Here is a 57671-nt window from a genome sequence, read left to right on the forward strand (position 1 = left end):
CGCATCTTCCATCAGGAGAGGCGAAATGGCCAGTGACACCTACAATACGGCGCTCATGAGCGATCTGAGCACCAATGACTCGTTCAATACCGTCGACAGTGGCAATACCAACAACAACACCAATGTTGCCACCAGCGACGACGACACGTCCTTGACCGATTCCGGCAATGTCGATGCATCGTTGACGGACTCGCAGAACACCAACAACACGACCAATAATACGGCCAACACCACCAATCAGGCCGACAGCTCGGACAATTCCGACAGCTCGATCAATGACTCGTTCGACACCGACCTGGACGTCACCCTCGACAATGCGTTCAACGACCAGTCGAACAGCTCGACCAACACCGACAACTCGACCAACGACTCCAACAACAGCATGGATTCGAACGACGACAATTCCGACAATTCCATCGCCGATTCAGGCAACCTGGATCTCGATGTTGGGATCGCCGACTCGTTCAACGACAGTTCGGACAATTCGGTCACGACCGACGCTTCGGCGACCGACTCGTTCAATGACAATTCGGACAGCTCGACGAACGACTCCAACAACGACAACTCCACCAATACAGCCGATTCCGGCAATGTCGCGCTGGCGGACTCGTTCAACGACAGCTCGACCAACACCGACAATTCGTCCAATGGTTCGGACAATGTCGATGTGGTGGTCGATATCGCGGACTCGTTCAATGACTCGTCCGACAATTCGGATAATTCCGACAACTCCGATAATTCCGACAACTCGGTCAACGACTCGCTGAACACGGACATCGACTTCGCGCTGACGGACTCGCTGAACGACAATTCCGACAGCTCGGACAATTCCGATAATTCGGATAACTCCGACAACTCGATCAATGACTCGTTCAACGACAACTCGACCAACACCGCGATCGCTGACTCGGGCAATCTGGATGTGGCCATCGCGGATTCGTTCAACGACAGCTCGGACAATTCCGATAATTCGGACAACTCAGACAATTCCGATAATTCGGATAACTCGGACAACTCCGATAATTCGATCAATGACTCGCTGAACACCAATCTCGATCTCGACGTCGCCCTGACCGACTCGTTCAACGACAACTCGGATAATTCCGACAACTCCGATAATTCGGATAATTCCGACAACTCGGACAACTCGATCGCAGACTCGTTCAACGATAATTCGGATAACTCGGACAATTCCGATAACTCGGATAACTCCGACAATGCGGTGAACGATTCCGGCAATCTCGATGTCGCCATCGCTGACTCGTTCAACGACAGCTCGGACAATTCCGACAGCTCGGATAACTCGATCAACGACGCGTTCAACGACAATTCGGATAACTCGGACAATTCCGATAATTCCGACAACTCGATCAACGACTCCGGCAATCTCGACCTCGCCGTCGATATCGCTGACTCGTTCAACGACAACTCCGACAATTCGGATAATTCCGATAACTCGGATAATTCGGACAACTCCGACAATTCGACCAATGTCGCTGACTCGTACAACGACAGTTCCGACAACTCGATCAACGACTCGTTCAACAGCCAGACGATCGAGGACTCCTACAAGACGCAGACCTACGGCTTTGCCGGCGAGATCAACGACTCGTTCAACGACCAGTCCGAGAACAACTCGAACAACGACAATTCGCAGGACAATGACATCAGCGACTCGTTCAACACGGACAGTTCGCAGGACAACGATGTCAGCGACTCCTACAATGTCGATGCCTCGCAGGATAACGACACCACCACCACGATCAGCGACTCGAACAACGACAGCTCGGGCTCGCACAACACGACGACGACGATCAATGATGCGAGCACCAATGCAGACATCACGCTCGAAGCCACGATCTCGGACTCGCTGAACACCAACGAGAACTCCTTCAATGCCGATAACGATTTCCTCGATATCGACACGGCGGACTCGTCCTTCGGCGACATCTTCGCGAACAGCGGCACCCTGGACTTCAACCCGGGTGATGACGTCGGCTTCGAGAATGTCTTCAACGGCACGTTCGGCGACGTTGGCCATGCCTTCGCGCTGAACCAGGTTGCCGACATCATCGACAACGACAGCATCAGCGGCTTCACCCCCAATTATGGCGGGTCGAGCTTCAACGCGAATGCCAATGGTGGCGACGGGATCTTTGCCGCAAGCAACTCCATGAGCGGTGGTGCTGGCGACGACAGCTCGGTGGGCAACACTGCCGATGGCAGCGCCCATGCCTCGGGCAGTGCGTTCAACATGGAAGTGGTTGTCGGTGCCAACCTCCAGCAGAACGCGGTCAACATCAACATCTCCGGCGGCGACCATATCGCCGACAACAACTACGGCGACGACGACGCATAAGTGTCGTTGCTGACCCCGATCTGCGCGCCCCGGCGCGCAGATCATTCTGGACGCTCGGTTTGACTGCTATGCCGGCAAGCCGTCGGGGGGACTGCAGGTGTTTTTTCCTTACGATGCCACAAACGAAATCGTCGCCCACTTCATAGGTTACTTCGAACTTTCGGTCGAAGACATGAGGGTGAGGCTGGACTTTTCCGAGTTCGCCTATGTGCCGCCTGCCGACGATATTCCCGGGCTGATTGCGGGCGGTGTGCCCGATCTCGAGCAGAAATACGGGCTGCTCGATTCCAATCCCGATGTTGCCTATGCCGGGCCGGACTGGGCCATCCACGGCCACGCGCGGCCCCATGCCAATGCGCCGGAAGTTCCAATCGAGCGGGTCGAGGCCGCTGCAACGCCGGGCCACCTGCCTGAGGCGCCGGCGTTTGATCCGGACAGCCAGGCTGCCTATCTGCCAGCAGAGGGCGTCGCCCCGCTGTCGACCCTGGCGTTCATCAACCAGACCATCATCCTCGACGACAATGACATTGTGATCATTGGCGATTTCGAGGGTAGCGTCACCTTTGTCTCCGGCTCGGCCGCAGCGATCCTGGGCTTTCAGTCCGACGCCGACGCCATCGTCAATGCGCTGATCGGCGAGCCGGATTTTTCGCACTACACCGGCATCGCCGGCTTTCTCACCGACACCGCCGCCCGCATCGGCTCGCTGGGCGAGGATGCGGCGCTTGAGCAGGCCAGCGTGGTGCAGGCGCCAAGCGGGACCTATGTCAACGGCCTCGCCTCGAGCGAGCCCGCGCCCGATCTGCTCGATCACCTGCCTGCAAAGATGGTCGAGGTGATGACGGGCGAGGCGCCCGAGGAGATCGCCGCAGAAGAGGACGACAGCCAGCCCGTCAGCATCGTGTTCGACGATGCGGTGCAGTCTATGCAGCTCAACGCGGGCGGCAACCTGCTGGTCAACGAGATCGCGGTGGTCAATGGCGGCCTCAGCACCTCAATCCTGGCGGTGCAGGGCAATTATCACCAGCTCGACGCCATCATCCAGATCAACGCCTATAGCGACTATGACACGGTGATCGGCGCGCCCGATGGGCATCTGGTCTCGGCGGCCACGACGCAGGCCTACAATATCGCCAATTTCGACTACGAAACGCGCGACAGCCTCGGCAAATCGGCCGAAACCCATCCGGGTGTCATGCCGCTGAGCTGGAACGTAACGGTGGTCGCCGGCGATCTGGTCTTTGTCGAATGGATGAAGCAGTTCACCTTCCAGTCCGACCAGGACATCCACGTGATGAGCGCCGTTGGTCTCAACACCGTGGTCACCACCGGCGAGAACATCGGCTTCAACGCCATCAGCTTTGTAGATCTGGGCAAGTATTTCGACCTGGTGATCGTCGGCGGCAATCTCTACGACGCCAATATCATCGTCCAGACCAATATCCTCTACGACAACGACACGATCCAGTATCTGGGTGGCGGCCATAGCGGTACGAACAACCTGGCGACCCAGGGCAACCTGCTGTGGAACGAGGCCAGCATCCACAATATCGGGCCGGCGGAGATCCAGTCGGCAATGCCCGACCACATTTCCGAAGCGGCCTCGACCCTGTCGTCCGGCGGCAATGACATGCCCGGCGGCTTTGGCGCCGATGCCGTATTCGAGGGGCTGAGCGCCTTGCGCGTGCTCTATGTTGCTGGCGACATCTACGACATGCGGTTCCTGCAGCAAACCAACGTGCTGGGCGACGCCGATTTCGTAGCGCTGCAGCAGGCCAGGCTGATCGGCGACCATCCCGGTACCAATTGGGACATCAACACCGGCGCCAATGCGCTGGTGAACAAGGCGACGATCTTTGACTACGACGGCATGGGCGACACGGCCTATGTCGCGGGCGAGCACTATTCCGATGCCATCCTGATCCAGGCCAATATCCTGGCCGCTGCGCCTCAGGCCAGCCCGGGCGACGCGCTGGTGACCGAGGTCATCGCCTTCCTCGACCACGATGTTCCCGACGTTCTTGGGGATGATGGCCCCTTCTCGTCCAACTCACTTTCCTCCGACGGCCCACCCGCCGACATCATGCAATCCGTCTTGGCCTAGGACCGTCTTATGAAACACGAGAAACTCGAAGGTACCTGGGACAATGTGGTGCTGCGCAGTCTGGCGGAGGGCAATCCGTCGCGCGCCGCCAAGATCGACCATCTGCTGTTCCAGATCACCACGGCCGGTGCCGAGCTCGACGCCATGGTCGACGAACAGGAGGCCCTGCTCGGCAAGACCAATGTGATCGTCGCCACAGCGATCACGGCGGAGATGGACAAGCCGAAAATGATCGGTTTTGACAAGCTCGACGAGGCGACGACCTCCCCGGTTCGATCGACGCCCTTCGTCGGTCCCCTGCCCGCCGCGCCCAGCCTGCTCAAAAATGCCCCGGCCGGCCAGCCAGACAAAGCCAAGCCGGAAGAAGTCGTCCAGCATGCTGACGGCCGTGGCATCGATGCCAAGGCGGCCCTCGCGCTCCTCGCCGGACAGACCGTCGCCCCGCCGATGCCGATCGCGCCGGTGGTCGAGCCCGAAGTCCAGGGGCCGCCTGCTCCGACAAAACCAGCCGTTGAAAAACCGACTATCCCTCTGGCAACGTCCGAAATTCTGCCACCGCAGAGCAAGCCCGCTGAGCAGCCAGCGCCCAAGGCCAAAGCACCCGAGCCCAAACCGGCGCGCAATGCACCGCCAATCATCGAGGCCGATCGCGGCCCGCTCAAGTCGCCCCAAGCCAAGACCGTCGAGCCCAAGCCTGCTCCAGTCAAAAAAGCCATTGCCGACAAGACTTTCCACAAACGGACCAGCGCGCCGACCTTCACCGAAAGCCTGCAGAACGGCATCCGCGTGGTGCGGACAAACCTTGCCATCGTCATGGGCTTCACCGTCTTTATCAACGTTCTGGTGCTGGCTATCCCTATCTATCTGTTCCAGATTTCCGACCGCGTCCTGACTAGCCGTTCGCTCGATACGCTGATCATGCTGACCGCCGTCATCGTCGGCGCGGTGATCATGCAGGTCGTCCTCGATGCCATCCGGCGCTTCATCCTGATGCGCACCGCGGTCGAAGTCGCGGTGCAGCTCGGCTCGCCCATCCTCAGCGCCGCGGCCCGCGCCTCGCTGCATGGCAATGGCCGCGACTATCAGGTGCTGGGCGATCTGCAGCAGGTGCGCGCCTTCATTACCTCGGGCACGCTGCTCGCTTTTTTCGACGCGCCGATGGCGCCGCTGTTCGTGCTGGCGGTGTTCCTGATCCACCCAGAGCTTGGCTATATCGTTGTCGGATCAGCACTTTGTCTGCTTGTCGTGGCGCTGATCAACCAGCGATTGACGGCAAAACCATTCGCCGAAGCCAATGGCTATCTAAGCCGCGCCACGCTGCACCTCGACTCCATGTCGCGCAATTCGCAGATCATCAATGCCCTGGCGATGATCCCTGAAGCCGTGCGTATCTGGGGTCGCGACACTGCCGCCTCGCTCACCGCCCATGTGGACGCGCAGGATCGCAACATCATCATGGCGAGCATTTCAAAGTGCATTCGCCTCCTGACCCAGGTCTGCATGCTCGGCTGGGGCGCGACGCTGGCCATCGAAGGTCACATCACTGGCGGCATGGTGATTGCCGGCTCGATCGTCGCCAGCCGCGCCTTATCACCGATAGAGGGCGCTATCGAAGGCTGGAACGGCTTCACCCAGTTCCGCACTTCTTTTGCGCGCATCAGGGGTTTGCTGCAGTCCTCGCCCTTCAACTTCGAACGCCTGATCCTGCCCAATCCCAAGGGCCGGGTCGATGTCGAGCGCCTGCTCTTCGTGCCACCGCCCAACAAGAAGGTGCTGCTCAACGGCATTTCCTTCTCGCTACTTCCCGGGGAATCCCTGGCGGTGATCGGCAATTCCGGCGCCGGCAAGACGACGCTGGGCAAGATGCTGGTCGGCTCGATCCTGCCGACCTCGGGTTCGGTGCGCCTCGACATGATGGACCTGCGCAACTGGGACCAACGCCAGTTCGGCGAAAGCATCGGCTATCTGCCGCAGGACGTTCAACTTTTCCCGGGCACGATCAAGGCCAACATCGCCCGCATGCGTGAGGATGTGACGGATCAATCGATCTTCGACGCGGCTGTTCTGGCCGACGTGCACGAACTCATCGCCTCCTTCCCTCAGGGCTATGAAACCTTCGTGGCCGCCGATGGTGCGCCACTCTCGGGCGGGCAGAAGCAACGTATCGCCCTGGCGCGCGCCTTCTTTGGCAGTCCCAAGATGGTGGTGCTCGACGAGCCCAATTCCAATCTCGATGCGCCCGGCGAGGCAGCCCTGGCCAAGGCGTTAATGCATGCCAAGAAAGAGAATATTACCGTGATCACCATCACGCAGCGCCCGGCTCTGCTCAATGTCGTCGACAAGATCCTGGTGCTCAACAATGGCTCGGTGTCGCTCTTTGGCAGCCGCACCGAAGTGATGACGGCGCTGGCGCGCAACAAGACGACATCGGGCGATGTGGGCCTGGCCGCACCGGCCTCGGCGCCGATTGCGACAGGAGCCTGAGCCATGTCGACAACGGGTGATCTGCATAATCTGGAGTGGTATTCGGGCGTTCCCCGCTCGATCCGCAACTATGTCCTGTTCGGACTCGGGCTGATCTTTGTGACTTTCGCCGGTTTCGGCAGCTGGGCGGCTACGGCCCCCCTGTCGGCCGCCGTCATCGCGCCGGGCAGCTTTGTGGCGACGGGCGAAAACAAGATCGTTCAGCATTTCGAAGGCGGCATTGTCAAGGATCTGCTGGTGCGCGAGGGCGACCATGTCACCCAGGGTCAACCGCTGCTGCTGCTCGACCCGACGGCCGCCCATGCCGGAGCGCAGCAATTGCAGCTCCGCCTGATCCGCCTCGAAATGGTGTGGACCCGGCTCAATGCCGTGGCCAACCACCTCTCTGAAATGGTGCTGCCGGCCTCCGTCACGGGACAACTCGACAATCCCGAGGTTGCGGCCATTATCGAGAGCCAACGCGGCAATTTCGAAGCAGCAAGCAGCAAGCTCGAGAACGAAACCGCGCTGATGCAACAGAACATTGCCGCGCTGGACTTTCGCGTCGCCGGCCGCCGCAGCCAGATCGAATCCATGCAGCGTCAGCTCGCGCTGCTGCGCGAGGACCAGACGGTGATGCTGGACCTGCGCGCCAAGGGCGTGACCACGCAATCGGATGTGCGCACGATCGAACGTTCGGTCGCCGATGCCGAGGGCGACATCGCGCGCCTTGAATCCGAGGTGCAGGAAGCCCAGGCGCAGGCGGAGAAGTTTCGCCGGGAGATCATCCAGGCCAATGACACGATCGCCCAGTCGGCGCTCGATGAAATGCAATCGGTGGAAGCCGAACTCGATGCGGTGCGCGAACAAATCCAGCAGGCCAATAGCGTACTCGCCCGCACCACGATTTCGGCACCTGTCACCGGCACGGTCGTGCGCATGTTTTATCATACTACCGGCGGCGTCATCGAAAGCGGCAAGCCGATCTTTGAAATCCTGCCCGCCGAAGTGCCGCTCATTGTCGAAGTGAAGATTCCCCGCATGCAGATCGACGAGGTGCGCCAGGGCGAGCCGGCCACGGTGCGGCTGACGGCGCTCAACCAGCGCACCACGCCCGTGCTCGATGGCGAGGTAATCTATGTGTCAGCCGACACCATCGCCGATGCCGCCGACATGAACCACGAGGTCTATATCGCCCGGGTCGGCATTGCGCCGGAGCAGCTGGCGCGTGTCGAAGGCTTTCACCCGACGCCTGGCATGCCGGCGGAAGTTTTCGTGAAGACGCGCGAGCGCACCTTCCTCGAATATCTGGTGAAGCCGGTGACCGACAGCATGTCGCGGGCCTTCCACGAGAACTGACCGACCGAACGCTATGGCAGTCGGGTCATGTGACGCGGTGCGAATTCCACCTGCTCGAAGGCCTTGGGCACATTGTTGCTGATCCACTCGTCCGGATAGCCGCGCTTGAGCGGCATGGCCTGCGTCAGCTCGTCGTAGATTTCGGCTGACAGGTCGAGATCGCCCGAGACCAGGTTTTCGGCAACCTGTTCGACACGGCGGGCGCCAATGATGGCAGCGGTGACGCGCTGGTCGCCGAAAAGCCAGCTGAGTGCGATCTGGCTGGGCATCTTGTCGAGGCGAGTGGCAATTTCAACGACCTTCTCCACCATTTTGAGCGCGTCGTCGAACCAGTAGCGCGGCAGGGCGATAGCGGCCTGGTGGCCGATGCGGGACTGGGCATCGGGCGCGGACTGCTCGCGGTATTTGCCCGACAGCATGCCGGCGGCCAGGGGGCTCCAACAGATCATGCCGGCGCCGGCATCGTGGCAGGCGGGCAGGATTTCGCGCTCCACGTCGCGACGCAGGAGATTGTAGAGATGCTGGGCCGAGACCAGCGGCTCATAGCCGCTGGCGCCGGCCACGGCATTGGCCTTGGACACCTGCCAGCCATAAAAATTGGAACAGCCGAGATAGCGGACCTTGCCGGCGCGCACGAGGTCGTCGGCGGCCCGCAGGCTTTCCTCGATCGGCGTATAGGGATCGGGGCCGTGGAATTGGTAGAGGTCGATATAGTCCAGACCCAGGCGCTTCAGACTGCGGTCACAGGCCTCAATGATATGTTTGCGCGACAGACCCCTCGCGGTCGGCGCGGGATCGCTGGGAAACCAGCATTTGGTGGCGATGACCAGATGGTCGCGCTCATAATCCTTGAGCGCAACGCCCAGCATGCGTTCGGAGTCGCCGCCGCTATAGCCATCGGCCGTGTCGATGAAATTGCCGCCGCCCTCGACGAAACGCCGGACGATGGCGCTGGAGGTCTCCTGATCGCAACCCCAATCCTTGTTGCCAAAAGTCATGGTGCCCAGACACAGGCGTGAGACCAGGAGGCCCGAACGGCCCAGATGGCGATATTTCATCGACAATACTCCTCAATCAAAAAAGCCGGCATCCTCTTCCAGCAGGTATTTTTTGGCGCCTTCAGGGTCGATGTCGAGACCGAGGCCGGGCGCTTCGAGCAGGTCGACCATGGAGTCCTTGACGATCTGGTGGGGCAGACCGATGACGATGTCTTCCCACCAGGGATCGGAGGCGCTGGGATATTCGAAGGCGATGTAATTGGCCGGTAGCGTGGCGCAGACATTGATCAGCGCGCCGAGGCCCAGGAGCCCGTTGGCCGTGCCATGCGGGGCCATCATGATCGAATGCATGTAGGCATGTTCGGCGACCCATTTGAGCTCGGCAATGCCGCCGATATCGGCGGGATCGGGCCCGATGACCCGCACAGCCTGGGTTTCGATCAGCTCCTTGAAATTGTGTCGGAGATAGATCTGTTCGCCGGTGTGGATCGGCGTCGAGGTCGAGACGGTCAGCTCGCGATAGGCCTGCGGATTGACCCAGGGCACATAGTCGCCGGTCAGCATGTCCTCGAGCCACATCAGATTATATTTCTCGACCGCGCGGGCGAAACGGATGGCGTCGTTGAGGAACCAGCCCGGACCGCAATCGAGCGCCAGCGACACCTTGTCGCCGAGCACTTCCTTCATCGCAGCAACGCAATCCAGCATGTGGTTGAAGCCACGCTCGGAAATCTGCCCCTGATCCATGGCGCCATGATAGCCGGCCTTGGTCTGGCGCGGGCCGTAGTGAAAGTCCTCCACGGAATCCTTCATGTTGGAGTGGAAGCTGATGCCCTGTTTGACCATGAAGAAGTTCTGCGGCTGCTCCATCATCCATTTGACGTCGGCTGCATAATCCTCCGGCCGGTCGCCGGTTCGCTTCTTGCGGATGGAGCCATTGTAGACCCGCACCTTGTCGCGCACCTTGCCACCGAGCAGCTTGTAGGCCGGCACATTGGCGGCTTTGCCGGCAATGTCCCACAGGGCATGCTCGATGGCGCTGACGGCGGCACCATAGGGCTTGAAACTGCCGCGTTGACGGATCTTGAGCATGCAGCGCTCGACGTCGGTCGGGTCTTCCCCGATCAGCGCGTCGCGGAAATGCAGCACCCAGGGCTTGAGGTAGGCCTTGGTATATTCCACCTCGCCCAGCCCATAAAGCCCTTCATCGGTGACGATGCGCACGATGGGGTGGCGGCCGATGACCGCGCAGCGCAGATCGGTGATCTTCATTCTTCTGGCCTCCTCGCCAAAGAATTTTCTGTCAGCTCCAGGTCCGATCCCAGGAGTATTCGCTGTCCCACTGGTCGGTGGGCTGCCAGATGCCGGTGACGCCATCCTGCAGATGCTGGCTGATCACCTCGTCGACCACGTCGTCGATGCCGAGGCCTGGCTTGTCCGGCACGGTGATGAAACCGTCCTGGACCAAAGGTTTGGGCAGGCCGGTGACGATATCGTCCCACCAGTCGACCTCGACGCTGTGATATTCGAGCGCCATGAAATTCTCTGTCGCCACCGCCACATGAGCGGCGGCCATGGCAGCGATCGGGCTTTCGGCCATATGGATGGCCATGGCCACGCCGTGGTCCTGCGCCATATCGCCGATCTTTTTGGTTTCGAGAATGCCGCCAGAGGTCAACAGGTCCGGGTGGATGACCGAGAGGCCTCCGCTTTTGAGCAGGGGCTCAAAGCCCTCCTTGAGATAGATGTCCTCGCCGGTGCAGATCGGCACGGTGGTCGCCTGCTGCAGTTGGCGATACTGGTCGGTATATTGCCAGGGGATGACGTCTTCGAGCCAGGCGGGGACGTACTTTTCGATGCGGCGCGCCAGACGGATGCCGTTCTGCAGCGAGATATGGCCGACATGATCGATGGCCAGCGGGATTTCGTAGCCGATGACCTCGCGCACCTCGTGGATATATTGCTCCAGCAGGTCGATGCCCTTGTCGGTGAAATGCAGGCCACTGAAGGGGTGTCGGACGTTGTGCGTGTCATAGACGGCGTTGCGGGCACGGCGGTCCTGCATGGATTTGATCGCACCGCGCTGGGGGTGGATGCGATAGCTCTCCAACGAGCCAGCTGGTGCAACGACAGCGCCGGGCACGTCGGCAACCTGCATCAGACCCAGGTCCATCTTGAGGAAGGTGAAGCCCATGTCTATGCGGGCCTTGAGGCGCTTGCCGGTCTCGGTGCCACTGGGCTTTTCGGCATCGGTATCGCAGTAGCAGCGGACCTTGTCGCGGAACTTGCCGCCCAGCATCTGGTAGATCGGTACGCCATAGGCCTTGCCGGCCAGGTCCCAGAGCGCGATTTCGACGGCGGAGACCCCACCACCCTGCCGGCCATGGCCGCCGAACTGCTTGATGCGGCGGAACAGGCGATCGATGTCGCAGGGATTTTCGCCCAATAGGCGGCTTTTCAGCATCAATGCATAGGTGGCACTGGCGCCGTCACGGACTTCGCCCAGGCCGACAATGCCCTGGTTGGTATAGATCTTGAGGATCGCCGTCACGAAGGGCGCGCCGACAATTTCGGCAACGCGCATGTCGGTGATGCGGAGTTCACTCGGGTTGGAACTGGTTTGGATATTCGTTTCGATCGTCTCGGCGATGCTCAGACCGCCCAATCCTGTCGTCATCAAATCCTCCCATTTGAAAGCGTCTAGGCCGTTATCCTCCTCGGCCCGTTGCGTCTGGCCAGCCCCATCTGTTCGATGATGTGCCGGCCCGAACCCTCCACATGTCGCGCTACCACGGCGGCCGCTCTATCGGCGTCCTGCGCGCGGATGGCATCGATCAATTCGCGATGCTCGCGCAGCACCGACTGGCGGCGGCTGAGCGAAGTGGGAAAGCGGCGGCTGATGGCGCGCAGGATTTCCCGGTGCTTCCACCACAGTTCGGCAGCGTGCCGGTTGTAGTGGCGGTCGTAGATAAGCTGGTGAAACTGGGTATCGAGTTCGCCATGCTTTTTGGGATCGGCGAAGTTGAGTTCCTCGATCTGAGCCTGCATGGCCTCGAGATCGGCGATGTCGGCATCTGTGACGATCGACACAAACCACTTGGTCAGCGCCGGCTCGATCAGCATTTCGATCTCGATGATGTCGCGCACGAAGGCTTCGTCGATCGGCCGCACGCGGGCGCCGCGATTGGGCTCCATGACAACGAAATCTTCGCCGCGCAATTGCTGCAGCGCTTCGCGGATCGGGTTGGTGGAGGTGCCGTAATGAGCGGCCAGATCGGCGACCTTGAGTCGCGCATTGGGCTCCAGGGCACCCGAAACGATATCCTCGCGGATCATTTCGTAGACGCTGGAATTGGCCTCTGGGGGCCTTGCGTCGATGTCGCTCGTTTCGCCCATGTCCGCCTGTGTAGGCGTCTTTTTGAGCCAAGCCAAGATGATCCGTACGCGAAATCACGAAAATAATGTACGATCCAAACATTCTTGACACATAGAATTTTGTCTGGGACTGTCGAGGCCATGGGTGACACGGGCAAAGCCTGGCCCCAAGGAGGCGCAGCCAGGCTGCGAGGAAGCCCAGGTTTGGCCGGAGGGGCTGAACGGTCTTCCGCATGAGGAGGACTATCAATGACCAATATGCATGACCGCCCCCGGCGGTCGGGCGCGATGACGCGTCGGCAAGCCATGGCCTGTGCGATGGCGGCATTGACGAGTGCATCGCTGCTATCCACCACCGCCTATGCGCAGAGCGTCGATCTCAGCCAGTGGTCGCCCGAATATATCAAGTCGATTGCCGGCACCGAGACCTATGACACCGCCGGACATTGCGCCGAGGTGGTGCCGCTCGATTACACCGGCCGGCTGACCTACTGGTGGACTGGCCCCACCGAGGCTTCGCCGCAGATCGAGCACAAGATCAACGACGAATTCTGGGCCGCCTGGGCCGAGACCTATCCTAATATCGATACCGATGCGCAGAACATCGACTACAACCAGTTGCTCGATCGGCTGCGCACCACCCTGCTCGGCAATGCCGGCCCGATGGTGGTTCGCCTGCAGATCCTGGGCGGCGTGGAATTTGCCTCCAAGGGCTATTTCCAGCAGCTGGCCCCGGAAGACATCGGCTATCCGACCGCCGACTTCTGGCCTGGCGCCATGAAATCCGTGACCTGGCAGGACGCCACCTATGGGGTGCCCACCAATAACGAAACCATGGGCTTCATCTGGAATGCCGACATCTTCGAACGGGCCGGCCTCGACCCTGAGACGCCACCGGCGACATGGGATGACGTGGTCACCTATTCCAAGAAGATCCACGACGAGCTGGGAATCTCCGGCTATGGCCTCGTGGCGCGCCAGAATGCCGGCAATACGCCGTTCCGCTTCATGCCCCAGCTATGGGCTTTCGGTGGCGGCGCGCTTGATGAGAGCTCGGAAAGCCCGACCTATCAGGATGTCGAACTGGGCAATGAAGGCTCGGTCGCCGCATTGCAGGCCGCCTACGACATGTATGTCCGCGACAAGTCCGTGCCGACCTCGGCCCTCACCAATACGCAGAACGAGAACCAGGCGCCCTTCATCGCCGGCCAACTGGCCATGATGATCGCCCACCCGGCAGAATATGCCAAGATGGTGGACCTCGCCGGTCAGGCCAGCGGCGACGACAAGGCCATTGCCGACAGCGTGGTCGAGAACATGCGCTATGGCCTGATCCCGGAAGGGCCGGATCGTCGGGCCGTGGTGTTCGGCGGCTCGAACATGCATTTCGTCGAGAATGAATATGTCGAAGGTGGTTTCGACGAGCAGGCGGCGAAGGCCTTCGCCTGCTTCTGGAACAGCCCGGAATGGTCGACCAAGCTCGCCTGGACTGGATCCAATCCTGGAAACCTCGCTGGCTTCAAGACGGAGTGGATGAAGGAACGCCTCGACACCATCAAGTTCCTCGACGTCACCACCTCCATGCTGCCCAGTGGCATCCCTTTCCCGGTCATTCCTGAAGCGACCGAGATCATGAACATCATCGTCCCTGACATGCTGCAGAACGCCCTGACCGAACGCATGACGGTCGAGGAAGCGGCAGCTGATGCGGCCGCCAAAATCGACTCCCTGGTCGGCGGCGGACTCTAGTCCGCCGACCCACGCTCCGGCTGGCGGCGCCTTGCCGCCAGCGCCTTCGTCACCAACGAAAGGACGGAATCGTGACCCTAGCGACGGGAAGGGTAGCCACCCCCTTGAAGGCCTCGGGCCTGCGCAAGCGGCCAAGCCTGCTCAAGCGCATCATCGCCAACCGCACCGACTATCTCTACGTCCTGCCAGCGATCTTGGTCATGCTGGTGGTGATTGCCTTCCCGATCTACTATACGATCGAGCTGAGCTTTTATTCGACGCCCTCGAACCTGCAGATGCGCGACAAGGTCTGGGCCGGGCTCGACAATTATACGCGCGTGCTGACTTCGGACGTGTTCCATGAGGTCACTATCCAGACGATCATCTGGACCATCGCTTCGACCTTCTTCGCCTTCATTTTGGGTCTCGGCGCGGCGCTGGCGCTGCATCGCGAATTCATCGGTCGCGGGCTGATGCGCGGCCTGCTGCTGATCCCCTATGTGATCAGCGCCGTGGCCGCCTCCTATGTGTGGAAATGGCTCTATCATTCCGATTTCGGCGTCATCGGCGCCCTTGCGGTGCAGCTCGGGATCACCGACGAGCCGATCAACTTCCTCGACAATCGCCGGACCGTTCTGGCCTCGCTGATCGTGGTCAATGTCTGGAAGGAATTCTCCTTCGCCATGGTCATGCTGATGGCGGGCCTGCAGACCGTGCCCGAACAATTGCTGCGCGCGGCTCAGGTCGATGGCGCCAGCCCCTGGCAGCGCTTCTGGCACGTCACCTTCCCCCATCTCAAGGGCGTGTCCATGGTGACCGTGTTGCTGCTGATGGTGGCCAATTTCAACTCCTTCATCATCCCCTTTGTGATGACCGGCGGCGGCCCGGCCGATGCCTCCCATATCTGGATCACCCATATCTACCAGCTCGCCTTTGGGCGGCAGCAATGGGGCGTGGCCTCGGCTTACGCGGTGATCCTGTTCATCGTGATGATGGTGCTGGGCTATTTCTACGTGAAAGCGCTGACGCGCGGGGATGATGCGAGGGCGGGCGAATGAGCACGATCGAGCTACCGAGCGGGGCCAAGCGGCCCGTGGTCAAGAAAAGCGTCGACTGGTGGCGCTGGGCTGGGCGCGCCACCCTCACGCTTCCTGCTTCCTCTTCACCATGCTGCCCATGGCCTGGATGATCCTGACCTCGGTCAAATCCCAGTTCGCGGCCATGCAATATCCGCCGCAATGGTGGCCGACCCAGCCGACGCTGAACAATTACTTCAAGCTGCTCGACCCCGGCAGCAAGATCGGTCGAGACTTCCTGCTCTACTTCTGGAACAGCTTCTATGTCTCGCTGCTGACAACCATTCTGGGCGTCGTGGTGGCGGTGCCGGCGGCCTATGCCTTCTCGCGCTTCCGTTTCCCCGGCCGCAACTTCCTGTTCTTCGCGGTCCTCGTGCGCAACATGTTCCCGGCCGTGGTGTTCCTGATGCCGCTGTTCCTGCTGATGCGCTGGATGGGCCTGGTCAACACCCACGGCTCGCTGATCCTGACCTACCTGACCTTCGGCCTCCCGCTCTCGATCTGGCTGCTCAAGGGCTTTTACGACAACATCCCGATCCAGCTCGAACAGGCCGCCCGCATCGACGGCGCCACGCGCTTCCAGGCCTTCCTTCTGATCGTCATGCCGCTGTCGACGCCGGGCATCATCGCCACCTCGATCTTCTCCTTCATCGGGGCCTGGAACGAATACGTCTACGCCTACACGTTCCTGTCGCGCGACGAGCCAGATGACCCTGCCGGTCGGCATCCAGCGCTTCTTCTACCGAGATTCGCCACCGACTGGCCGGGCCTGATGTCGGCCACTTTCCTGATGAGCGTGCCCGTCGTCGTGCTCTTCCTCGTGCTGCAGAAATACTTCGTCCGCGCGCTGACTGAAGGCGCCGTCAAACACTGATATTTGGGAGATTGCTCGTGGCCGAAATCGTGCTCAAGGACGTCGTCAAGAATTACGGCTCCATCTATGCGGTCAACAATGTGTCCTTCACCGTCGAGGATGGGGAATTTGTCGCCTTGGTCGGGCCCTCGGGCTGCGGCAAGACGACGACGCTCAACCTGATTGCCGGGCTGATTCCCATGTCGGGTGGCGATATCGCCATCGGCGATCGGATCGTCAACGAGCTCGATCCCAAGGATCGGGACATCGCCATGGTGTTTCAGAATTACGCGCTCTACCCGCAGCAAGTCGGTGTTCAACAACCTCGCCTTCCCGCTGCAGATGCGAAAGCTCCCCAAGGAGGAAATCGAGCGCAAGGTGAAGGATGCGGCAAAGCTTCTCGACATCACGCACCTGCTCGAGCGCAAGCCGCGCGAACTCTCCGGCGGCCAGCAGCAGCGCGTTGCCCTCGGCCGCGCGCTGGTGCGCGATCCGGCGGTGTTCCTGATGGACGAGCCGCTCTCCAACCTCGACGCCAAGCTGCGCGTGCAGATGCGCTCGGAGATCAAGCGTTTCCACCACAATCTCAATGCCACCGTCGTCTACGTGACCCACGACCAGCTCGAGGCCGTGACCATGGCGGACAAGATGGCCGTGATGCATGGCGGGCTGCTGCAGCAATACGACAGCCCGGCCAATGTCTTCGCCAACCCGGTCAACACTTTCGTCGCTAGCTTCGTCGGCAGCCCGGCCATGAGCCTGATCCCGCTCGATGTGACGGGCCAGGGCACAGCGGGCGCTGCTGCGAAGTCCCGAAGGCTGGGAACTGCCGCTGTCGGACGAGAACGTGCGCAAGGCGCAACCGCTCGTCCAATGGCAAGGTGGTCCTCGGCGCCCGCCACTCGACCCTCAAGCTCCACAAGACCGCCGCATCCCGGCACCGCGCCCGCCAAGGTCTATACGGTCGAGCCGACCGGCGACGTCACCTTCGTCCAGGTCTTCATCAACGGTGCGCGTGGTCAATGTCAGCCTCGACCCGGGCACGCCGATCGCCCCGGACGAAGAGGTCTTTGTCGAGTTCGACCAGGCGCGCCTGCATATCTTCGACGATGCAACCACCATGGCGCTGAAGGCGGCTTGAATGAAGATCACCGCCATCATCCCCTACCCTGTCTGGGTCGGGACGCGAAACCAGTTGATCGTCAAGGTCGAGACCGATGAGGGCGTCTATGGCTGGGGCGAAAGCGGGTTGTCAGGCCGCGAGAAGGCCGTGGCCGGCGCGCTGGAGCATTATCGCCAATTCCTGATCGGCCGCGATCCGATGGCGATCGGGGCGCTGTGGCAGGAGATGTATCGCAGCCAGTATTTCGAGGGTGGGCGCGTGCTGACCGCCGCCATTTCGGCGCTCGACATTGCCTTTCACGACATCAAGGGCAAGGCGCTTGGCGTGCCGGTCTATCAACTGCTGGGCGGCAAGCAGCGCGACCATATCCCGACTTTCGCAACGACGCGCGGGCCATGCGGGCCGGAGATGATCGAGCAGGCCAAAGAACTGATGGCCCTCGGATGGGATGTCATCCGCCTCTTCCCCGCCGACCATGACAGCAGTGGCGTCTACGAGCCGCGCCCCTCGATTGCCGAAACCGCCAAATGGTGCGTCAAAGCACGCGAGGCCCTGGGCGATAGCGTCGTGCTGGGCGTCGACTATCACCACCGCCTGTCGGTAGCCGAAGCGGCCAGCTATTGCCAGAAGATGCCGTCCGGCACGCTGGATTTCCTCGAAGAGCCGATCCGTGATGAAACGCCGGAAGCCTATGAGGCGCTGCGCAAGCTGACCGACGTGCCCTTTGCCATCGGCGAGGAATTTGCCAGCAAGTGGCAGTTCCTGCCCTTTATCGAGCGGGACATTCACCAGTTCAATCGCGTCGACATCTGCAATGTCGGCGGACTGACCGAGGCGATGAAGGTCGCCGGCTGGAGCGAGGCACATTACGTCGACATGATGCCGCATAATCCGCTGGGGCCGATCTGCACGGCCGCGACCATTCACTTCGCGGCCGCGGTGCCCAATTTCGCCTGGCTCGAGACGCGTGCGTCGCCAGGCGAGCTTTACCATGGCTTTGACGACGCCGGCATCTTCACCACTCAGCCCAAGCTCGATGGCGCGGTCTATCCGGTCAGCGACGCGCCCGGCCTCGGCGTCGAGGTTGACGAAGCCCGCATCAGGCAACAGAGCTTCAAATTCTGGGAGGCGCCGCACCTGCGGCGCACCGACGGTTCAGTGACCAATTGGTAGGATTTTGACATGACGCATACCCCAGGCATTACCCGACCATCCAAGGATGTCGTCGCCGCCATTCTGGCAATTGGCGCCGCCTCAGCCTCCAGCACCCTGGCCCATATGGGCATCCGCAACTGTCACATCCAGGGTCCGGTTTCGTGGTCGCCCGGCAAGGCGATGGCTGGTCCTGCACTGACGCTGCAGTTCATGCCCAAGCGCGAAGATCTCTACGGCGATGGCGAATATACCGACCCGGAAAAGCAGCTGCACCGCCACGTGCTCTATCATGTCGAAGAGGGTGACGTGGTCGTGGTCGATGCGCGCGGCGACATGAGTTCCGGCGTCTTCGGGGACATGATGTCCACCTATTTCAAGGGCCGGGGCGGGGCCGGCATGGTGATCGACGGGTGCCTGCGCGACCAGCCCAATCTCAAGAAGCTCGACATTCCGGTCTGGATCCGCGGCTGGACGCCCAACTTTCACACCCAGACCAATCTCATGCCCTTCGCCGTCAACGTGCCAATCGCCTGTGGCGGGGTGACGGTGATGCCGGGCGACATCATCGTGGCCGATGACGATGGCGCGGTCTGCGTGCCGGCAGCGCTGGCCGAAACGGTTATCGACCGCTCGCACAAGAGTCATGACTGGGAGGACTTTTCACGGATGAAACTGATGCAGGGCGCGCCGCTGCAGAAATACTATCCGCTGCACGACGATGCCCGTCCTGAATACGAGGAGTGGCGCAAGCTCAATCCGCAGCCGTAGCCGGTGTCAGGCAAAAATAGCAACGCGCGCCGGGTCGAAGGTCAGCCGCAGCGGCTGGTTGTCGTCTATTGCCGTTCGGCCAGGGAAGGCGGCACTGACTGCAGACTGTCCGCAGTCCAGGCTGACGATGGTCTCAGTCCCGACGCGCTCGACGAGCCTTATGTCTCCGGTGAGCATCTCGCTGCCGGTTTCACACAGCACCAGATCATGCGGGCGAATGCCCAGGGTGACCGCCTGCCCGACTGACCAGTCGGCGGTTTTGGACACTGTGACCTCTCGGTCGAAAAGGCGCAGCGTGGCCCCGCCATCAGCAACAGCAATCACCTCGGCGGGCAGAAAATTCATCCGCGGAGAACCGATGAAGCCGGCAACGAAGCGGTTGGCGGGGTTTTCGTAGAGCTCCATGGGGGAGCCGACCTGCTGGACCACGCCGTCCTTGAGCACGACGATGCGATCGGCCAGCGTCATGGCTTCGGTCTGATCATGCGTCACATAGATCATGGTGGCACCGAGGTCGCGATGCAGCTTTGCCAGTTCCATGCGCATGTCGACGCGCAGCGCAGCATCGAGATTGCTCAGCGGTTCGTCGAAGAGAAAGACCTTGGGCTGCCGCACAATGGCACGGCCGATGGCGACGCGCTGGCGCTGGCCGCCGGAGAGCTGGCCGGGCTTGCGGCGCAGCAATTCCTCCATGTGGAGAATGCGGGCGGCGGCGGTGACCCGCTGCTCGATTTCCGCCTTGGGCCGCCGCTCGATCTGGAGACCGAAGGCCATGTTGTCGAACACTGTCTTGTGCGGATAGAGCGCGTAGGACTGGAAGACCATGGCAATGCCGCGCCGTGATGGCTCGACCTCGTTGACGATCTTGCCGTCGATGGCAATTTCCCCGCTCGTGGCATGATCGAGCCCAGCGATCATGCGCAGCAACGTGGATTTTCCGCAGCCCGAGGGACCGACAAAGACGACGAACTCGCCCTTGTCGATATCAAGGCTCACCCCCTTGATGACATCGGTCTCGTTGAACGACTTGGTGACATTGCGCAGCGAGAGGGCAGCCATGTTCAGTCCTTTCCGCGGGTAATCGGCTCAGCGATATTGTGGCAGGAGATCGCCATGCCGCTCGATCAGACGGTCGCAGAGCTGCCAGATTTCGTCCAGCGACAGTTCGGCCGCGGTGTGCGGATCGAGCATGGCGGCGTGGTAGATATGCTCGCGCTTGCCTGATATCGCTGCCTCAACGGTCTGGCGCTGCACGTTTATCGACAACTGCATGATCGAGGCGAGATGGGAGGGGATGCGACCGACCCTGGTCGGCTGCACGCCATTGCGATCGACGAGGCAGGGCACTTCGACCACCGCATCCTCGGGCAGGTTGGCGACGAGGCCGCGGTTGGGCACGTTGCCGTAGATCAGGCCCTTTTCGCCTGACACCATGGAGCGGATGATGCCCGCGGCATATTCGTTGGACTGCTCCACCTCGAGCGGGGCATCGCCTTCGAGCTCCTTGCGCAGTTCATGCCATTCGGCGATCTGGTCCTGGCAGCGGTAGAGATATTCGCCGAGGCGGAGCTTGTATTTGTCGAGCAGGTCCTGCCGGCCGCGCTTCAAGAACCACGAATTATACTCGGAGAAATGCACGCTGGATTCGGTGACGAAATGGCCGACGCGCTTGAGCATTTCGAAGCGGACGAGGTCTTCATCGGGCGCGGTGCCGGCTTCTGCAATAGCCTTGAGGCGGGGATAGAGGTCTTCCGTAGTGCCGTCGGCCAGCACCTTCTCGAACTTGAGATAGAAAGCGACGTGATTGATGCCGGCGCAGAGATAGTTGAGGTCGCTCGGCTTTTCGCCAAGGATTTCAGCCAGTTGATGGGATGTTTCCTGCACCGAGTGGCAGAGACCGACGGTCCTGATATGGGGGAACCTGTCCTTGATGGCCCAGCAGTTGATCGCCATGGGGTTCACATATTGCATCAGCAGCGCGTCGGGGCAGAGCTCCTCCATGTCGCGGCAGATGTCGAAGAGCACCGGGATGGTGCGCAGGCCGCGGAAGATGCCGCCGATGCCCAGCGTATCGCCAATGGTCTGGTTGACGCCGAAGCCGTCGGGGACTTCGAAATCTGTAACGGTGGCAGGCTTATAGCCGCCGACCTGCATCATCAGGATGACGAAATCGGCGCTCTTGAGCATGGCGCGGCGATCCTGGCTGGCCTCGACGCGCAGGTTCTGGATGCCGAGCGTTTCGCCGATCCGGCGGGCCACCACTTCCGAAGTTTTGAGCCGTTCGGCGTCGATGTCGTGCAGGGCAATGGTGGCGTGTTGCAGCGCCGGATTGGACAGGACATCGCCGATGATGGACTGGGCGAAGACGGTGCTGCCGGCACCGATGAGCGTGATTTTGGGCATGAGACTATCCTCCATCGCCGCAGCGATGTTGTTTGGCTTCAGTGGTTTAGGTCAGGTTTTGGCTATTTGAGACCGGACGTGGCGATCCCCTGGATGAATTGCTTCTGGGCGAAGAAGAATGCGATGATGATGGGCGCGATGGAGATGACGACGGCCGCCATCATCACGGCCCATTGCGCGCGATAGAGCCGCTGGAAGAGGGAGAGGCCGACCGGCAGGGTGGTGGTTTCAAGGTTCGACGGCAGGTAGATCATGGCCGAGAACAGGTCGTTCCATGAGTTCATGAAGGCAAAGAGCGCGAGGGCGGCCAAAGCGGGCTTGGCGAGGGGCAGGTAGATGGACCAGTAGACGCGAAAAAGGCTGGCGCCATCGAGCCTTGCGGCTTCCATGAGGTCGATGGGGATGGTGCGGAAATACTGGCGCAGCAGGAAGACGCCGAAGGCACCGCCGAGGAAATTGGGCAGCCAGAGCGGCACGTCGGTGCCGTAGAGGCCGAGCCAGCTGAAGATGATAAACTGTGGAATGACAGTCATTTGGTAGGGCAGCATCAGGGTTGCCAGCAGCAACATGAAGAGGAAGTTGCGGCCGGGGAACTTGACCACGGCAAAGACGAAGGCGCCCATGGAACAGGTGATCAGCTGGCCGATGGTGGAGAGCGCCGCGATGCGAGCGGAATTCCACATCAAGTGATGAAATTCCATGCGCTGCCAAGCGGTTACGAAATTCTCCAGGGTGAAGTTCTGCGGGATCAGGTCGCGGGTGAACTGGTCGGCCGGCGGCTTGAGCGCCGACGACACCATCCAGATGAAGGGCGCCATCATCAGCACGCCACCGGCGAGCAGCAACAGATAGGCCCAGAGATGCCCCCGATGATGAACAAGCATGCTTGACGACATCTTGTCTTGTGCCTTGGAGCGGCTGGCAGATGGCAGGGAAACCTCGCTCATACCTGCCCCCAGCGCTTTTGCAGCTGCGCATAGACCAGGGTCAGCACCATGACGATGACGGCGAGGACGACGGCCTGAGCAGTGGCATTGCCCATGCGGAAGAAGTTGAAGCCTTCGCGGTAGATGTTGAACACCAAGGTCGGCACGGTGGAATTGCCATTGCCGGTCTGGGTCAGGATGTAGACATAGTCGAAGGCCTGGAAGGCGTAGATGGTTGAGAGCACGGTCTGGAAGAAGATCGAGGGCAGCAGCAGCGGCACGGTGATCTCGCGGAACTGGCGGAAGGGGCTGGCGCCTTCGATGGAGGCGGCTTCGTAGAGGTCGCGCGGAATGGCCTGCAGACCGGCGAGGAAGATGATCATCCCCTGCCCGATGGCGCCCCAAACATTGACCACGACGACGGAATACAGCGCGAGGTCGGCACCCAGCCAGTGCTGGGGTTCACCACCGAGGAAGGCGATGATGCCGTTGAGGACGCCGCGGTCCTTGGAATAGATCCAGGTCCAGACGAGGCCCACCGCCGTGGGCGAGGTGATGACCGGCAAGAAGTAGATGAGGCGGAAGAAGCTCTTGCCGTAGATGCCGCGATTGAGCAGGACGGCGATGCAGAGCGACAGCACGACCGTCGCCGGGACATAGATGACCGAGAAGAGCGCGGTATTGTTGAGCGCCCGCATGAAGTTGCGATTGTCGGGCAGCGCCAGGTAGTTGCTCAGGCCCACCCAGTCAGGCGTGGTCAGCATGTCCCAGGCGAAAAAGCTGAGGCCGATGGTGGCCGCCATGGAGCCGAGCGCGCCAAGCGCCAGGCCAATCATGGTCGGCGTCAAAAGCAGCGCAACCCAGATGCGCTCGCTTCCCCTTGGCCTGATACCGTCTTCCGACATGGCGAATTGCCTTGGTTAGGGGTGGGAAGGGCCGAAGAGCCCTTCCCGGGAAGGTTACTGATTGGCAGCGAGGACGTCATCGGCGGCGGGCGGGATATTGGCCAGGGCATCTTCGATGCTCTGCTGTTCCGTCCAGACCATGGAGAGTTCCTCGCCGACGATGCCCGACCATTCCTCATAGCCCTTGAAGCTGGGCTTGGTGTGGGCGTAGTCGAGCGCATCGAGGAAGACCTGATGGTTCCCCTTGGCCGCCTGGTCGAGATAGACCGGGCTATTGGCCACGGCTTCAAGCACCGGAATGGCAAAGCCCAGTTCGGTCAGCTTGCTCTGGCCGCCTTCGCTGATGACGAATTTGACGAATTCCCAAGCCTCGTCAGGATGTTCGGTGGCCGAGCTGATGACAATGCCGGCGCTGTTGACCAGGGTGGCGCGTTCGGCCGGGCCAGCGGGGAATGGTGCGACGTCCCAGTCAAATGCCAGCTCGTTATAGGCGGGGACGACCCAGTGACCGGAGAAGGTCATGGCCGCGACGCCGGCGAGGAAGCCGTCATAGCCATAGCTTTCGAGATCTTCGGCGCTCATCACCGAATGATCTTCCAGCGCCAGGCCATTGAGATAGGTCCAGGCATCGGCGGCCGGGCCTTCGGCGAGGAGGGTCTTGGTATGGTCGTCGCTGATCGGCGCGCCGCCATAGCCATAGACGACCCCGCCCCACATGGGCTCCATGTCGAGCAGTTCGACGGACAGACCCCATTGATCGGTGACACCATCGCCGTCGGCATCGAGCGTCAGCGCCTTGGCGGCGGCGCGCAGGTCTTCCAATGTCCAGTCATCGGTGGGATAGGCGACGCCGGCCGCGTCGAACATGGCCTTGTTGTAATAGAGCACGATGGTCTGGAAATCGCGCGGCAGGCCGAAGGTGCCTTCCTCAAGCTGATAAGCGGCCAAGGGGCCCGGATAGACGCCGTCGAGCACGGTGGGCTCGGCTTCGAGATAGGGCGTGAGGTCGAGGAGGCTGCCGCGGGATTGCCAGTCGGGATAGATCGGCGCATCCATGGCAAAGATATCGGGGGCGTTGCCGCCGACGGTGGTGACGCGGAGGCGATCCCAGTAACTGCTCCAGTCAGAGACTTCCACCGAGACGGAAATATCGGGATGGAGGGCCTCGAAGTCCTCGACGATCTGTTGCCACACCGCCAGTTCCGGCGGATCGCCCCACATCATATAGGTCAGTTCGGTCTGGGCCTGCGCCGGCATGGTCAGTGCCAGTCCAGTCAAGGCAGTCGCGGTCAGCAGCGTCCTCATTCGTCCGTCCCTCTCTTGTCGTCGTTCCCTGTTTTCCCGCCGATCGTCGCCCCTCGCGACAGCATCAGCTCGGCATGTTCAGACGCTCTGCCATTGCCGGCCAGAATTCTTCCCTGTTCATCGCCGCGTTTTTCCGGAAAAGTAGCGAAACGCAGAATTGCGCTTGCCAGCAGGACTTGGAGGAGACCATGCAGCCAGGCACCACTTCACTTCTGGACGCCATGCCCATGTCAGATCCTGACGAGGACATTCTCTACAATGACTTCTGCGTGGAGACGCATATGGCCGACGCCATGCCGGAGTCGCATTGGCACGACCATGTGGAGATTAACTATCTCTGGTCGGGCACGCTGCGCTATCTGATCAACGGTCAGTTCCTGACCCTGCAGGCAGGCGAGATCTGCGTCTTCTGGGCCGCCTCGCCACATCAGGTGATCTCGGTGGAATCCAACCAGGGACTAAGCTGCGCCTATGTGCCGCTCGCCACTTTCCTCGCGCTCAATCTCGAGCCGGGATTCCGCCAGTCGCTCCTGCATGGCGGGGTGTATTTCGGACGCGATGGTGACGAGGGTGACCGTTATCTCTTTGCCCGATGGACGCGCGAATGGCTTTCCACAAGCGAACAGCGCCGCGACCTGCTCGAGGAAGAAGTTCACTTAAGACTCAAGCGCTTATCCTGGACGGCGCAACGCGTCGAAGGTGAATTCGCCACGCCTCCGACACGTGGCCAGGCCGGTCGCCGCGCGGTGTCGCATACGGAAGCGATGACGCGTTATATCCATGCCACTCTTGACGCGGGCGTCACCGTTTCAGACGTCGTGGCAGCATCGGGCCTCCATGCCACCAATGCCCATGCCGCCTTCAACCGGGTGCTAGGCATGTCGATCGGAGAATATGTGCGCCGACAAAGACTTCGCCATGCCATGCGCCTGTTGGTCGATACCGATGTCGAGATTGCGCAGATCGCTTTCGACTGCGGCTATAGCTCGGTGGGGCGGCTTTACGAGGCGTTCCAGAAGCGGCTGTGCAAGACACCGCGAGCCTATCGGCAGGAATTTCGGCAGCCCCGCACATGACTGACACGACAATTCGAGTCGCATTTAAATCGTCAAATGGATTTCTGAAATCCACTTGACTTAAAAAATCGGCAGACCTAGCGTTTGCCTATCTGGAGGGCGCAGATGGTACTGAGGGGTACGAACCAGGAGTATTCCCGGCCGCACAATCGGCGGATTGTGCTCGAATTCATTCGCGCCCGCGGGTCGGCGCCGCGTAGTGCCATTGCCGATGGCGTCGGCCTGACCGTCCAGACTGTTTCCACGATTGTCCGCGAGCTGGAAGAGCTGGGCTATCTGCTGATGGTGCGGGAAAAGCCGCGCGGTCGCGGCACGCCGCCTCAGGTCTTGCGGCTCAATCCGGACGGGGCCTTTGCCATTGGCATCAGCGTGACGCCACTGGGCGTCGAGGCGGGTTTGATGAACCTCGCCGGCGACATGCTGGGCTCGGCCGAGCGCCATGCGGCAGGCCTGCGACCGACCGAAGGGTTTCGCCTGATCGGGGAGCTGATCGCCGATATGCGGGCGCTGGCGGGTGACCGCCGCATCCTGGGGATTGGTCTCGCCATGCCCGGTCCGGTGGACGTGCAGGCCATGAGTTTCGTGGGGCCGACGACGCTGGAAGGCTGGGGCAATGTGCCGGTGCGGGCGCGGCTGCAGGAGGTTTCGGGCCTACCCGCCTTTCTGGCCGTCGACACCTCAGCCGCGGCGACGGGCGAACGGCTCTATGGGCGTGGCGCAAACCTCAGGCATTTCTACTATCTCCACTTTGGTGTCGGCCTCGGCGGCGTGATGATGCAGGACGGTGTGCCGATCGCCGGCGCGCGCGGCAATGCCACCGAAATCGGCCATATCCCGCTGGTGCCGGGCGGACGTCCCTGCCCCTGCGGCAATGCGGGGTGTCTCGAGCGCTACGTGTCGCTCGACAGCTTCGAACAGCGCGCCAAGGGCCAGAGCGAAAGCGACTGGGTCGCCGAGATCGCGCCGATCTTCCGCAATGCCATAACCACGGTGGAAAACCTGTTTGACCCGGAAGCTATTGTGCTCGGCGGGATGGCGAGCCAGAGCCTGCTCGATGCGCTGGCCGCGCTGGGTAATGACCTGCCCGTCTCGGTGGCCGCGCGCTACGATCGCGCCGTGCCGCGCCTCATTGCCTCGACCGACCGCCAGTCTGTGCTGCGCGGCGCGGCGGCGCTGGCCGTCTCGGGTGTGCTGTCACCGGGGCGGGACGTCATCTCTCCCCAACACGCCGACCCTCTAGCCGATGGAATGGCCGCATGACCGAACCTTTGCTCGTTCTCGACAATATCACCAAAAGTTATGGGGCCGTGCAGGCACTGCAGGGCATTTCCTTTACCGTGGGCAAGGGCGAGGTCATCGCGCTGCTCGGCGACAATGGCGCCGGCAAGTCTACGCTGGTCAAGATCATCTCGGGTGGGCTCGAAGCCACGTCCGGCAGCATGAGTTTCGAGGGCCGCGACTATCGGCCCAAGACGCCATCGGAGGCCAAGGCGGCGGGGATCGAAACGGTCTACCAGGACCTCTCGCTCTGCACCAATGTCGATGTGGTGGGCAATTTCTTCATGGGGCGCGAGCTGACGCGCTCGATCATGGGGCTGAAGGTGCTCGACGAAAAGGCGATGGAGGCGCAGGTCGCCAAGGCGCTGTCTGCCGCCGGCACGCGCATTCCGTCGCTGCGCACCAAGGTGGAGCATCTGTCGGGCGGGCAGCGCCAGGCCATCGAGCTCAATCGTTTCGTGCATTGGGGCGGCAAGCTCGTGCTGCTCGACGAGCCCTTTGCCGCGCTCGGCGTCGAGCAGACCCGGCGCGGCCTCGAAATGATCCGCCAGGTGGCCGCCCAGGGGATCGGGGTGATCATCATCACCCATATCATGCAGCAGGCCTTCCAGGTCGCCGACCGCATGGTGGTGATCCGCCAGGGCGTGGTGGCGGGCGACGTCAGGCGGAACGAAACAAATGCAGATGCCGTGATCTCCATGATCACGGGTGAAGCCATGGCCGGTGCCGGACCAGCTAGGGCAGTGAACTAATCAGTCCGGTGCAAGGAGAGACGAAGCTATGAGAAAGCAGCTGATTGCCTTTGGCATGGCGGCCATGGTGGCCTCCAGCGCCGTGACGGGCATAGCCTATGCCCAGGACGACAAGGGAGCGGTCTATTACCTCGTTCCCACCCTGCTCGATGAATTCCAGACCGGCTCGGTGAGCGCGCTCGAAATGTTCCTCGAACAGGTCGGCTATGACCTGACGACGCTCAATGCCGACAACAAGACCGATCTGCAGCAAAGCCAGATGAACGACGTGATCGCCCTGGCGCCCAAGGCGATCATCCTCGCCGCCGTGGATTTCAATGCGCTGGCGCCATCGGTCGACGCTGCCCGCGCGGCAGGCATTCCGGTGATCGAGTTCGACCGGCAGATCTCGTCCACCGTGTCGGACTTTACCTCGGTGGCTGGCACAGTGGAGATCGGCTATGTCGCGGCCGATGAGGTCGAACGCCTTTTGACTGAGAAGAATGGCTCGGTCTCGGGCAAGGTGCTGCAGATCCTCGGCGACCCCGGCGATCCCTATACGCTCGATATCCAGAAGGGTTTCGAGGAGAAGATGGCCGCCTTTCCAGATGTGACCATTGTCACCCATCCGGTGCTGATGTGGGAAGCCAGCAACGCCGGCACCATCGTCAGCGACCAGCTGCTGGCCAATCCCGACATCGACATCATCTTCAGCCATGCCGCCCATCTGTCGGTGGCGGCGGTCGCATCGCTTGAGTCCGCCGGCAAACAGCCGGGCGACATCTATGTGATGAGTTCCAATGGTGCGCCGGTGGCGCTGGAAATGATCCGCGATGGCTGGATGCAGGTGGAAGTGGAGCAGCCGCTCTATGCCCAGGCTGCAGCCGTGGCCATGTTCATGGACAAGATCGTCGCCAAGGAGACGATCGAGCCCGGCGAATATGACGTGCTCGGCCTGACCTCCGTGGTCAGCGACGAGGAATGGGGCCCGACGATCAAGATCCCGGGCGCTGCCATCACGGCCGAGAATGTCGACAATCCGGCCTTCTGGGGCAATCTCCAGCCGCCGGCTGATCCGATCACTTCGGTCGAATGAAGCCCAACGGTCCCTCCCATGTGGAGGGACCAAATTCCCCAATTCTCAACGAGAAATCCGATGTCGCCCAGCCAACGCAATGGCCTCGAATTCGTGCTCGACAACCTCGTCTGGTTCATGCTGCTGGCCGTGCTGGCGATCTTCTCGCTGACCATTCCCAACTATTTCCAGCCGGGCATTTTCGCCAATATCGTCGAGCAGAGCTCGGTGCTGGGGGTGATGTCGATCGGGCTGGCGCTGGTGATCATCGCCGGGCACATGGACCTCTCGGTGGAGTCCGTTGCGGCGCTCAGCGCCATGGCCACGGGGATTCTGTTCGCCACATCGGGCATCGGGCTTGGGATCACGCTGACGCCGGGCTGGCTGGTCGTGCCGGTGTCGCTGCTGCTGGGCCTCTGCGTCGGCGCGGTGATCGGGCTGATCAACGGGTTCCTCGTGGTCAAGATCAAGATGAATGCCTTCATCGTGACGCTGTCGAGCTTCATCTGGGTGCGCGGCATGGTGGTGGCGCTCTCGGGCGGCCGCTCGGCGCAGGGTCTGGCGGACGAAATCCGCTGGCTCGGCATCCAGCGGTTCCTCGGCATTCCGGTCACCGCCTATATCGCCATCCTGTGCTTTGTCGGCTTTTCCTTCATGATGGCCAAGACGCGCTTCGGGCGGCATCTGCTGATGATCGGCGGCAATGAAGTGGCGGCCTTCCGCGCCGGCATCAAGGTGGAAAAGGTGCTGATGATCGCCTTCGTGCTGTCGGGCGCCATCGCGGCGCTGGCCGGCTGGCTGCTGGCGATCCGCACTTCGGGCGCCACGGCAAACCTGGGGACCGGCATGCTGTTCAATGCCTTTGCGGCCGTGGTCATCGGCGGCGTCAGCCTCAAGGGTGGGCTTGGCGCCCTGCCCGGCGTCTATGCCGGCGTGCTGCTGCTCTCGTCCATCAATACCGCCATCAATCTCATGGGCCTGCCGGCGCATTACACCCAGGTCATCCATGGCCTCTTGGTACTCGCCGCCGTGCTGCTCGACACACTCAAGCAATCGATCCGGAAGAAACTCGCATGACCAGACGCCTCGAGGGAAAAAGCGCCATCATCATCGGCTCCGCCCGCGGTATCGGCAAAGGCATCGCCAAACGCTTCGCCGAAGAAGGTGCGCAGCTCGTGCTGGCCGATTGGGACGAGGCGGCGGGGCGAAAGACCGCCGACGAACTCGGCGCACAGTTCATGGCCGCCGATATTTCCCGCTATGACCATGCCGAGGCGCTGGTCGATCTGGCGCTGAAATCTTATGGCAGGCTCGATGTCATCGTCCAGAATGCCGGGATCTATCCCTGGCAGCTGATCGAGGACACGTCGTCCGACGATTGGGACAAGGTGATGAGCGTGAACCTGCGCGGCAGTTTCCATGCCGCCAAGGCAGCGCTCAAGCCGATGAAGGCGCAGGGTTCTGGACGGATCCTCTTCACCTCGTCGATCACCGGGCCCTATGTGACGAGCCCGGGTCATGGGCACTATGGGGCGACGAAAGCCGGGATCAACGGGCTGATCCGATCGGCGGCGCTGGAATTTTCCGGCTATGGCATTACGGTCAATGGCGTCGAGCCGGGCAATATTCTCACAGAAGGCATCCAGGAGGAGCGCGGCGACGCGCATATTGCGTCCATGGTCGCGGCCATCCCGCTGGGGCGACTGGGCTCGGTGGAAGACGTGGCCAATGCCTTCCTGTTCCTGGCTTCGGACGAAGCGAGCTATATCACCGGCACGACGATCGTGGTGGATGGTGGGCAATTGCTGCCCGAGGGCAATGACTTCCGGATCGTGCCGACCGGCCATTGAAAGGGATCAGTTCGTCCGACAATCAGTGCTGGACGGATATGCGGCCGGCAGTAGACCCTGTCCACATAGAAGAGGGGCACCCGCGTTGCGGATGCCCCTGATTTCGTTGGTTATGGTAGCCCGGTCCTAGAAGTGGACCGACTTGGAGTCCATCGGATTGCTGCTGGTCGGCGGCGCGAACTTGGTCAGGTCGATGCCTTCGACGGCTGACTTGTATTCCTGCGCGCTGGGGGTACGGCCCAGGATCGCCGAAAGCACCACGACCGGGGTCGAGGCCAGGAGGGATTCACCCTTCTTTTCGGCCGTATCTTCGACGACGCGGCCCTGGAAGAGGCGGGTCGAGGTGGCCAGGACGGTGTCGCCCTTTTCGGCCTTTTCCTGGTTGCCCATGCAGAGATTGCAGCCGGGGCGTTCAAGATAGAGGATGTTCTCGTATTCCGTGCGGTTGGCCGTCTTGGGCTGCAGGTCGTTGAATTCGAAGCCGGAGTACTTCTGGAGAATCTCCCAGTCGCCCTCTTCCTTGAGCTCGTCGATGATGTTGTAGGTCGGCGCTGCAACGACCAGCGGGGCCTTGAACTCGACCTTGCCTTCGGTCTTTTCGATGTTCTTGAGCATCTGGGCGACGATCTTCATGTCGCCCTTGTGCACCATGCAGGAGCCGACAAAGCCCAGGTCCACCTTCTTGTTGCCGCCGTAGTAGGATACGGGGCGAATGGTGTCGTGGGTGTAACGACGCGAGACGTCGGAATTGTTGACGTCGGGGTCGGCGATCATCGGCTCGTCGATCAGGTCGAGGTCGACGACGACTTCAGCGAAATACTTCGCATTGGCATCAGGGGCCAGTGCGGGCTTTTCGCCGGAGCGGATTTCGGCAATGCGGCGATCGGCCTTGGCGATCAGGCCTTTGATCGTCTCGGCGGCATTGTCCATGCCCTTGTCGATCATGATCTGCATGCGCGATTTGGCGATTTCGAGCGACTCGATGAGCGTTTCGTCTTGCGAAATACAGATCGACGCCTTGGCCTTCATCTCGGCCGTCCAGTCGGTGAAGGTGAAGGCCTGGTCGGCGAGCAGCGTGCCGATGTGGACTTCGATGATGCGGCCCTGGAAGACGTTGTCACCATGCTGGGCGAGCATCTGGGCCTGGGTAGCGTGGACCACGTCGCGGAAGTCCATATGCGACTGCATGGTGCCCTTGAAGGTGACCTTCACGGACTGCGGGATGGGCATGGTGGCTTCGCCGGTGGCGAGCGCGAGGGCCACGGTGCCGCTATCGGCACCGAAGGCCACGCCCTTGGACATGCGGGTGTGGCTGTCGCCACCGATGATGATGTCCCAGTCGTCGACGGTGATGTCGTTGAGCACCTTGTGGATCACGTCGGTCATCGAGTGATAGCTGCCCTTGGGATCGCGGGCGGTGATGACGCCGAAGTTGTTCATGAAGGCCATGAGTTTCGGGATGTTGGCCTGGGCCTTCTTGTCCCACACCGAGGCCGTGTGGCAGCCCGACTGGTAGGCGCCATCAACCAAAGGCGAGATGACGGTAGCCGCCATGGCTTCCAGTTCCTGGGCGGTCATGAGGCCCGTGGTGTCCTGGGAGCCAACGATGTTGACCTTGACGCGCACGTCAGAGCCGGCGTGCAGCACCTTACCGGGCGTGACGCCGACGGCATTGCGGTTGAAGATCTTTTCGACGGCGGTCAGGCCCTGGCCTTCAACGGTCAGTTCCTTGTTGGGGGCAAAGACCGGGGTGGCCGTAACGCCCAGCGTCTCGGCGGCGAAGGTCTGCAGCTTCTTGCCGAAGACGATGGCGTAGGACGAGCCTGCCTTCATGAATTCGGTCTTCTGCGGGGTGAAGGCAGAAGCAACGTCGACCAGCTCGTTGCCAGCGGCATCGAGGAGCTTTTTGGACTTGGTGTCGATGGTCAGGACAGTGCCGGTCTCGACAGAATATTTCTGCTCGAGGATCGGATTGCCTTCGTTGTTGAGGATCGGCTTGCCGTCTTCGCCGAGCTTTTTGACCCAGTTCTTGAGGTTGAGGCCAATGCCGCCGGTCACGTCGACCGTGGTGGCAAAAATGGGAGAGATGCCATTGGTGCCGGCAACGATGGGGGCATAGTTGACGAAGGGCACATAGGGGCTGGCCTGCTTGCCAGTCCAGAGCGCGACATTGTTGACTCCGGACATGCGCGAGGAGCCGACGCCCATGGTGCCTTTTTCGGCGATCATCATGACATGCTTGTCGGGATGCTGCTGCTGGAGAGCCTGGATTTCCTGCTGGGCAGCGGGCGAGATCATGCACTGTCCGTGCAGTTCGCGGTCCGAGCGGGAATGGGCCTGGTTGCCAGGAGAAAGCAGATCGGTCGAGATATCGCCTTCGGCGGCGATGAAGGTGACGAGCTTGATCTCGTCCTCGACATCGGGAAGTTTGGTGAAGAACTCTGCCTTGGCGTAGCTTTCCAACACGCCCGTCGCCACGGCGTTACCAGCCTTGTGGGCATCGCGCAGGCGGAACATGTCGGCGTCATAGAGGAAGACCTGGGTCTTGAGCACTTCCCCGGCCTTTTCGGCCATGGCGGCATCATTGCCCAGGGCAACATCGAGCAGCACTTCGATCGAGGGGCCGCCCTTCATGTGCGACAGCAGTTCGAGCGCGAACACCGGCGTGATCTCGGGGACCAGGGCCTCGCCTTCGATGATCTGCTTGAGGAAGGCAGCCTTGACCGAGGCGGCTGGCGTGGTGCCAGGCAGCGTGTTGTAGATGAAGAAGTTGAGCGCGCCGGCACGAAGCTCGTTGCCGGTGTCGCGGATCAGCGCGATGATTTCCCCGGTCAATCCGCCAGCATCGATCGGTTTTGGCGCGAGGCCCTGTTCCTTACGCGTTTCGATTTCGGCCAGGTAATCGGAATAGAGGGTCATCGCATTCTCAACAAATGGAGTGTGGGGCTGCTCGGCAGCGCTGCTCGTTGGTCCATCCTCATATGGGTTCCGAGCGCGCCAGCCAAGATATGGGGGCAACCTACGCCATTTCAGCAAAGAAAGGGTTTTTGTTTGGGCAAGGGGCGGTCAGAGTTGGGCATGGCGCGCAGAGGGGCCAATACCGCCTGCCCGGATGCGGTTTAACTCGCGAAACGCAGACCGGCGCCGGATGCATCGCGCCAGACCAGTTCGCAGTCGTGCATCAGATTGTCTGGCATCAGGACGTAGAAATCATCCGGCAAGGACTTCTCATCGTCCAGCGCAATGCGAGCACCGCGGTGGCTGAGATCAAGCACATTAACGTCGATACGCGTGAGGCCATCGTCTGAAACGATGGTCGCCCAAAGATCTACGGGAATGCGTTCGGCAGTTCTGCGTTCGTGCATGGTCGGTTTGTACATGAGTTAACCTGACGAGTCCTTCGGCTATTAGTTCAAATGCAGGCAACTGCGAGCCCAGTTATTGGGTCGGCGCATGTTGATGCTCGTTGATATGTATAGCGTTTAACGACGCAAATTGTTCCGCGGAACGTCAGTACTTATACGTATGACAAGGAAATGTGAGGGGCCAATTTCCGTCGGCCCATACCATGTGGCCTTAACATTTGCAGGTCATGATGGCGTCGGGAATGGGGACGGACATGAGCGGCAAGTCGACAGCAATCCATTTGTCCGACGTGGTCGGCGCTTTGAGCTTTGCCCTCGATATCACCGAGGGCCAGCCAGTTGGACACAGCCTGCGCTGCTGCTGGATCGGCATGCATCTGGGGCGCGCCATCGGCCTTTCGCAGGCCGAGTTGTCGGATCTCTACTACACGCTCTTGCTCAAGGACATCGGCTGCAGCTCCAACGCCGCCCGCATCTGCCGGCTCTATCTGACGGACGACCTCAGCTTCAAAAGCGCCTATAAAATGGTGGACAACAAACTGCCAGAGGTGCTGCGCTTCCTGATCAGCCATACGGCGCGCGGTTCGGGGATGATCGAACGCCTGCAGACCATGATCAACATTGCGCGAAATGGCGGCGAGATCGCGCGGGAGCTGATCGAGACACGTTGCCAGCGTGGCGCGGAGATCGCGCGGACCATGCGCTTTTCCGAGACGGTGGCCTCGGGCATCCTGGATCTCGACGAGCATTGGGACGGTTCGGGACAACCCCTCGGACGACAGGGTCAGGACATATCCCTCTTTGCCCGCATTGCGCTGCTGGCGCAGGTGGTGGATGTGTTTTTCATGCGCGGCGGAGAAAAGGCGGCGCTTGATGAAGCCCGCGCCCGGGCAGGCCGCTGGTTCGACCCTACGCTTGTCGATGCGCTGCACAGGCTTGCCGACGATCAGCGGGTCTGGCTCGCCATGCGGGCAGGCAATCTGCATGAGCTGGTGAGCAAGCTGGAGCCATCGACCCTGATCCGCGATATCGACGAGGATTATCTCGATGACATTGCCGCCGGCTTCGCCAAGGTGGTCGACGCCAAGAGTTCCTTTACAGCCGGGCACAGCGAACGCGTTGCCCTGTTTTCCGATCTGATTGCCGAGCAGCTTGGCTATAGCGAGCAGCGACGCCGGTGGCTGCGACGAGCGGCGCTGTTGCATGATATCGGCAAGCTGGGCGTGTCCAACGCCATTCTCGACAAGGCTGGCCGGCCAGACGAGGCCGAATGGGCAGCCATCAAGCGACATCCCGAACTTGGCCGGACCATCCTGTCAAAGATTGCGGCGCTGGTGGATACGGCGGTGATCGCCGGCAACCATCATGAACGGCTCGACGGCAAGGGATATCCAATGGGGATCGGTGCCGATGAGATCGACCTCGACACGCGTATCGTCACCACGGCCGACATTTTCGACGCGCTGACGGCCGATCGTCCCTATCGCAAGGCCATGCAGGTTTCCGTCGCCATCGACCTGATGGCACGCGACGTCGATACCGCGATCGATCCAATCTGCTTTGCGGCGCTGCAAAGGGGCCTGACCAGAATGCACGAGATCGCGGCCTGACGTTCAGGAGATGCTGGAGACCCAGCGGTCCTTCTGCTTTGGGTCAGCGTCCATGTCGCGGCAATTGCCGTAGACCGGGAAGCTTTGGCGCCGGGCTTTGACAAGAAGCGTCACGGCGTCGAGATGGACCTGCACGGTGGCCGCGCTTTCAGAATGCATTTCCACGGCGCCAATGGTGATCGTTTCGACCGGCACCTGGCCGTCGGCCCAGTGCAGGGCGGCGGCTTCGGCGGATTGCTGGAGTTCGTCGAGCGCGGGATTGCCCTTATAGGCGGGCAGATAGATCTCGTTGCGGGCGATCAGGGCCAAAAAGTCGGGCACGCCGGCGGGGGTCAGCCGGCCGTAGCGCTGGCGGTCGGGCATGACGATGACCGAGGGCGCGAAGTGGCAGCCACCGATATGAGTGCATTGCAACACGTCGATGTCGAAGGCCGGCGCGGCGGCGACCAAGGCCTTGAAGACGGGAAAACCATAGCGGGCGCAGCAGGCGTCGGTCTTGGCATCGGTGCAGCAGAGAATGGTGCGGCGCAGAGGCGTGCCGCCGAGGCCGGCTCCTTCTCGCCAGAGCGCGACCAGTTCGGCGGCATGGTCCTGATCGCGGGGGATGACGCGCGTGCCATCGGGGAAGGACAGGAGTTCGAGGGCGTCGCCATCAACGAGGCCGACATAGCGACCGCCGCCCGAAGCGGCCTTCATCGCGGCTCGAAGGGTGTCGCTCAGTCCAACGGTCTCAAAGCGGGGCCGGCGCCAGTTGCCCTTGGGCCAGCGCAGGAAAAGGTGCCGCTCCGCCAGGGCTGCGGTGCCCGTCAGGGGCTCGCCGCAGCCAATGGCGTGGTCGGTGCAGAAACTGCGCATCTCGTCCTATTCGGCCTGGGGCGGCAGGGTGACGCCGTAGATTTCGGCGATATCGTCCAGCATCATATAGGCGCTGTAAATGCCACCGCCCAAATTCCAGGCCAGTTCCTCGACGCGGGACACCTTGTCATTTTTGGCGGCGTCGAGCTGTACGAAGAGAGGATCGTTCAGCCATTCGTCGAGATTGGAGAGTGATTCCGCCGGGTCATCATCGGGGGCGAAGTAAAAGATGCGGTCGCCGCCCATTTCGGGAATGCGCTCCTTGCCGATTTGCACGAAGGTTTCTTCGCTGCGCTGCAGCTCGGGACGCTGAAAGCCCACGAGATCGAGCACGACGCCGGGGAATGAGTGATCGGAATAGATGCGGGTGCGGCCCGGTGCGAAGCGGACGAGAGAAATTTCCTCGTTGATGCCATCGCCGATGGCAACGCCCAGCTCGGCGGCGCGTGCCTCAAGAGCGGCAACCTTGGCCGCGGCCTCCTCGCCGCGTCCTACGACATCGCCATAGAAGGAGAAGTTCTTCAGCCAGTCAGCGCCGATGGTTTCAGACATCACCGTGGGGGCAATGGCGGACAATTGCTCGTAGATCTTTTCCTGGCGAACCTTGGTGCCGATGATCAGGTCCGGTTCGAGGGATGCCAGAACCTCGAGATTGATCGCGGTCTCGGTGCCCAGCGAGACGGTATCGCCAAGCTGGTCAGCGATATGGGCGTAGAAGGGATCGGCCTCCCAGGACTGGGCAGCGCCCACCGGCACCACGCCGATATGCAACAGGGCCTCGGTGCCTTCATTGGTCAGGATGGCGATGCGCTGGGGAGCGTCGGGAACATCGGTCACGCCCAGGGCGTGCGTGATTTCACGGGCCTGCAGGGGCGTGGCAATGGCCAGCGCGATCAGCGCCGGGACGAGCAAGGCTTTGGTCATGATCAACTTTCGATGGAAAAGATGGAGCGCCCTCAGGCGCTCCCAATCAGCGTGTGGAGGGGAGCTCGTAGATCTTTTCGATATCATCGAGCAGCAGATTGGCGGCGATAATGCCACCTGCGGTGTTCCAGACGGCGTCATCGACGGCATAGGCCTTGCCGGCCTTGACCACCGGCAGGTTCTGCCAGAGCGGATCGCTGGTCCAGTCACTGGCCTGGGTCTGGGCTGCGCCATCGCCGGTTTCGTAGACGAAGTAGAAGAGACGATCGCCGTCGAAATCGGGGATGCGTTCCTTGCCGACGTCATCGGCGAATTCGTCCTTGTCCTGCACGGCGGGACGGTGGAAGCCGATTTCGCCCAGGATCAGGCCGGCGAAGGTGTCCTTGTAATAAATGCGGGTCAGCGCCGCCATGAAGCGGCCGAGGGAGATCTTTTCCTCAAGGAGTGGACCCGCTTCCTCGGCAATCCGACCGACGCGGGCATCGAAGGCGTCGAGCGCGGCCTTGCCCTCGGCACCCTTGCCGGCGGCGTCGGTATAGAGCGCCATGTTGATCTTCCAGTCGCCACGCAGGCGTTCGGACATGACTGTGGGCGCAATGGCGGAGAGCTGGTCGTAGATCTTTTCCTGGCGCGTCTTGTTGCCGAGAATCAGATCTGGCTCGAGCGCGGCAATGGCCTCGAGATTGATGGCCGATTCCTCGCCGACGACCGTGACGTCGGCCATGTCTGTGGCGATATGGGCATACCAGGGATCGCCGAGCCAGGAGCGCACGGCACCAACAGGAACGACGCCGATGGCCAGCAGGGCTTCGGTGCCTTCATTGGTCAGCACGACGATGCGCTGCGGGGCGTCCGGCACGTCGGTGACGCCCATGGCATGGGTTATCTCGCGGGCTGAGGCGGACAGGGTGGTGGCCATTGCGACCAGCGCCATGCCGGCCAGAACTGCGATGCGAAAGCGCTGCATTTTCGAGTCTCGAACTTGACAGTGGAGACCACAAAATGGTCTTGGAGGGCACCAGAAGTCAACCTGACTTTAACAATCATCTTTGCGAGGCGCACCTGACATCGGTCCAGTCCCTGCCCGCACCACAATTGCGTTCGCTGCCGCTCGGCATGGTCTATGCCGGCCTGGTCATCATGCTGTTCGGCGCCATGGCGCTCAGCATGACGGTTGGCTATCGAATCTACAGTCTGCAGCAAGCCTGGCTGGCGCTGACCGCGTTTGACGCCTCCGAAGCGGCCACTGTGCTGACCACGCTGCGCCTGCCGCGCGCCATCATTGCGCCGCTGGTGGGGGCTGGGCTGGGCATTGCCGGGGCGCTGGTGCAGACGTTGTCGCGCAATCGCATCGCTTCGCCGGATACGCTGGGCCTCAATGCGGGCGCTTCGCTTGCCGTGGTGGTAGCGAGTGCGGTTTTTGGCGTCAGTTCGCTGATCGGGCTGTCGCTGACGGCGGCCATGGGAGCGTTGGTGACATCGCTGGTGGTGTTCGCCATTGCGGCGGGGGCCGGCGGCCTGTCGCCGATCCGCATCGTGCTGATCGGCGTGACCATTGCCGGGCTGGGCCAGTCGATCGTCCAGATCATTCTGACCAATAACGAGGCGCAGCTGCAGAATCTGCTGTTCTGGCTGGCCGGCTCGTTTGTTGATCGGCCAATGACGCTGGCGCTGAATGGAGGCCCGTTCATTGCCGTCGGCATCGCGCTGGCCCTGCTGCTGGCGCGGCCGCTCGATGCGATGCAGGCCGATGACGACACGGCGGCGGGCCTGGGTGTCCCGGTGACGCTGGTGCGGATCGGCTGTTTTCTGTCGGTATCGCTGCTGACCGGGGCGTCGGTTGCCATGGCGGGGCCGGTCAGTTTCATCGGCCTTGTGGTGCCCCATGCGGCACGCAAGCTGGTTGGCTTGCGGCACGGCCGGCAGATCATCGCGGCGGGTCTGCTCGGCGCGATCTATGCGACGCTGGCCGATGTCGCGGCGCGCTTCGTCATCTTTCCGGTGGAGGCACCGGTGGGTGCCATCACCGCCGTAGTCGGTGGGGTGGTTCTTGTCGTGCTGTTGCGGAGGAGAGCGGCATGACCGGGCTGCGAACGACGGTGAGCGGGGCGCGGGCGCCCCTGACGATCACCATCATGTCCTGCGCCTTTGTGCTGCTGGCCCTGAGTGGGGTGGCCTTCGGATCGAGCTGGATACCGCTCGATCAGGTGGCTTCCGTCATCCTGGGCGCCGGGGAAAAGACCGAGCGGCTCATCGTGCTGCAACTACGTTTGCCGCGCGTGGTGATCGCAGCGCTCGCCGGTGGCGGCATGGCGGTCGCCGGGTTTCTGCTGCAGAAGGTAACGCGCAATGCGCTGGCCTCGCCGGGGGTGCTGGGCGTGATAGACGGCGCGGCGCTGGGCGTGGTGATCTTTCTCGCAGCGCTCTCCAACGAGAGCAATACGCTGGTGACGTCGATCGCCTACCAGCCGCTGGCGGCCATGGTTGGGGCGATCCTGGGCATCGCGCTGGTTTTTGCGCTGAGCGGACGGCAGTCGAGTTCGGCGGTCCGCCTGTTGCTGTTCGGCATTGCGGTTGCCGCGGTGTTCAAGGCGCTGGTGATGGTGCTGATGCTGATCGGGCCGATCTATCGCACCAGCCAGGCGGCGCGCTGGATTGCCGGGGCGGTCAACGAGATCAACTGGAGCGAGATCCAGGTCACTGCGCTGATGCTGGTGCCCCTGCTCGCGCTCACATTCCTGGCGGCGCGCAAGATGCCGCCGGCCGATCTGGACGAAGTTTCGGCGCGCAGCGTCGGCCTCGACCTGCCCGTGTTTCGCGTGATGATCTTTGCACTTGCGGCCGGGTTGACCGCGGTTTCGGTGGCCTTTGTCGGCGGCGTGGGATTTATCGGATTGATGGCACCGCATCTGGCGCGGCTGGTGGTCGGCCGCAATGTCTATGCCGGCCTTGTCGGCAGCTTCCTTCTGGGCGCGATCATGCTGGTTGGAGCGGACCTCATCGTGCGCGTGCTGTTCAGCCCTGTTGAAGTGCCAGCTGGCACGGTCACGGCGGTGATCGGCGCGCCCTATTTCCTTTTCCTCTTGATGAGCAGGCAACGCCATGACGGATAATGCCGCTATTGCCGTCGATGCCCTGTCGCTGGGCTATGGCAGCACGACCATTCTCGACACGCTGTCGCTGGATATTCCGCGCGGCAAGATCACCGTGCTGGCCGGGCCCAACGGCTGCGGCAAGTCCACGCTGCTGCGGGCCATCCGCCGGCTGCACAAGCCGAGCGCCGGCCGGATCCTGCTCGAGACCACAGATATCGCCCAGCTCGGCGAGCGCCTGCTGGCCCGGCAGATCGGCCTGCTGGCGCAGAGCCCCTCGGCCCCCGACGATATGACGGTCGAAGAACTGGTACGCCTCGGCCGCTATCCGCACCAGACCATGCTGCAGCCCTGGAGCCCGGAAGACAGTCGCGCGCTCGAGGCGGCGATGGCGGGCACCGGGGTGACACAGTTGCGCGGGCGCCATCTGGGTTCTCTGTCGGGCGGGCAGTTACAGCGCGTCTGGATCGCCATGGTGCTGGCGCAGGAGACCGAGATCGTCTGCCTCGACGAGCCGGTCAACCATCTCGACATGTCGCATCAGCTCGATTGCCTTGACCTCGTGCGGCAGCTCAATTCGGAATTCGGCCGCACCATTGTCCTGGTGCTGCATGACCTGAACCTGGCGGCGCGCTATGCCGACCAGTTGGTCTTTCTGCGCGATGGCGTGGTGGCGGCGAGCGGACGGCCGGAGGCCTTGATGACCAAGGAATTGATTGCCAGTGTTTTCGACGTGGACGCCATGGTCATAACCGATCCGGCCTATGGACGGCCGCTGTGCATTCCGCTCAAGACCCTGTAGATCCCATCAGAGCTAGCCACATCGATCGAGTACCTTGCCAATGGCGGCAGAGGAACCCTTGGCGCCAAAGCTCTGACTATCGAGAAATTCCAGGCCACCATTGCTTTTGGTGCGGACGAAGGCGAGATGGATCGTGTCGCCCGCGCCCTGGGCAAGCCGGGCCCATTGCCGTGCGACGGGGCCGCGCACGATAACCGAACTGCCGTCGCTGTCGATGACCGGAAGGTCCTGGGCAAAGCTGGTGTCGCTGCCAGAGGAGACTGCAGAGCCGGATGTGTTGATGGCGATGCTCAGCGAGCTTGCCGCCGCAACCTCGGCGCCCGGCTTACGCACCCAATAGGCCATGGCCAGGTCGCCACCGCGGCAGGCGAACTGGAACTGTGCGTGGACATTGTCAAAATAGGCAATCGGCGTGCTCCCGCCCTCGAACTTCCATTCTGCCGCTGCAGCTGGCGCCGCGAGCAGGCAGAGGCATATGAGGACGGGCTTGAGCATGAAATACTGCGGCGAGTGAAGGACTTGCGGCGCGTAAGCAATACCAGACCGCGCACCCGTATAGTGACGGGGATTTGGTAAAGGCGCTGCTAACGCGACAACAATCGCTTGTCCTAATTGACTGTCAGTACGGCGATCGTTGAACTGGCGGATCGACCTTCCCAAGAACAGACTTGGGACAGGCTCGAGAGCGGCAGGCCACTGCGATTGATCTAGCGCCCCTGCGCTTAACCTGCCAGCAGCCTGCTGGACTGCCGGAGAAGAATTTCCGGTGCAATGATGCTGACGCTGGGCGGCGTCACGCTTTCACTCGAAATCGCGCGCACCACCGCTCGCGCGGCCGACGAGCCTATCTCCAGCGGATAGGGATCAATGGTCGTCAGCGCGGGCACGCATATGCTGGAAATTTCATAGTTGCCGAACCCTGCGAGTGCGATCTGTCCGGGGACATCGATGCCCAGGCGCTGGCATTCGGTCAGGGCACCAAATGCAACAAGGTCAGAAACGGCGACGACTGCCTCGGTATCGGGTGCAGCGTCGAGCAGCGACTGCATCGCGCTGGCGCCCTCGCGCATGGAAATGGGCGGTGTTCCCGCCGCAACGAGGCGTGTGGCGTCAAGCCCGTGGCGTTGCATGGCAGCAACGAAACCATTGCGACGGTCCGCACCGCGAGAATCCCGGCTGGTGTCACCACCGATGAAAGCAATTCGGGACTTGTTCAGCGCCACGAGATGATCGACCAGCATGCCCGCAGCATCGGCATTGGAAAAGCCGACCACGTGGCCTACTGGATTGTTCGGCAGGTCCCATATTTCGACAACCGGGATGCCCGCGCCCTCCAACAGCCGGCGGCAACGCGGCGTGTGATGGCCGCCGGTGACGACGATGGCTTCGGGGCGACGCCGCAGGAGCTGCTCGACCAGTGCCTCCTCTTCGTCAAGATCGTAGTCGGTATAGCCGAGCAATGGCTGCAGGCCATGCGCCTTCAGGCCTTCCGACAGACCACGTACTGTATCGGCAAAATTGGCATTGTTGATCGAGGGGATGGTGACGGCGACGAAGCCGGTGCGCTGCTGGCGCAAGTTGGCGGCAGTCGCATCGAAGACATAGCCCAATTCCTCGACGGCCTGCAGGATGGCTTCCCGGGTCTGGGCATTGATGGAGGTGCCATCGCGCAAAGCACGGCTGACGGTCATGGGCGAAACGCCGACCCGGCGGGCGATATCCTGCATCGTCGGTGGGCGGCGTGGCGGCATCAGCGTCTCCGTCGCGGAGGGAAAGGCGCCGCCAAATGATCAGCGACGCCTTTGGGGTTCAAGCGAAAAGCTCAGAGCTCTTCATAGTCTTCGGCATCCATCCAATGGTGATGGATGGTGCCGGTGAAGAAGCGGGCAATTACGGCATCGGTGGCGGCACAGGCGCGCGGGCGGACGTCGCTGGCTAGGGCGGCATCGCAGGTGGCGAGGTCAGGATAGGAGACGGCCAGAATCATCGGGAATTCGGTGGCGCCGTCGTCGCGCTTGACGGCATAGGAGACGCGGACCGAAAGGGCGCCGGGAAACTGCTTCCAGTGCGGCAGGATTTCTGCGGTCACAGCAGCGCGAAACGCGGCTTCCTGACCCTCGTGCACCTTGCCTTCGAAGAGGGCGTAGCGGGTAATCATAGAAACTTCTCCTTGGAGGGGCCGCTGAAATATTCCATCAGCGCGGCCTGGTCTTCGCCGCCAAGTCCGGCTTTGGTCAGGAGGCGATGGATTTCGGCAGCGAGCGTGGTGAGGGGCATGGTGACGTCCGTCTGGCGGGCCAGATCGTGGGCGCCGTCGAGGTCCTTGACCATGTTGTCGATGCGGCCGGTGCGACGATAATCGCGGGCGGCAAAGCGGGGCATGTATTCCTGCAGCAGGGCCGAGTCAGCACGACCACCCTTGAGTGCGGCGGGGATGCGCTCGACGTTGACCCCAGCCGCTTCGGCCAGGGCCGTGGCTTCGGCGACCGCCATGAAACCGAGGCCGCAGAGCACCTGGTTGATGATTTTCGTGGTCTGGCCGGTGCCGACCGGGCCCATATGGGTCTGGTTGGAAGCGACAATGGCGAGCACCTGCTGGGCTTCGATGACATCGGCTTCAGCGCCACCCTGCATGAGCGTCAGCTGGCCGATGGCCGCCTTGGGGGCGCCGCCCGAGAGCGGGCTATCGACCCAGCGCAGCCCAAGCGACGCGGCTTCATCGGCGAGTTCGCAGGTGGCGCCGGGATCGATGGAGGACATGTCGATGATCAGCGTGCCGGGGGCCGCGCCTTCGGCAACGCCGCCGGGGCCGAAGACGGCGGCGCGGACGATTTTTGGTACGTTGAGACTGAGGATTATGGCGCTGGAGCCGCGGGCCGCATCGGCGGCGCTGGGGGCGGCTGTGGCACCCTGGGTGACGAGGGCTGCGACCTTTTCAGCGTCGAGGTCGAAGACTTTGAGCGCCGTGCCAGTGGTGGCGAGGCGGGCGCCGATGGCGCCACCCATGGCGCCGGCACCGATCAATCCGATGGTCATGCTTGTCTCCCTTTCACATAGTCCAATGCAGCGGCGACTGCGGCGTCAGGCGGCAGCCCGATATCCACGGTCAGTGCCTCGTCGTCGCCAGGTGGCTCAAGTGTTGCCAGCTGGCTGTCGAGCAGCGAGACGGGCATGTAGTGGCCGGGTCGCTCCTGCATGCGCCGGGCGAGCAGGTCGCGCGAACCGGCAAGATGGATGAAGCGAACATCACCCCCTGCCCCGGCGCGGATGTGGTCGCGATAGCTGCGCTTGAGGGCTGAACAGGAGACCACGGCAGATGGGCGATCGGCGAGGCTCTGCGCCACCGCAGTCAACCAAGGCCAGCGATCGTCGTCGGTCAGGGGCGTGCCGCTGCGCATCTTTTCGACATTTGCAGGCGGGTGCAGGGCGTCGCCTTCGAGAAAGGGAATGCCGAGCTGTTCCGCCAGAGCCGCGCCGAGACTGGACTTGCCGCAGCCGGAAACGCCCATGACCACGATCTTCATGGCTGTGCCCTCAGAGCGAGGCCGTGACGCCGCCATCGACATAAAGCGTATGGCCATTGACGAAGCTCGATGCGGGGGACGCGAGGAAGATGCAGGCGCCAACCAGTTCTTCCACCTTGCCCCAGCGACCGGCGGGAGTGCGCTTTTCGAGCCAGGCCGAGAAGGTGTCGTCGGCAACGAGGGCGGCATTGAGCGGAGTGTCGAAATAGCCGGGCGCGATGGCATTGCACTGCAGGCCATATCTGGCCCAGTCGGTGCACATGCCCTTGGTGAGATTGCCTACGGCGCCCTTGGTGGCGGTGTAGGGAGCGATGGAGGGGCGCGCCAGCGACGTCTGGACGCTGGCGATGTTGATGATCTTGCCGGCCCCGCGCGTGATCATGTGGCGGGCAACGGCCTGGCCGACGTTGAAGACACTCATGACATTGGTCTGCAGCAGCAGATTGAAGGCGTCAGCCGGGAAATCTTCCAGCGGCGCGCGAAACTGCATGCCGGCATTGTTGACCAGAATGTCGATGGCGCCATGTTCGGCCTCGAAGGCATCGACGGCAGAACGGACGGCGGCGTGATCGGTCACGTCGAAGGCGAGGATTTCGGCGCCGGGGATTTCGGCGGCGGCAGCAACGAGCTTTGCGGCATCGCGGCCATTGAGGACGACGGAGGCGCCCGCCTCGGCCAGACCCTTTGCCAGCGCCAGGCCAATGCCCTGGGAGGAGCCGGTCACGAGCGCACGGCGGCCGGTGAGATCAAAAATCTGCATTGGGTGCTCCTTGCCACAAAACGGGCTCGACAGATGCGGTTTCTTCTGTTTGTTATCGATAACAATTTCTGTCAAGCGAAAAGCCTTCTCCATGACCAAGCCGCAAATTCTTCAGATGGGCCCCTATCCCGAATGGGACCAGGTGCCTCTCGAAGCCGAGTTCACCGTGCACCGCCATGACCTGGCGGCAGACAAGGCGGCGCTGCTAGCCGAGGTCGGGCCAAAGGTGCGCGGCATTGCCACGCGTGGAGAACTAGGCGCATCGGCCGAGGTGATCGCGGCATGTCCCAAGCTTGAAGTCATCAGCGTCTATGGCGTTGGCTATGACGCGGTGAACCTCGAGGCCTGCCGGGCGCGGGGCATTCGCGTGACCAATACGCCGGATGTGCTGACCAATGACGTAGCGGACCTGGGCGTCGCGATGATGCTGGTGCAGTCGCGCGGCATGATCGGCGCCGAGAGCTGGGTGCGCGACGGATCCTGGGCGGCACAGGGGCTTTATCCGCTCAAGCGCCGGGTCTGGGGCAAGCGCGCCGGCGTGCTCGGCCTCGGGCGGATCGGCTTTGAAGTGGCCAAGCGGCTGGCCGGGTTTGACCTAGAGATTTCCTACAGCGACGTCTCGGCAAAGGATTTTGCGCCAGAAAGCTGGCGTTTCGTGGCCGATCCGGTGACGCTGGCGCGCGATGTGGACTTTCTGTTCGTGACGCTCGCCGCCTCGGCTGCGACGCGGCATATCGTGGGCGGGGATGTGATCGAGGCCCTCGGGCCCGAGGGCATGCTGATCAATATTTCCCGCGCCTCGAATGTGGACGAAGAGGCGCTGCTGACGGCGCTGGAGAGCAAGACACTGGGCTCGGCGGCACTCGATGTGTTCGAGGGCGAACCCAAGCTCAATCCGCGCTTCCTGGCGCTGGACAATGTGCTGCTGCAGCCGCACCATGCCTCGGGCACGATCGAGACCCGCAAGGCTATGGGTCAATTGCTGCGCGACAATCTCTCCGCGCATTTTGCCGGCCGCAACCTCCCAACCCCGGTGCTCTGATGAAAGCCATTGTCATTCATGCCGCCAAGGATCTTCGCATCGAGGATCGTCCTGCCGAACAGCCGGGAGCCGGCGAGGTATCGCTGCGGCTGGCGACGGGCAGCGTCTGCGGCTCGGATCTGCACTATTACCACAACGGCGGCTTCGGCACGGTGCGGCTGCGCGAGCCGATGATCCTGGGCCATGAAGTCTCGGCCTATGTCGAGGCGCTGGGCGAAGGCGCAACCGGGCTCAGCGTAGGGCAATTGGTGGCGGTGTCGCCGTCGCGGCCCTGCGGGCACTGCAAATATTGCCAGGAGGGTCTGCAGAACCAGTGCCTCAACATGCGGTTCTATGGCTCGGCCATGCCCTTCCCGCATATCCAGGGTGCGTTCCGCGAGCAATTGGTGGCGCTGGCCAGCCAATGCGTGGTGGCCGAAAGCCTCACGCCGGGCGAAGCGGCCATGGCCGAGCCTTTGGCGGTGACGCTGCATGCGACGCGGCGGGCGGGGCAGATGTTTGGCAAGCGGGTGCTGGTGACCGGCAGCGGGCCGATCGGGGTGCTGTCCATTCTGGCTGCGCGCCGAGCCGGAGCGGCGGAGATCGTGGCCACGGACCTTTCGGATTTCACGCTGTCGATTGCCAAGGCAGCGGGCGCCGATCGCGTCATCAATACGGGCAAGGAGCCGGAGGCGCTGGCCGCCTTTGGCGCCGACAAGGGCTATTTCGACGTGCTCTACGAGTGCTCGGGCGCGGCCCCTGCCCTCGCCTCGGGCATCGGCGCCTTGCGTCCGCGAGGCGTCATCCTGCAGCTTGGCATGGGCGGCGACATGACCATCCCGATGCAGGCGATCACCGCCAAGGAGCTGGACCTGCGCGGATCCTTCCGCTTCCACGAGGAGTTCGCGCTGGCTGTGGAACTGATGCAAAGGAAGCTGATCGACGTGCGTCCGCTGATCACCCACACCGTGCCGCTGGACCAGGCGCCGGAGGCCTTTGCGCTGGCGTCGGACCGGTCGCAGGCGATGAAGGCTCAGATCGTCTTTTCGGCGACTTGAGCGGTTTCAACCGGCTCGGCCTGATGGCCGGGCCGGAAGACGCGGGTGAATTCCTGCACGATGGCGCGCTCGGCCTCGGAGAGTTCGCGCTCTGCCGAAAAGATCAGCGACAGGGCGCTTGAGAGCTCGTCCTGACGGATCGGCACCATCTGCAGATTGCCGGCTTCGATATCCTGCCGCACCGAGGATGCCGGCAGGATGGTGCAGAGCGGCGCCTTACGCACCATGGAGATCGCCAGGGCTAGCGAGCCCACTTCCACCACAGGCTTCAGCCTTAGCGAGCGCTGGTGGGCTGCGTCGGCGAAGCTCTGGTGGATAGAGAGGTGATGGCGACCCAGCACGAGCGGCAGTGCCACGACGTCCTCGAGCCGGAATTCCTTACGGCCGCCCAGATTGACCAAGGGATGGGCGATGACGGCCAGCGGCTCCATCGGCCCCAGCCGGATACGGGCCACCTGCGTATTGACCACGCCGACAATGGCCAGATTGAGGTCGCCGGCGCGCACGCGTTCATGCAGCACGGTGTTGGAGCTTTCGACGACCTGAAGCTGCCAGTCGGGGTGGCGGGCATGGATGCGGGTGACGACTTCGGCGATGCGCTCGGTCAGGGCGCTGTCGTGGCCCGAGCTGGGGAGCGTGCCGATGGTGACCCGGGCCTCGGAATGGGCGGCGATGTCATGCGCCTTGCGGATGATCCAGTCCTGCCGCTCCTCGATGCCATTGGTGAGGCCACGCACCATTTCGCCAAGTGGGGAGAGCGTTGCGCCCTCTTCGGTGCGGCGCAGCAGCGCGCCGCCCATCACATCCTCCATCTGCGAGATGTTCTTGGAGACCGAGGACTGCGCCGTATTGGCAACACGCGCCGCTGCAGAAATACTGCCGGTGTGGGCGGCGAGGTTAAAATAGTGGATCTGGCGGGTGGTGAGCCGTGGCGTGAAGGCAATCGTGCCTTCCTCGGCCAGCTGGCGCTGCAGGGCGGCCAGGAAGACATTGCCATAGTCGGCGGCGCTGCCCGAGAGCTGGCCATAGATGGAAGAGACGAAGCGCGGATTGAAGGGCACGACCTCGTGGCGCGCGAGGCCAAGGCGGATGGGCAGCAGGTTGGACGGCATCAGCAGGCGCAGATGGGGATGTTCGCGCAGGATATCGGCGAGCTGGGCCGGCTCCTCGTCGCGGAACTGCAGCTGGTGCGCAAAGCCACGGCCGTGGGCGAAAGCCAGCATGACATCGGTGATCTCGGGCCGCATGCGCAGCATGGTCAGCTGGTCGGTTTCCACCGTCTCGCCGACACGGCTGCCCGGGCTGCCAACGACAATCCAGGGATCGTCATAGAGCGGGATGGCCGCAGCTGGGGCCTTGGTGCGATTGGCATAGAAGAGCCGGATGTAGCCCTGCTGTTCCGGAAGGGGTTCGGAGGCCGACAGTCCGATGGGATCGCCGGCATCATTGCTGTCGAAGCCGGCAAAGCGCCATTCGACCATCAGTTCAGGATGGGAGACGATCAGGTCCTGACAGGTGCGTAACAGCGCGCGCGACACCCGGCCGATGGCGAAGTTGAGTTCAAGGTCGACAGTCAGCTTGACCTGGCGGGCGCCCTGAAGCGGTCGGGCCTTGCGGGCGATTTCCTCAAGATAGAGCAGCTGCGTGCCGACGCGAAACAGCCAGAAGGCGGAGGGCAGCAGGTCGAGGCCGCCGGCGCGGCGCACGAAGAGCTTGAGGCCGAGCTTTTCCTCAAGACCATGCAAGGCCATGGACAGCGCAGGCGCGCTCTGGTCGAGGCGTTTGGCGGCGTCGGCGAGGCGGGGCGACTGGCAGGCCAGAACGAACTTTGACAGCAAAGAGAGTTCGAGGCCGGCCTTATCCATAAGAGGCAGCATAGGGCCGGCCATCATCGTGCTCAAGCCATGCAAAGAGAGACGAGAAAATGACCCGCAACAGCGCTTGTCAGCACTGCCGCGGGTCCAGTCAGGAACTGAATTAGTTCAGTGCGCCGACGGCGGTTTCAGCGGCGGCAAGAACCTTGCCGGCGTTGAGCATGGCGATCATGGGCAGGATCTGGTCCTGCATGTAGCCGTCCTGCTCCTGCAGCGGGACTGCATCGGCGATGGCGTCATAGAGTGCCTGGGTGCCCTTGCCGAGGGCATACTGGCCGAGCGCGTCGCGGGTGAGGAAGATGGCCTTGGTGGCGAGCAGAGCTTCCACGGCGACGATCTTGGGCAAGTTGGAGAGAACCTGCTGGGCCTTGCGCGCAGACCAGGCGGCCATCGAGACATGATCTTCCTGGCTGGACTTGGTCGGGATGGTATCGGCGACCGAGGGGAAGGCCAGGGTCTTGTTTTCCGAGGCGATGGCGGCAGCGGCAGTTGAGAGAATGCCATAGCCGTAGTTGAGGCCGATCGGCTTGCCGGCAAGGTTGGGCGGCAGGCCGTAGTTGAGCGTGGTATCGCAAAGCGCGAACAGGCGACGCTCGGAGATATTGCCGATCTCGATCAGGGCGATGGCGAGAAAGTCCATGGCGAAAGCGATGGGCTCGCAGTGGAAATTGCCGCCCGAGAGGAATTCGAGCGCACCGGCCTCGTTCCAGAACACCAGCGGATTGTCGGTCGCGGCATTAAGCTCGCGGGTCATCAGCGTCTTGGCATGCTCGAGCTGGTCACGGCAGGACCCATGGACCTGCGGCAGGCAGCGGAAGGAATATTGGTCCTGGATGCGGGCATGGTGCACCGGATGCAGGATGTCGTCTTCGAGGCGCACGGCGCGGGCCGATTCCGAGGTGCGGCGCGAGCCGGTGATCATGCGGCGGATGTTTTCGGCGGCATTGATCTGGCCGGGCTGCTTGCGCACGGCATGGATGCGGGCGTCGAAAGCGGCCTGTTCGCCACGGATGGCTTCGAGGCTGAGGGCGCCGATGGCATCGACGGTCTTCATCAGCTGCTCGGCATCCCAGATGGTCAACGAGCCCATGCCGGCGCAGAGGCTGTTGCCATTGATCAGCGCCAGGCAATCCTTGGCCTTGAGGTCGAACTTGGTGGGCGAAATGCCGGCCAGTTCGAGCGCCTTGGGCGCGGGCATGCGGGTGCCCTGGTAGATGGCTTCGGCCTTTTCATAGCCGATCAGCACCGACACCATATGGGCCAGCGGGGCCAGATCGCCCGAAGCGCCCACCGAACCCTGGATGGGGACAATGGGGTGGACGCCGTTGTTGAGCATGGCGATCAGGCGATCGACGACCTCGATGCGCAGGCCCGAGACGCCAACGCAGAAGGCATTGATGCGGACGGCCATCATGGCGCGCACGATTTCCTCTGAAGCCGGTTCGCCCAGGCCCGAGCAGTGCGACAGCACGATGTTGAGCTGGAACTGCTCGTTGTCGGCCTGATTGATCTTGTAGTCCTTGAGCTTGCCGACGCCGGTGTTGAAGCCATAGGTCGGCGGGGCGTTTTCGGTCAGCCAGTTTTCTTCGATATAGGCGCGCTTCTTGACGATTTCGGCGCGGGCAGCAGGCGCCAGCTCGACCTTGACGCCTTCACGGGCGATGCGGACGACCTGTTCGATGGTGAGGCTGTCGCCGTCGAGAACAATGGTGCTCATTTCTTCATTCCTTTGAGGGGCGCCGAGGGGGAGGCGCTTAAGCGGTAGGGGCCAGGGGCCGCTGATCGAGGGTGGAAAGGGTGAGGGTCAGCACATCGGCCGCGCGGGCGATGGCTTCATTATCGGTCCATTCTTCGGGGGCATGGCTGATGCCGCCTCTGGAAGGCACGAAAATCATGGCGGCGGGGGCGATGCGGGCAACGAAAGCCGCATCGTGTCCGGCGCCGGATGCGAGGGGACGCGTGGCAAGGCCATGCGCGTCCGCCGCATCCCTGATGAGGGTCTGGAGGCGATCGTCGCAGGCGACCGCGAAGGTGCGGCTGAGGCGCTCGATGGCGGCGACCACGCAGCCCTCGGCTGTCGCGGCGTCTGCGGCCAGGGTCTCGATGAGGGCAAGGTAGTCGTCCATGGCCGCGTCGTTTTCGGCGCGGATATCGACGATGGCTTCCGCCGCCCCTGGCACGACATTGGCGCCATTGGGTTCGAGATGCATGACGCCGATGGTGGCGGTGAAATGGCCGCGGCCCTTGTCGGCCTCGGCGCTGGCCGCATCGCGCAGGGCGATCAGGAGGCGCGATATGGCGATACCGGCGTCCTTGCGCATGGCCATGGGTACGGTGCCGGCGTGGCCAGCCTCGCCTTCGAGGCGCAGGCGGACACGGGCGATGCCGGCAATGCCGGAGACAACGCCAAGCGGAATGTCTTCGGCTTCGAGGACCGGGCCCTGCTCGATATGGATTTCGACAAAGGCTGCGACATCGCTACGGATGGTTTGCGCGATGGCCTCGGGCTTGCCGCCCATGCGGGTGATGGCAGTGTCGAGGCGCTCGCCATCAGGACCAGACATGGCGAAATGGGTGTCCGTCAAAGCCCCGACCATGCCGCGGCTGCCGATGCAGGAGAGACCCCATTCGCTGGGTTCTTCAGCAAGAAAGTCGACGAGCTCGATACTGTGTTCCGGCTGGTAACCGGCAAGACGAAGCGCGCGGATGGCGGCAAGGCCACAGAGGATGCCGGCAATGCCATCGAAGCGTCCGCCGCTGGGGACGGTGTCGCTGTGCGAACCGGTCATCAGCACGGGGCGATCGGGATTGGATCCGAACCAGGTGCCGGTGAGATTTCCCGAAGTGTCGATATGGGTTGCAAGGCCCTCTTCGGCAAAGCGCGCGGCAAGATAGTCCCGCCCCTTGAGAAACATGGGTGTAAAGGACCGGCGCGTCCACGGCTTGCCGGGTTCGGTCAGATCGGCCAGCGCGTCGAAGTCGCGCTGCAGCTGCTCGCGGTCGACCTTGAGTGGCGTATTGGTCAGGGCCATGTTCATGCGGCGGCGCTCACGGCCTGTGGCCGGCTGGGCTTGACGAAGCGACCATTGCCGGGCTGGGCCAGGACATTGCTGCCATCGAAAACCATTTCGCCGCGCAGGAAGGTGGCCACTGGCGCGTGGCGGATCAGGCGGCCTTCATAGGGGCTCCAGCTCACGACATTGTGGCCGCTGGCGGCGGGATCGTAATAGCGCGGGCGCTCGGCAAAGACGGCGAAGTCGGCATCGAGGCCAAGGCCAAAGCCGCCCTTCTGGTCGGCGATGCGGAAGAGGCGCGCCGGATTGGAGGCGAGGAGCTTGGCGGCATGGGTCAGCGGCAAGCCACGATCGGTCAGGCCGTCGAGCAGGAGGCTCGGGAGCACTTCGAGACTGGGCATGCCGGAAGCGTTTTCGAGCATGACCGGCGAGGACTTGCGCTCGAGGCCCCAAGAGACGTGATCAGTCGAGACGATGGTGATGTGGCCGGCGGCCAGGTGCTGCCAGAGTTTTTCGCGCTCGGCAGCCGAGCGGATCGGCGGATTGCACTTGGCGCGACCCAGCATGCGCGACACGTCTTCCTCTTCAGAGCAGACGAGATAGTGGATGCAGGCTTCGATGGTCGCGTCGACACCCTGGGCGCGATAGGCCTGGGCGATGTCATAGCCGCGACCGACCGAGCAATGCACGATATGGGCGGAGGCGCCGGTGGCTTGAGCGATTTCGTAGACTTCGGCAATGGCCAGGGTCTCGGCGATCGGCGGGCGGCTTTCGCCATGGGTGCGATAGTCGGTGCGGCCGGTGGCCTTGATGGCCTTGCTCCAGACCTGGACGCATTCGTCATTCTCGTTGTGCACGCCGGCAATGAGGCCAGTCTTGGCCACTTCGGTGAAGGCGGCATGCAGCAGCGGCGTGGGAATGCGCGGAAAGCGGGTGGAGTCGGTATTGAAGGTCGAGAACTTGAACGAGGCGGCGCCGGCCTCGGCCATTTCGGCGATATGGGCGGGACCATGGGCTGGATTGATCGTGCCATAGAGCGCGAAATCGACGCGGGCCAGTTCGCCGGCACTGCGGGCCTTTTCGCGGATCATGTCGCCGGTCGAGATCAGCAGACCCGCATCATAGGGCATGTCGACGATGGTGGTGACACCACCGGCTGCAGCCGAGCGGGTCGACCAGTCGAAATCTTCCTGGTCCTTCTGCGAGCGCGAATGGACCTGGCCGTCGATGACGCCGGGCAGCACGATGGCGTCGCCGAAATCATGCACGTCCCTCGCAGCGGGCGCGTCGCCGCTGCCCAGGTGAGCGATCTTGCCATCGCGCACGGCTGCATAGCCGCGCTCGACAATGCCATCCTCGCCGACAAACCGGCCGCGAATTACCGTATCGAAATCAGTCATGATCCTGGGCTTTCAATCAGTCCAGCGCCATGGAGCGCAGGACCTGCGCGTCATAGGCCTGGTGGAAGGTCTTGATGAAGTCAGTGGCGGCAAGTGCCGGGGCACCACGGATGGCCAAATAGGTCAGCGCCGTGCTCTCCGCGTCGTCGCGGGCAGGCGGGAAGGTTTCGGCCAGGCGGAGCACCTGCAGGCGTTCGGCTTCGAGCTCAAGACGCTTGATGTCGTCGCGCAGGCCCAGTTCGGCGGGGTCGGTGAACTTGCCCTTCATCTCACGGCGGGCGAAGCGCAGCGGCAGGATGGCGGCGCCGCGCCAGGCGTCGCAATCCTCGATCAGCTTGGTCAGCGCCTCGCGTCCGATCAGGTGCCCTGCCCTGTCGGCAAGGCAGAGGACCAGCAGCAGGGGCACGTCCAAGTCATAGCCTTCCTGGACGGAGAGGCAGGCGCGCGCCAGATCGCCGTCGCGATAGGCGGCGCACATATCCGGCCAGAGCCGCTTGAGAAAACCGGTGCTCGTCATGTTACGCCGCCATTCCGGGGGCCGGTTCATCATGGGGATGATGGCAGGCCACCGCCTGGCCGTTCGGCGCTTCGGTGAGGACAGGGACGTTTTCGACGCAGATGTCGCTGGCGCGCGGGCAGCGGGTGCGGAAGGCACAGCCGCTTTGCGGGCGATTGCGCGAGGGCATGATGGTGCGCTTGCCGTCGGGCATGATCTTGCGCGAGGCATCGACCACGGGGACCGCTTCGAGCAGGGTACGGGTATAGGGGTGGGCGGGACGATCATAGATCTGCGGCCCGGTGCCCAGTTCGACGATGCGGCCCATATAGAGCACGGCGACGCGATCGCTGACATTCTTCACCACGGCGAGATCGTGCGAGATGAAGATCAGCGCCAGCTTGCGGTTCTCGCGGATGTCCTGCAGCAGGTTGATGACCTGGGCCTGGACCGAGACGTCGAGCGAGGCGACGGGCTCATCGCAAACGATGAGTTCGGGCTCGACGGCGAGCGAACGGGCGATGGCGATGCGCTGGCACTGGCCGCCGGAAAACTGGTGCGGCTTGCGACCGGCGACGGTTTCGAGGTCGAAGCCAACGGCGTTGAGCGCATCCTTGACGCGTTCGGCGCGCTCGCCTTTGCGCTTGCCCTGGATGACAAGACCTTCGGCGACGATATCTTCCACGTTGCGGCGCGGATTGAACGAAGACAGCGGATCCTGAAAGATCATCTGCAGCTTCTCGCGCATCAGGCGCATATCGGTGCTGGAGAGGCTGTTGAGATAGGTCTTTTTGTAGCGCACGTCGCCGCCGGACGTGGTGTTGGCACCGGGCAGCAGGCGGAGGATGGCGCGACCGATCGTGGTCTTGCCGCTGCCGCTCTCGCCGACGAGCCCCAGGGTTTCACCAGCGGCGACGGAGAAGGACACGTCGTCGACAGCCTTCATCTGCTTGCCTGAGCGAGTGAAGCTGACGGAGAGGTTGCGGACTTCGAGGATGGTGTCTTCGGCGGGCACGAGATCACTGGACATGGGCGGTCTCCGCAGAGGCAGGGCGGGCAACTTCGGGGAGCGGGTTGTGGCAGGCGAAGCGATGCGATGCATCAACGCCGGTTGACATGGCTGGCATCACGTCGTGGCAGACCTGCGTGGCGGACGGGCAGCGCGGCGAGAAGGGGCAGCCGACCGGGCGATTGGCCAGGTTGGGCGGCTGGCCGGGAATAGTGCGCAAGCGGGAATGGGCCGGCTGATCCATATGCGGCATGGCCGAGAGCAGAGCTTCGGTGTAGCGATGACGCGGGTTGCGGAAGACTTCGCGCGTGGGGCCGTATTCGACGACATTGCCGCCGTAGAGCACGAGGATTTCGTCGGTGCGGCCGGCAACCACGCCCAGGTTATGCGACACGAGGATCATCGACATCTGCCGCTCGGCCTGGATGGTCTGCAGCAGGTCCAGAACTTCCTTCTGCACGGTCACGTCGAGGGCCGTGGTGGCCTCGTCGGCGATCAGCAGATCCGGCTGGCAGATCAGGGCTGCGGCGATCATGATGCGCTGCTTCATGCCGCCGGAGAACTGGTGCGGATAATAGTCGTAGCAATCCTCGGGGTCGGGCATGCCGACGAAGGACAGCAGTTCGATCGCCCGGGTGCGCGCCTCGGTCTTGGAAAGGCCAAGATGGATGCAACCGGCCTCCTCGATCTGGCGACCGATCTGGACGAAGGGATTGAGCGAGGTCATCGGGTTCTGGAAGACGATGCCGACCTTGCGGCCAACCAGCTTGGCACGCTTCTTTGGCGAAAGCGTCGAGAGGTCATCGCCATCGAGGGTGATCTTGCCCGACATGCGCATGCCGCGCGGAGCGATGCCCATGATGGCCTTGATCAGCATGGACTTGCCGGCGCCCGATTCCCCGACGATGCCGAGGGCACGGTGGGTATCGAGGCTGAAGTTGATCTCCTGCAGGATCTGTAGCGGGCCCTTGCTGGAGTCGAGCTCGCAGGTCATGGCCTCGCAGGAGAGGACCGGGCGGGATGTGGTGGTCATGTCCATCTCAGCTCTCCCGTTCGCGGCTGTTGAGGCGCTGCGCCAGGTAGTCGCCAATGGTATTGAAGGCGTAGACCGTCAGCACGACAGCAAGCACTGGTCCGAGGAGCAGCAGTGGGAAGCGGCTGATCAGGTCCGTGGAACTGGCGATCATGCCACCCCAGCTCGGTGCCGGCTCGGGAATGCCGTAACCGAGGAAGCTCAGCGAGCCTTCGGTGATGATGAGACCCGCCATCAGGGTGGGCATGACGGCAGTGAGCGCCGGGATGAGGTTGGGCAGGATTTCCCGCAGCATGATGCGGCCATCCGTGGCGCCCATGGCGCGGGCGGCCAGGACGTAGTCACGATTGGACTGCGAGATGACGCCCGCCTTGGCGACGCGGGCATAGGTGCCGATGTCGAAAATGCCGAGTACGACGATGATGGTGACGACAGAGGGACCAGTGACGGCCATGAACGCCAAGACCACAAGCGTCGAAGGCATGGCCGCGAGCGCGTTGGCGAAAAGGTCCACGGCGCGCTCGAAAATGCCGCGATAGTAGCCCGCAAGCATGCCCAACAGCAGTCCCGAGGCCACGGCGATGGTGGTCGAGAGCGCGACGATCATCAGCGAGGTCCGCGCGCCATGCAGGACGCGGGAGAGGATGGAGCGGCCGATGTCATCGGTGCCAAGCAGGCCATTCAGGGTCAGATCAGGCAGCGCCGAAAAGTCGCCGTAAGGCAGACGGGGGCTGACGAGACCTGGAATATAGTCAACGAACAGGGCGACAAGGACCAGCAGGACCAGGAAAATGGCAGCCAGAGCCTCGAAGGGCGTGGCACCGGGCATCTTGAGCTTGGCTGACCATGGCATGGCCGCGCGCACGATCTGGCCGAGCGTTGCGTTTTCTGGGCTGGGCTTGAGGACCGGGGTGTTGCCGATAT

49 protein-coding genes and 1 pseudogene (1 of these 50 only partly in view) are annotated in these 57671 nt (G+C 62.5%); 22 read left to right on the forward strand and 28 right to left on the reverse strand.

Features of this window, described 5'->3' with window-relative positions; translation table 11 throughout:
• Nucleotides 1-25 precede the first annotated feature (25 nt).
• From P0Y65_11805 to P0Y65_11820, 4 genes are all read left to right on the forward strand, one after another.
• Nucleotides 26-2359 carry a hypothetical protein gene (locus P0Y65_11805; protein WEK02895.1) on the forward strand — a complete coding sequence of 778 codons (2334 nt, stop codon included), beginning with the start codon at nt 26-28 and terminating at the stop codon, nt 2357-2359.
• Nucleotides 2360-2456: 97 nt separating this feature from the next.
• A complete protein-coding gene (locus P0Y65_11810) occupies nt 2457-4463 on the forward strand; it encodes a hypothetical protein (GenBank protein WEK02896.1) in 2007 nt (668 codons plus the stop codon).
• A gap of 9 nt (nt 4464-4472) precedes the next feature.
• The gene (locus tag P0Y65_11815) at nt 4473-6947 is read left to right on the forward strand and encodes a type I secretion system permease/ATPase (GenBank protein ID WEK02897.1); all 2475 of its coding nucleotides are present in this window, start codon (nt 4473-4475) and stop codon (nt 6945-6947) included.
• A 3-nt stretch (nt 6948-6950) separates the two neighbouring features.
• Complete coding sequence (locus P0Y65_11820) at nt 6951-8285, forward strand: HlyD family type I secretion periplasmic adaptor subunit (protein WEK02898.1); 1335 nt, start codon at nt 6951-6953, stop codon at nt 8283-8285.
• A gap of 11 nt (nt 8286-8296) precedes the next feature.
• Here the strand turns inward: P0Y65_11820 and P0Y65_11825 are convergent, their stop codons facing one another.
• The 4 genes from P0Y65_11825 to P0Y65_11840 are packed head-to-tail and all read right to left on the reverse strand — an operon-like array spanning nt 8297 to nt 12679.
• Complete coding sequence (locus P0Y65_11825) at nt 8297-9343, reverse strand: aldo/keto reductase (protein ID WEK02899.1); 1047 nt, start codon at nt 9341-9343, stop codon at nt 8297-8299.
• Between the two features lie 12 nt (nt 9344-9355).
• A complete protein-coding gene (locus P0Y65_11830) occupies nt 9356-10555 on the reverse strand; it encodes a mandelate racemase/muconate lactonizing enzyme family protein (protein WEK02900.1) in 1200 nt (399 codons plus the stop codon).
• A gap of 31 nt (nt 10556-10586) precedes the next feature.
• Nucleotides 10587-11960: a mandelate racemase/muconate lactonizing enzyme family protein gene (locus P0Y65_11835; protein ID WEK02901.1), complete on the reverse strand. Its 1374-nt coding sequence runs from the start codon at nt 11958-11960 to the stop codon at nt 10587-10589.
• 23 nt (nt 11961-11983) lie between these two features.
• Nucleotides 11984-12679, reverse strand: a complete 696-nt coding sequence (locus P0Y65_11840) for a GntR family transcriptional regulator (GenBank protein ID WEK02902.1) — start codon at nt 12677-12679, stop codon at nt 11984-11986.
• Nucleotides 12680-12976: 297 nt separating this feature from the next.
• Here P0Y65_11840 and P0Y65_11845 point away from each other — a divergent pair, with 297 nt between their 5' ends.
• From P0Y65_11845 to P0Y65_11870, 6 genes and pseudogenes are all read left to right on the forward strand, one after another.
• Nucleotides 12977-14407, forward strand: coding sequence for an extracellular solute-binding protein (locus P0Y65_11845; GenBank protein WEK06785.1), 1431 nt, complete (start codon nt 12977-12979; stop codon nt 14405-14407).
• 104 nt (nt 14408-14511) lie between these two features.
• Complete coding sequence (locus tag P0Y65_11850; GenBank protein ID WEK06786.1) at nt 14512-15444, forward strand: sugar ABC transporter permease; 933 nt, start codon at nt 14512-14514, stop codon at nt 15442-15444.
• Between the two features lie 58 nt (nt 15445-15502).
• The gene (locus tag P0Y65_11855) at nt 15503-16336 is read left to right on the forward strand and encodes a carbohydrate ABC transporter permease (protein WEK02903.1); all 834 of its coding nucleotides are present in this window, start codon (nt 15503-15505) and stop codon (nt 16334-16336) included.
• Between the two features lie 17 nt (nt 16337-16353).
• Nucleotides 16354-17456: pseudogene (locus P0Y65_11860) on the forward strand (ABC transporter ATP-binding protein).
• Nucleotides 17457-18611, forward strand: coding sequence for a mandelate racemase/muconate lactonizing enzyme family protein (locus P0Y65_11865; GenBank protein WEK02904.1), 1155 nt, complete (start codon nt 17457-17459; stop codon nt 18609-18611). It begins immediately after the preceding pseudogene.
• A gap of 9 nt (nt 18612-18620) precedes the next feature.
• Entirely contained in the window at nt 18621-19361 is a 741-nt protein-coding gene (locus P0Y65_11870; protein ID WEK02905.1) for a ribonuclease activity regulator RraA, read from the forward strand.
• Nucleotides 19362-19367: 6 nt separating this feature from the next.
• Here P0Y65_11870 and ugpC read toward each other — a convergent pair whose 3' ends face one another.
• The 5 genes from ugpC to P0Y65_11895 all read right to left on the reverse strand — a co-directional run bounded on the left by ugpC (nt 19368) and on the right by P0Y65_11895 (nt 24900).
• Entirely contained in the window at nt 19368-20420 is a 1053-nt protein-coding gene (ugpC, locus tag P0Y65_11875) for a sn-glycerol-3-phosphate ABC transporter ATP-binding protein UgpC (GenBank protein WEK02906.1), read from the reverse strand.
• A gap of 27 nt (nt 20421-20447) precedes the next feature.
• Nucleotides 20448-21764 carry an alpha-glucosidase/alpha-galactosidase gene (locus P0Y65_11880; GenBank protein WEK02907.1) on the reverse strand — a complete coding sequence of 439 codons (1317 nt, stop codon included), beginning with the start codon at nt 21762-21764 and terminating at the stop codon, nt 20448-20450.
• Nucleotides 21765-21826: 62 nt separating this feature from the next.
• Nucleotides 21827-22648 carry a carbohydrate ABC transporter permease gene (locus P0Y65_11885; GenBank protein ID WEK02908.1) on the reverse strand — a complete coding sequence of 274 codons (822 nt, stop codon included), beginning with the start codon at nt 22646-22648 and terminating at the stop codon, nt 21827-21829.
• Between the two features lie 59 nt (nt 22649-22707).
• Nucleotides 22708-23595: a sugar ABC transporter permease gene (locus tag P0Y65_11890; GenBank protein ID WEK02909.1), complete on the reverse strand. Its 888-nt coding sequence runs from the start codon at nt 23593-23595 to the stop codon at nt 22708-22710.
• A 54-nt stretch (nt 23596-23649) separates the two neighbouring features.
• Complete coding sequence (locus P0Y65_11895) at nt 23650-24900, reverse strand: sugar ABC transporter substrate-binding protein (protein ID WEK02910.1); 1251 nt, start codon at nt 24898-24900, stop codon at nt 23650-23652.
• 188 nt (nt 24901-25088) lie between these two features.
• On the opposite strand from P0Y65_11895, the gene P0Y65_11900 reads away from it, so the two are divergent.
• The 6 genes from P0Y65_11900 to P0Y65_11925 all read left to right on the forward strand — a co-directional run bounded on the left by P0Y65_11900 (nt 25089) and on the right by P0Y65_11925 (nt 30910).
• Nucleotides 25089-25976: a helix-turn-helix domain-containing protein gene (locus P0Y65_11900; GenBank protein WEK02911.1), complete on the forward strand. Its 888-nt coding sequence runs from the start codon at nt 25089-25091 to the stop codon at nt 25974-25976.
• Between the two features lie 105 nt (nt 25977-26081).
• Nucleotides 26082-27236, forward strand: a complete 1155-nt coding sequence (locus P0Y65_11905; GenBank protein ID WEK02912.1) for an ROK family transcriptional regulator — start codon at nt 26082-26084, stop codon at nt 27234-27236.
• Nucleotides 27233-28006, forward strand: a complete 774-nt coding sequence (locus tag P0Y65_11910; protein ID WEK02913.1) for an ATP-binding cassette domain-containing protein — start codon at nt 27233-27235, stop codon at nt 28004-28006. The genes P0Y65_11905 and P0Y65_11910 overlap by 4 nt, the downstream gene beginning before the upstream one ends.
• A gap of 28 nt (nt 28007-28034) precedes the next feature.
• Nucleotides 28035-29081, forward strand: coding sequence for a sugar ABC transporter substrate-binding protein (locus P0Y65_11915; GenBank protein WEK02914.1), 1047 nt, complete (start codon nt 28035-28037; stop codon nt 29079-29081).
• A 60-nt stretch (nt 29082-29141) separates the two neighbouring features.
• Nucleotides 29142-30137, forward strand: coding sequence for an ABC transporter permease (locus tag P0Y65_11920; protein ID WEK02915.1), 996 nt, complete (start codon nt 29142-29144; stop codon nt 30135-30137).
• Nucleotides 30134-30910: an SDR family oxidoreductase gene (locus P0Y65_11925; protein ID WEK02916.1), complete on the forward strand. Its 777-nt coding sequence runs from the start codon at nt 30134-30136 to the stop codon at nt 30908-30910. The genes P0Y65_11920 and P0Y65_11925 overlap by 4 nt, the downstream gene beginning before the upstream one ends.
• Before the next feature lie 126 nt (nt 30911-31036).
• Here the strand turns inward: P0Y65_11925 and P0Y65_11930 are convergent, their stop codons facing one another.
• On the reverse strand, nt 31037-33829 hold the full coding sequence (locus P0Y65_11930; protein ID WEK02917.1) for a bifunctional aconitate hydratase 2/2-methylisocitrate dehydratase: 2793 nt from the start codon (nt 33827-33829) through the stop codon (nt 31037-31039).
• Between the two features lie 200 nt (nt 33830-34029).
• Entirely contained in the window at nt 34030-34290 is a 261-nt protein-coding gene (locus P0Y65_11935; protein ID WEK02918.1) for a PilZ domain-containing protein, read from the reverse strand.
• Between the two features lie 239 nt (nt 34291-34529).
• Here P0Y65_11935 and P0Y65_11940 point away from each other — a divergent pair, with 239 nt between their 5' ends.
• On the forward strand, nt 34530-35885 hold the full coding sequence (locus P0Y65_11940) for an HD domain-containing protein (protein WEK02919.1): 1356 nt from the start codon (nt 34530-34532) through the stop codon (nt 35883-35885).
• A 3-nt stretch (nt 35886-35888) separates the two neighbouring features.
• Here the strand turns inward: P0Y65_11940 and P0Y65_11945 are convergent, their stop codons facing one another.
• Genes P0Y65_11945 through P0Y65_11955 form a run of 3 tightly spaced genes read right to left on the reverse strand, consistent with a single transcriptional unit; the run spans nt 35889 to nt 38631 of the window.
• Entirely contained in the window at nt 35889-36740 is an 852-nt protein-coding gene (locus P0Y65_11945) for a sucrase ferredoxin (GenBank protein WEK02920.1), read from the reverse strand.
• 6 nt (nt 36741-36746) lie between these two features.
• Nucleotides 36747-37664, reverse strand: coding sequence for an iron-siderophore ABC transporter substrate-binding protein (locus P0Y65_11950; GenBank protein WEK02921.1), 918 nt, complete (start codon nt 37662-37664; stop codon nt 36747-36749).
• Between the two features lie 46 nt (nt 37665-37710).
• Nucleotides 37711-38631 carry an iron-siderophore ABC transporter substrate-binding protein gene (locus tag P0Y65_11955; protein WEK02922.1) on the reverse strand — a complete coding sequence of 307 codons (921 nt, stop codon included), beginning with the start codon at nt 38629-38631 and terminating at the stop codon, nt 37711-37713.
• A 35-nt stretch (nt 38632-38666) separates the two neighbouring features.
• Between P0Y65_11955 and P0Y65_11960 the strand changes: the two genes are divergently transcribed.
• Genes P0Y65_11960 through P0Y65_11970 form a run of 3 tightly spaced genes read left to right on the forward strand, consistent with a single transcriptional unit; the run spans nt 38667 to nt 41558 of the window.
• On the forward strand, nt 38667-39746 hold the full coding sequence (locus P0Y65_11960; GenBank protein WEK02923.1) for an iron ABC transporter permease: 1080 nt from the start codon (nt 38667-38669) through the stop codon (nt 39744-39746).
• Nucleotides 39743-40777, forward strand: a complete 1035-nt coding sequence (locus tag P0Y65_11965) for an iron ABC transporter permease (protein ID WEK02924.1) — start codon at nt 39743-39745, stop codon at nt 40775-40777. The genes P0Y65_11960 and P0Y65_11965 overlap by 4 nt, the downstream gene beginning before the upstream one ends.
• A complete protein-coding gene (locus tag P0Y65_11970) occupies nt 40767-41558 on the forward strand; it encodes an ABC transporter ATP-binding protein (protein ID WEK02925.1) in 792 nt (263 codons plus the stop codon). The genes P0Y65_11965 and P0Y65_11970 overlap by 11 nt, the downstream gene beginning before the upstream one ends.
• Nucleotides 41559-41570: 12 nt before the next feature.
• Here P0Y65_11970 and P0Y65_11975 read toward each other — a convergent pair whose 3' ends face one another.
• The 6 genes from P0Y65_11975 to P0Y65_12000 all read right to left on the reverse strand — a co-directional run bounded on the left by P0Y65_11975 (nt 41571) and on the right by P0Y65_12000 (nt 45842).
• Nucleotides 41571-42053, reverse strand: coding sequence for a hypothetical protein (locus tag P0Y65_11975; GenBank protein WEK02926.1), 483 nt, complete (start codon nt 42051-42053; stop codon nt 41571-41573).
• A gap of 227 nt (nt 42054-42280) precedes the next feature.
• Complete coding sequence (locus P0Y65_11980; protein WEK06787.1) at nt 42281-43312, reverse strand: LacI family DNA-binding transcriptional regulator; 1032 nt, start codon at nt 43310-43312, stop codon at nt 42281-42283.
• Between the two features lie 68 nt (nt 43313-43380).
• Complete coding sequence (locus P0Y65_11985; GenBank protein ID WEK02927.1) at nt 43381-43716, reverse strand: hypothetical protein; 336 nt, start codon at nt 43714-43716, stop codon at nt 43381-43383.
• Nucleotides 43713-44594 carry an NAD(P)-dependent oxidoreductase gene (locus tag P0Y65_11990; GenBank protein ID WEK02928.1) on the reverse strand — a complete coding sequence of 294 codons (882 nt, stop codon included), beginning with the start codon at nt 44592-44594 and terminating at the stop codon, nt 43713-43715. The genes P0Y65_11985 and P0Y65_11990 overlap by 4 nt, the downstream gene beginning before the upstream one ends.
• Nucleotides 44591-45082 (reverse strand): gluconokinase, encoded by a 492-nt coding sequence (locus tag P0Y65_11995; protein WEK02929.1) that lies wholly within the window; start codon nt 45080-45082, stop codon nt 44591-44593. Before P0Y65_11995 ends, P0Y65_11990 begins: the two co-directional genes overlap by 4 nt.
• A gap of 10 nt (nt 45083-45092) precedes the next feature.
• The gene (locus P0Y65_12000; GenBank protein ID WEK02930.1) at nt 45093-45842 is read right to left on the reverse strand and encodes an SDR family oxidoreductase; all 750 of its coding nucleotides are present in this window, start codon (nt 45840-45842) and stop codon (nt 45093-45095) included.
• Between the two features lie 91 nt (nt 45843-45933).
• Between P0Y65_12000 and P0Y65_12005 the strand changes: the two genes are divergently transcribed.
• Entirely contained in the window at nt 45934-46884 is a 951-nt protein-coding gene (locus P0Y65_12005; protein ID WEK02931.1) for a 2-hydroxyacid dehydrogenase, read from the forward strand.
• Nucleotides 46884-47921, forward strand: a complete 1038-nt coding sequence (locus P0Y65_12010) for an L-idonate 5-dehydrogenase (protein WEK02932.1) — start codon at nt 46884-46886, stop codon at nt 47919-47921. The genes P0Y65_12005 and P0Y65_12010 overlap by 1 nt, the downstream gene beginning before the upstream one ends.
• Here the strand turns inward: P0Y65_12010 and P0Y65_12015 are convergent.
• The 8 genes from P0Y65_12015 to P0Y65_12050 all read right to left on the reverse strand — a co-directional run.
• On the reverse strand, nt 47897-49798 hold the full coding sequence (locus tag P0Y65_12015) for a LysR substrate-binding domain-containing protein (GenBank protein ID WEK02933.1): 1902 nt from the start codon (nt 49796-49798) through the stop codon (nt 47897-47899). The genes P0Y65_12010 and P0Y65_12015 overlap by 25 nt on opposite strands.
• A gap of 100 nt (nt 49799-49898) precedes the next feature.
• Entirely contained in the window at nt 49899-51512 is a 1614-nt protein-coding gene (locus P0Y65_12020; GenBank protein ID WEK02934.1) for a histidine ammonia-lyase, read from the reverse strand.
• A gap of 37 nt (nt 51513-51549) precedes the next feature.
• Nucleotides 51550-52833: a Zn-dependent hydrolase gene (locus P0Y65_12025; GenBank protein WEK02935.1), complete on the reverse strand. Its 1284-nt coding sequence runs from the start codon at nt 52831-52833 to the stop codon at nt 51550-51552.
• The gene (locus P0Y65_12030; GenBank protein WEK02936.1) at nt 52830-54209 is read right to left on the reverse strand and encodes an amidohydrolase family protein; all 1380 of its coding nucleotides are present in this window, start codon (nt 54207-54209) and stop codon (nt 52830-52832) included. Before P0Y65_12030 ends, P0Y65_12025 begins: the two co-directional genes overlap by 4 nt.
• A 16-nt stretch (nt 54210-54225) precedes the next feature.
• On the reverse strand, nt 54226-54726 hold the full coding sequence (locus P0Y65_12035; protein WEK02937.1) for a TIGR02444 family protein: 501 nt from the start codon (nt 54724-54726) through the stop codon (nt 54226-54228).
• A 1-nt stretch (nt 54727) separates the two neighbouring features.
• Complete coding sequence (locus P0Y65_12040; protein WEK02938.1) at nt 54728-55735, reverse strand: ABC transporter ATP-binding protein; 1008 nt, start codon at nt 55733-55735, stop codon at nt 54728-54730.
• Complete coding sequence (locus tag P0Y65_12045) at nt 55725-56753, reverse strand: ABC transporter ATP-binding protein (protein WEK02939.1); 1029 nt, start codon at nt 56751-56753, stop codon at nt 55725-55727. The genes P0Y65_12040 and P0Y65_12045 overlap by 11 nt, the downstream gene beginning before the upstream one ends.
• A 1-nt stretch (nt 56754) precedes the next feature.
• Nucleotides 56755-57671, reverse strand: the 3' portion of a protein-coding gene (locus tag P0Y65_12050) for an ABC transporter permease (GenBank protein WEK02940.1). Its footprint extends 7 nt past the window's final position; only the last 917 of its 924 coding nucleotides appear in the window; the start codon falls outside the window, past its right edge; the stop codon is at nt 56755-56757.

It is taken from the genome of Candidatus Devosia phytovorans (genome assembly GCA_029202405.1).
GTDB classification, from domain to species: domain Bacteria; phylum Pseudomonadota; class Alphaproteobacteria; order Rhizobiales; family Devosiaceae; genus Devosia; species Devosia phytovorans.

Excerpts from the sequence above, each read along its gene's own strand:
- P0Y65_11805 (WEK02895.1), top strand. The coding sequence starts at position 26 with ATGGCCAGTGACACCTACAATACGGCGCTCATGAGCGATCTGAGCACC.
- P0Y65_11815 (WEK02897.1), top strand. The coding sequence starts at position 4,473 with ATGAAACACGAGAAACTCGAAGGTACCTGGGACAATGTGGTGCTGCGC.
- P0Y65_11820 (WEK02898.1), top strand. The coding sequence starts at position 6,951 with ATGTCGACAACGGGTGATCTGCATAATCTGGAGTGGTATTCGGGCGTT.
- P0Y65_11825 (WEK02899.1), bottom strand. The coding sequence starts at position 9,343 with ATGAAATATCGCCATCTGGGCCGTTCGGGCCTCCTGGTCTCACGCCTG.
- P0Y65_11830 (WEK02900.1), bottom strand. The coding sequence starts at position 10,555 with ATGAAGATCACCGATCTGCGCTGCGCGGTCATCGGCCGCCACCCCATC.
- P0Y65_11835 (WEK02901.1), bottom strand. The coding sequence starts at position 11,960 with ATGACGACAGGATTGGGCGGTCTGAGCATCGCCGAGACGATCGAAACG.
- P0Y65_11840 (WEK02902.1), bottom strand. The coding sequence starts at position 12,679 with ATGGGCGAAACGAGCGACATCGACGCAAGGCCCCCAGAGGCCAATTCC.
- P0Y65_11845 (WEK06785.1), top strand. The coding sequence starts at position 12,977 with ATGGCGGCATTGACGAGTGCATCGCTGCTATCCACCACCGCCTATGCG.
- P0Y65_11865 (WEK02904.1), top strand. The coding sequence starts at position 17,457 with ATGAAGATCACCGCCATCATCCCCTACCCTGTCTGGGTCGGGACGCGA.
- P0Y65_11870 (WEK02905.1), top strand. The coding sequence starts at position 18,621 with ATGACGCATACCCCAGGCATTACCCGACCATCCAAGGATGTCGTCGCC.
- ugpC (WEK02906.1), bottom strand. The coding sequence starts at position 20,420 with ATGGCTGCCCTCTCGCTGCGCAATGTCACCAAGTCGTTCAACGAGACC.
- P0Y65_11880 (WEK02907.1), bottom strand. The coding sequence starts at position 21,764 with ATGCCCAAAATCACGCTCATCGGTGCCGGCAGCACCGTCTTCGCCCAG.
- P0Y65_11885 (WEK02908.1), bottom strand. The coding sequence starts at position 22,648 with ATGCTTGTTCATCATCGGGGGCATCTCTGGGCCTATCTGTTGCTGCTC.
- P0Y65_11890 (WEK02909.1), bottom strand. The coding sequence starts at position 23,595 with ATGTCGGAAGACGGTATCAGGCCAAGGGGAAGCGAGCGCATCTGGGTT.
- P0Y65_11895 (WEK02910.1), bottom strand. The coding sequence starts at position 24,900 with ATGAGGACGCTGCTGACCGCGACTGCCTTGACTGGACTGGCACTGACC.
- P0Y65_11900 (WEK02911.1), top strand. The coding sequence starts at position 25,089 with ATGCAGCCAGGCACCACTTCACTTCTGGACGCCATGCCCATGTCAGAT.
- P0Y65_11905 (WEK02912.1), top strand. The coding sequence starts at position 26,082 with ATGGTACTGAGGGGTACGAACCAGGAGTATTCCCGGCCGCACAATCGG.
- P0Y65_11910 (WEK02913.1), top strand. The coding sequence starts at position 27,233 with ATGACCGAACCTTTGCTCGTTCTCGACAATATCACCAAAAGTTATGGG.
- P0Y65_11915 (WEK02914.1), top strand. The coding sequence starts at position 28,035 with ATGAGAAAGCAGCTGATTGCCTTTGGCATGGCGGCCATGGTGGCCTCC.
- P0Y65_11920 (WEK02915.1), top strand. The coding sequence starts at position 29,142 with ATGTCGCCCAGCCAACGCAATGGCCTCGAATTCGTGCTCGACAACCTC.
- P0Y65_11925 (WEK02916.1), top strand. The coding sequence starts at position 30,134 with ATGACCAGACGCCTCGAGGGAAAAAGCGCCATCATCATCGGCTCCGCC.
- P0Y65_11930 (WEK02917.1), bottom strand. The coding sequence starts at position 33,829 with ATGACCCTCTATTCCGATTACCTGGCCGAAATCGAAACGCGTAAGGAA.
- P0Y65_11935 (WEK02918.1), bottom strand. The coding sequence starts at position 34,290 with ATGTACAAACCGACCATGCACGAACGCAGAACTGCCGAACGCATTCCC.
- P0Y65_11940 (WEK02919.1), top strand. The coding sequence starts at position 34,530 with ATGAGCGGCAAGTCGACAGCAATCCATTTGTCCGACGTGGTCGGCGCT.
- P0Y65_11945 (WEK02920.1), bottom strand. The coding sequence starts at position 36,740 with ATGCGCAGTTTCTGCACCGACCACGCCATTGGCTGCGGCGAGCCCCTG.
- P0Y65_11950 (WEK02921.1), bottom strand. The coding sequence starts at position 37,664 with ATGACCAAAGCCTTGCTCGTCCCGGCGCTGATCGCGCTGGCCATTGCC.
- P0Y65_11955 (WEK02922.1), bottom strand. The coding sequence starts at position 38,631 with ATGCAGCGCTTTCGCATCGCAGTTCTGGCCGGCATGGCGCTGGTCGCA.
- P0Y65_11960 (WEK02923.1), top strand. The coding sequence starts at position 38,667 with ATGGTCTTGGAGGGCACCAGAAGTCAACCTGACTTTAACAATCATCTT.
- P0Y65_11965 (WEK02924.1), top strand. The coding sequence starts at position 39,743 with ATGACCGGGCTGCGAACGACGGTGAGCGGGGCGCGGGCGCCCCTGACG.
- P0Y65_11970 (WEK02925.1), top strand. The coding sequence starts at position 40,767 with ATGACGGATAATGCCGCTATTGCCGTCGATGCCCTGTCGCTGGGCTAT.
- P0Y65_11975 (WEK02926.1), bottom strand. The coding sequence starts at position 42,053 with ATGCTCAAGCCCGTCCTCATATGCCTCTGCCTGCTCGCGGCGCCAGCT.
- P0Y65_11985 (WEK02927.1), bottom strand. The coding sequence starts at position 43,716 with ATGATTACCCGCTACGCCCTCTTCGAAGGCAAGGTGCACGAGGGTCAG.
- P0Y65_11990 (WEK02928.1), bottom strand. The coding sequence starts at position 44,594 with ATGACCATCGGATTGATCGGTGCCGGCGCCATGGGTGGCGCCATCGGC.
- P0Y65_11995 (WEK02929.1), bottom strand. The coding sequence starts at position 45,082 with ATGAAGATCGTGGTCATGGGCGTTTCCGGCTGCGGCAAGTCCAGTCTC.
- P0Y65_12000 (WEK02930.1), bottom strand. The coding sequence starts at position 45,842 with ATGCAGATTTTTGATCTCACCGGCCGCCGTGCGCTCGTGACCGGCTCC.
- P0Y65_12005 (WEK02931.1), top strand. The coding sequence starts at position 45,934 with ATGACCAAGCCGCAAATTCTTCAGATGGGCCCCTATCCCGAATGGGAC.
- P0Y65_12010 (WEK02932.1), top strand. The coding sequence starts at position 46,884 with ATGAAAGCCATTGTCATTCATGCCGCCAAGGATCTTCGCATCGAGGAT.
- P0Y65_12015 (WEK02933.1), bottom strand. The coding sequence starts at position 49,798 with ATGCTGCCTCTTATGGATAAGGCCGGCCTCGAACTCTCTTTGCTGTCA.
- P0Y65_12020 (WEK02934.1), bottom strand. The coding sequence starts at position 51,512 with ATGAGCACCATTGTTCTCGACGGCGACAGCCTCACCATCGAACAGGTC.
- P0Y65_12025 (WEK02935.1), bottom strand. The coding sequence starts at position 52,833 with ATGAACATGGCCCTGACCAATACGCCACTCAAGGTCGACCGCGAGCAG.
- P0Y65_12030 (WEK02936.1), bottom strand. The coding sequence starts at position 54,209 with ATGACTGATTTCGATACGGTAATTCGCGGCCGGTTTGTCGGCGAGGAT.
- P0Y65_12035 (WEK02937.1), bottom strand. The coding sequence starts at position 54,726 with ATGACGAGCACCGGTTTTCTCAAGCGGCTCTGGCCGGATATGTGCGCC.
- P0Y65_12040 (WEK02938.1), bottom strand. The coding sequence starts at position 55,735 with ATGTCCAGTGATCTCGTGCCCGCCGAAGACACCATCCTCGAAGTCCGC.
- P0Y65_12045 (WEK02939.1), bottom strand. The coding sequence starts at position 56,753 with ATGGACATGACCACCACATCCCGCCCGGTCCTCTCCTGCGAGGCCATG.